52 protein-coding genes (1 of these 52 running past the window's edge) are annotated in these 57,671 nt (G+C 53.9%); 34 read left to right on the top strand and 18 right to left on the bottom strand.

What is annotated here, in order from left to right:
• On the bottom strand, positions 1-78 hold the 5' portion of the coding sequence (locus Q8W22_RS07990; RefSeq protein WP_305452017.1) for a LysR substrate-binding domain-containing protein. The gene continues 855 nt to the left of window position 1, outside the view; only the first 78 of its 933 coding nucleotides appear in the window; the start codon lies at positions 76-78; the stop codon falls past the left edge of the window.
• A gap of 431 nt (positions 79-509) precedes the next feature.
• On the opposite strand from Q8W22_RS07990, the gene Q8W22_RS07985 reads away from it, so the two are divergent.
• From Q8W22_RS07985 to Q8W22_RS07970, 4 genes are all read left to right on the top strand, one after another.
• Positions 510-2,027, top strand: a complete 1,518-nt coding sequence (locus tag Q8W22_RS07985) for an amino acid ABC transporter permease/ATP-binding protein (RefSeq protein WP_305452016.1) — start codon at positions 510-512, stop codon at positions 2,025-2,027.
• Positions 2,028-2,050: 23 nt separating this feature from the next.
• Positions 2,051-2,923, top strand: coding sequence for a phytanoyl-CoA dioxygenase family protein (locus Q8W22_RS07980; protein WP_303433171.1), 873 nt, complete (start codon positions 2,051-2,053; stop codon positions 2,921-2,923).
• A 36-nt stretch (positions 2,924-2,959) separates the two neighbouring features.
• Positions 2,960-3,805 (top strand): transporter substrate-binding domain-containing protein, encoded by an 846-nt coding sequence (locus Q8W22_RS07975; RefSeq protein ID WP_305452015.1) that lies wholly within the window; start codon positions 2,960-2,962, stop codon positions 3,803-3,805.
• Between the two features lie 226 nt (positions 3,806-4,031).
• Complete coding sequence (locus Q8W22_RS07970; RefSeq protein ID WP_305414721.1) at positions 4,032-4,763, top strand: class II aldolase and adducin N-terminal domain-containing protein; 732 nt, start codon at positions 4,032-4,034, stop codon at positions 4,761-4,763.
• A 76-nt stretch (positions 4,764-4,839) separates the two neighbouring features.
• Here Q8W22_RS07970 and Q8W22_RS07965 read toward each other — a convergent pair whose 3' ends face one another.
• The 9 genes from Q8W22_RS07965 to urtA form a co-directional block, all read right to left on the bottom strand.
• The gene (locus Q8W22_RS07965) at positions 4,840-5,226 is read right to left on the bottom strand and encodes a zinc ribbon domain-containing protein (RefSeq protein ID WP_303433175.1); all 387 of its coding nucleotides are present in this window, start codon (positions 5,224-5,226) and stop codon (positions 4,840-4,842) included.
• 90 nt (positions 5,227-5,316) lie between these two features.
• Positions 5,317-6,549 (bottom strand): formamidase, encoded by a 1,233-nt coding sequence (gene fmdA / locus Q8W22_RS07960; protein WP_305452014.1) that lies wholly within the window; start codon positions 6,547-6,549, stop codon positions 5,317-5,319.
• Positions 6,542-7,726: an AAA family ATPase gene (locus tag Q8W22_RS07955; RefSeq protein WP_303433177.1), complete on the bottom strand. Its 1,185-nt coding sequence runs from the start codon at positions 7,724-7,726 to the stop codon at positions 6,542-6,544. The genes fmdA and Q8W22_RS07955 overlap by 8 nt, the downstream gene beginning before the upstream one ends.
• 12 nt (positions 7,727-7,738) lie before the next feature.
• The gene (locus Q8W22_RS07950) at positions 7,739-8,785 is read right to left on the bottom strand and encodes an aliphatic amidase (protein ID WP_305414720.1); all 1,047 of its coding nucleotides are present in this window, start codon (positions 8,783-8,785) and stop codon (positions 7,739-7,741) included.
• Between the two features lie 28 nt (positions 8,786-8,813).
• Entirely contained in the window at positions 8,814-9,503 is a 690-nt protein-coding gene (gene urtE / locus Q8W22_RS07945) for an urea ABC transporter ATP-binding subunit UrtE (protein WP_303433179.1), read from the bottom strand.
• A gap of 30 nt (positions 9,504-9,533) precedes the next feature.
• Positions 9,534-10,298: an urea ABC transporter ATP-binding protein UrtD gene (gene urtD / locus Q8W22_RS07940; RefSeq protein WP_303433181.1), complete on the bottom strand. Its 765-nt coding sequence runs from the start codon at positions 10,296-10,298 to the stop codon at positions 9,534-9,536.
• Complete coding sequence (urtC, locus tag Q8W22_RS07935; protein WP_303433182.1) at positions 10,285-11,475, bottom strand: urea ABC transporter permease subunit UrtC; 1,191 nt, start codon at positions 11,473-11,475, stop codon at positions 10,285-10,287. The genes urtD and urtC overlap by 14 nt, the downstream gene beginning before the upstream one ends.
• A gap of 11 nt (positions 11,476-11,486) precedes the next feature.
• A complete protein-coding gene (gene urtB / locus Q8W22_RS07930) occupies positions 11,487-12,416 on the bottom strand; it encodes an urea ABC transporter permease subunit UrtB (RefSeq protein WP_303433184.1) in 930 nt (309 codons plus the stop codon).
• A 117-nt stretch (positions 12,417-12,533) separates the two neighbouring features.
• Positions 12,534-13,793, bottom strand: coding sequence for an urea ABC transporter substrate-binding protein (gene urtA / locus Q8W22_RS07925; protein WP_303433185.1), 1,260 nt, complete (start codon positions 13,791-13,793; stop codon positions 12,534-12,536).
• 193 nt (positions 13,794-13,986) lie between these two features.
• Here urtA and Q8W22_RS07920 point away from each other — a divergent pair, with 193 nt between their 5' ends.
• From Q8W22_RS07920 to orn, 4 genes are all read left to right on the top strand, one after another.
• The gene (locus Q8W22_RS07920; protein WP_305452013.1) at positions 13,987-17,379 is read left to right on the top strand and encodes an ATP-binding protein; all 3,393 of its coding nucleotides are present in this window, start codon (positions 13,987-13,989) and stop codon (positions 17,377-17,379) included.
• Complete coding sequence (locus Q8W22_RS07915; protein ID WP_303433187.1) at positions 17,366-18,301, top strand: response regulator transcription factor; 936 nt, start codon at positions 17,366-17,368, stop codon at positions 18,299-18,301. The genes Q8W22_RS07920 and Q8W22_RS07915 overlap by 14 nt, the downstream gene beginning before the upstream one ends.
• Positions 18,302-18,461: 160 nt before the next feature.
• Positions 18,462-19,661 carry a leucine-rich repeat-containing protein kinase family protein gene (locus tag Q8W22_RS07910; RefSeq protein ID WP_305452011.1) on the top strand — a complete coding sequence of 400 codons (1,200 nt, stop codon included), beginning with the start codon at positions 18,462-18,464 and terminating at the stop codon, positions 19,659-19,661.
• Between the two features lie 59 nt (positions 19,662-19,720).
• The gene (orn, locus tag Q8W22_RS07905) at positions 19,721-20,269 is read left to right on the top strand and encodes an oligoribonuclease (protein ID WP_303433189.1); all 549 of its coding nucleotides are present in this window, start codon (positions 19,721-19,723) and stop codon (positions 20,267-20,269) included.
• Between the two features lie 44 nt (positions 20,270-20,313).
• Here the strand turns inward: orn and Q8W22_RS07900 are convergent, their stop codons facing one another.
• From Q8W22_RS07900 to Q8W22_RS07885, 4 genes are all read right to left on the bottom strand, one after another.
• The gene (locus tag Q8W22_RS07900; protein WP_305452010.1) at positions 20,314-21,225 is read right to left on the bottom strand and encodes a lysophospholipid acyltransferase family protein; all 912 of its coding nucleotides are present in this window, start codon (positions 21,223-21,225) and stop codon (positions 20,314-20,316) included.
• A 33-nt stretch (positions 21,226-21,258) separates the two neighbouring features.
• The gene (locus Q8W22_RS07895; protein WP_303433192.1) at positions 21,259-21,936 is read right to left on the bottom strand and encodes a fatty acid desaturase CarF family protein; all 678 of its coding nucleotides are present in this window, start codon (positions 21,934-21,936) and stop codon (positions 21,259-21,261) included.
• A gap of 238 nt (positions 21,937-22,174) precedes the next feature.
• Positions 22,175-24,445, bottom strand: a complete 2,271-nt coding sequence (ggpS, locus tag Q8W22_RS07890) for a glucosylglycerol-phosphate synthase (protein WP_303433194.1) — start codon at positions 24,443-24,445, stop codon at positions 22,175-22,177.
• 276 nt (positions 24,446-24,721) lie between these two features.
• Positions 24,722-26,056, bottom strand: a complete 1,335-nt coding sequence (locus tag Q8W22_RS07885) for an MFS transporter (RefSeq protein ID WP_305452009.1) — start codon at positions 26,054-26,056, stop codon at positions 24,722-24,724.
• Between the two features lie 645 nt (positions 26,057-26,701).
• Here Q8W22_RS07885 and Q8W22_RS07880 point away from each other — a divergent pair.
• From Q8W22_RS07880 to Q8W22_RS07865, 4 genes are all read left to right on the top strand, one after another.
• A complete protein-coding gene (locus Q8W22_RS07880; RefSeq protein ID WP_303433197.1) occupies positions 26,702-27,481 on the top strand; it encodes an ABC transporter ATP-binding protein in 780 nt (259 codons plus the stop codon).
• 127 nt (positions 27,482-27,608) lie between these two features.
• A complete protein-coding gene (locus Q8W22_RS07875) occupies positions 27,609-28,358 on the top strand; it encodes an ABC transporter substrate-binding protein (protein WP_303433199.1) in 750 nt (249 codons plus the stop codon).
• A gap of 73 nt (positions 28,359-28,431) precedes the next feature.
• Positions 28,432-29,124, top strand: coding sequence for an ABC transporter permease (locus Q8W22_RS07870; protein WP_305452008.1), 693 nt, complete (start codon positions 28,432-28,434; stop codon positions 29,122-29,124).
• Positions 29,121-29,822: an ABC transporter permease gene (locus tag Q8W22_RS07865; protein WP_303433202.1), complete on the top strand. Its 702-nt coding sequence runs from the start codon at positions 29,121-29,123 to the stop codon at positions 29,820-29,822. Before Q8W22_RS07870 ends, Q8W22_RS07865 begins: the two co-directional genes overlap by 4 nt.
• 139 nt (positions 29,823-29,961) lie before the next feature.
• On the opposite strand, the gene Q8W22_RS07860 is transcribed toward Q8W22_RS07865, so the two are convergent.
• Positions 29,962-30,873 (bottom strand): LysR family transcriptional regulator, encoded by a 912-nt coding sequence (locus Q8W22_RS07860; RefSeq protein ID WP_303433203.1) that lies wholly within the window; start codon positions 30,871-30,873, stop codon positions 29,962-29,964.
• 168 nt (positions 30,874-31,041) lie between these two features.
• Between Q8W22_RS07860 and Q8W22_RS07855 the strand changes: the two genes are divergently transcribed.
• Positions 31,042-32,190, top strand: a complete 1,149-nt coding sequence (locus tag Q8W22_RS07855) for an MFS transporter (RefSeq protein WP_305452006.1) — start codon at positions 31,042-31,044, stop codon at positions 32,188-32,190.
• A gap of 59 nt (positions 32,191-32,249) precedes the next feature.
• On the opposite strand, the gene queG is transcribed toward Q8W22_RS07855, so the two are convergent.
• On the bottom strand, positions 32,250-33,326 hold the full coding sequence (gene queG, locus Q8W22_RS07850; RefSeq protein ID WP_303433205.1) for a tRNA epoxyqueuosine(34) reductase QueG: 1,077 nt from the start codon (positions 33,324-33,326) through the stop codon (positions 32,250-32,252).
• 186 nt (positions 33,327-33,512) lie between these two features.
• Here queG and Q8W22_RS07845 point away from each other — a divergent pair, with 186 nt between their 5' ends.
• From Q8W22_RS07845 to Q8W22_RS07775, 15 genes are all read left to right on the top strand, one after another.
• Positions 33,513-35,039, top strand: a complete 1,527-nt coding sequence (locus tag Q8W22_RS07845) for an NAD(P)H-hydrate dehydratase (protein WP_303433206.1) — start codon at positions 33,513-33,515, stop codon at positions 35,037-35,039.
• A gap of 107 nt (positions 35,040-35,146) precedes the next feature.
• A complete protein-coding gene (gene tsaE, locus Q8W22_RS07840; protein WP_305452004.1) occupies positions 35,147-35,656 on the top strand; it encodes a tRNA (adenosine(37)-N6)-threonylcarbamoyltransferase complex ATPase subunit type 1 TsaE in 510 nt (169 codons plus the stop codon).
• Positions 35,653-37,026 carry an N-acetylmuramoyl-L-alanine amidase gene (locus tag Q8W22_RS07835; protein ID WP_305452003.1) on the top strand — a complete coding sequence of 458 codons (1,374 nt, stop codon included), beginning with the start codon at positions 35,653-35,655 and terminating at the stop codon, positions 37,024-37,026. Before tsaE ends, Q8W22_RS07835 begins: the two co-directional genes overlap by 4 nt.
• A 6-nt stretch (positions 37,027-37,032) precedes the next feature.
• Positions 37,033-38,961, top strand: a complete 1,929-nt coding sequence (mutL, locus tag Q8W22_RS07830; protein WP_305452001.1) for a DNA mismatch repair endonuclease MutL — start codon at positions 37,033-37,035, stop codon at positions 38,959-38,961.
• Positions 38,962-38,996: 35 nt separating this feature from the next.
• Complete coding sequence (gene miaA, locus Q8W22_RS07825; RefSeq protein ID WP_305452058.1) at positions 38,997-39,917, top strand: tRNA (adenosine(37)-N6)-dimethylallyltransferase MiaA; 921 nt, start codon at positions 38,997-38,999, stop codon at positions 39,915-39,917.
• A 76-nt stretch (positions 39,918-39,993) separates the two neighbouring features.
• Positions 39,994-40,245 carry an RNA chaperone Hfq gene (hfq, locus tag Q8W22_RS07820; RefSeq protein WP_303433210.1) on the top strand — a complete coding sequence of 84 codons (252 nt, stop codon included), beginning with the start codon at positions 39,994-39,996 and terminating at the stop codon, positions 40,243-40,245.
• A gap of 22 nt (positions 40,246-40,267) precedes the next feature.
• On the top strand, positions 40,268-41,578 hold the full coding sequence (hflX, locus tag Q8W22_RS07815; RefSeq protein WP_305414701.1) for a ribosome rescue GTPase HflX: 1,311 nt from the start codon (positions 40,268-40,270) through the stop codon (positions 41,576-41,578).
• A gap of 146 nt (positions 41,579-41,724) precedes the next feature.
• On the top strand, positions 41,725-42,924 hold the full coding sequence (gene hflK, locus Q8W22_RS07810) for an FtsH protease activity modulator HflK (protein ID WP_305452000.1): 1,200 nt from the start codon (positions 41,725-41,727) through the stop codon (positions 42,922-42,924).
• A complete protein-coding gene (gene hflC / locus Q8W22_RS07805) occupies positions 42,924-43,793 on the top strand; it encodes a protease modulator HflC (protein ID WP_303433213.1) in 870 nt (289 codons plus the stop codon). The genes hflK and hflC overlap by 1 nt, the downstream gene beginning before the upstream one ends.
• A gap of 380 nt (positions 43,794-44,173) precedes the next feature.
• Positions 44,174-45,349: an ATP phosphoribosyltransferase regulatory subunit gene (locus Q8W22_RS07800; RefSeq protein ID WP_305451999.1), complete on the top strand. Its 1,176-nt coding sequence runs from the start codon at positions 44,174-44,176 to the stop codon at positions 45,347-45,349.
• Between the two features lie 13 nt (positions 45,350-45,362).
• The gene (locus tag Q8W22_RS07795) at positions 45,363-46,655 is read left to right on the top strand and encodes an adenylosuccinate synthase (protein WP_303433215.1); all 1,293 of its coding nucleotides are present in this window, start codon (positions 45,363-45,365) and stop codon (positions 46,653-46,655) included.
• 201 nt (positions 46,656-46,856) lie between these two features.
• Positions 46,857-47,684 (top strand): signal peptidase I, encoded by an 828-nt coding sequence (gene lepB / locus Q8W22_RS07790; RefSeq protein ID WP_305414697.1) that lies wholly within the window; start codon positions 46,857-46,859, stop codon positions 47,682-47,684.
• 255 nt (positions 47,685-47,939) lie between these two features.
• Positions 47,940-48,296 (top strand): glutaredoxin domain-containing protein, encoded by a 357-nt coding sequence (locus tag Q8W22_RS07785; protein ID WP_303433217.1) that lies wholly within the window; start codon positions 47,940-47,942, stop codon positions 48,294-48,296.
• 293 nt (positions 48,297-48,589) lie between these two features.
• A complete protein-coding gene (gene rrtA, locus Q8W22_RS07780; protein ID WP_305414695.1) occupies positions 48,590-49,186 on the top strand; it encodes a rhombosortase in 597 nt (198 codons plus the stop codon).
• Complete coding sequence (locus tag Q8W22_RS07775; RefSeq protein WP_305451996.1) at positions 49,173-49,739, top strand: NUDIX hydrolase; 567 nt, start codon at positions 49,173-49,175, stop codon at positions 49,737-49,739. Before rrtA ends, Q8W22_RS07775 begins: the two co-directional genes overlap by 14 nt.
• Before the next feature lie 13 nt (positions 49,740-49,752).
• Here the strand turns inward: Q8W22_RS07775 and Q8W22_RS07770 are convergent, their stop codons facing one another.
• Entirely contained in the window at positions 49,753-50,778 is a 1,026-nt protein-coding gene (locus Q8W22_RS07770) for an AraC family transcriptional regulator (RefSeq protein ID WP_303433220.1), read from the bottom strand.
• 235 nt (positions 50,779-51,013) lie between these two features.
• Here Q8W22_RS07770 and Q8W22_RS07765 point away from each other — a divergent pair, with 235 nt between their 5' ends.
• Both Q8W22_RS07765 and Q8W22_RS07760 read left to right on the top strand, forming a co-directional pair.
• Positions 51,014-51,304 carry a glutaredoxin family protein gene (locus Q8W22_RS07765; RefSeq protein WP_305451994.1) on the top strand — a complete coding sequence of 97 codons (291 nt, stop codon included), beginning with the start codon at positions 51,014-51,016 and terminating at the stop codon, positions 51,302-51,304.
• A gap of 3 nt (positions 51,305-51,307) precedes the next feature.
• The gene (locus tag Q8W22_RS07760; protein WP_305451993.1) at positions 51,308-52,072 is read left to right on the top strand and encodes a hypothetical protein; all 765 of its coding nucleotides are present in this window, start codon (positions 51,308-51,310) and stop codon (positions 52,070-52,072) included.
• A 116-nt stretch (positions 52,073-52,188) separates the two neighbouring features.
• Here Q8W22_RS07760 and ilvC read toward each other — a convergent pair whose 3' ends face one another.
• A complete protein-coding gene (ilvC, locus tag Q8W22_RS07755) occupies positions 52,189-53,679 on the bottom strand; it encodes a ketol-acid reductoisomerase (RefSeq protein ID WP_303433223.1) in 1,491 nt (496 codons plus the stop codon).
• A 181-nt stretch (positions 53,680-53,860) separates the two neighbouring features.
• On the opposite strand from ilvC, the gene ilvY reads away from it, so the two are divergent.
• From ilvY to Q8W22_RS07735, 4 genes are all read left to right on the top strand, one after another.
• On the top strand, positions 53,861-54,739 hold the full coding sequence (gene ilvY / locus Q8W22_RS07750; protein ID WP_303433224.1) for an HTH-type transcriptional activator IlvY: 879 nt from the start codon (positions 53,861-53,863) through the stop codon (positions 54,737-54,739).
• Between the two features lie 113 nt (positions 54,740-54,852).
• Positions 54,853-55,653, top strand: a complete 801-nt coding sequence (gene pssA, locus Q8W22_RS07745; RefSeq protein ID WP_305451992.1) for a CDP-diacylglycerol--serine O-phosphatidyltransferase — start codon at positions 54,853-54,855, stop codon at positions 55,651-55,653.
• Positions 55,654-55,712: 59 nt separating this feature from the next.
• Positions 55,713-56,735: a protein-methionine-sulfoxide reductase catalytic subunit MsrP gene (msrP, locus tag Q8W22_RS07740; protein ID WP_305451991.1), complete on the top strand. Its 1,023-nt coding sequence runs from the start codon at positions 55,713-55,715 to the stop codon at positions 56,733-56,735.
• 27 nt (positions 56,736-56,762) lie between these two features.
• Positions 56,763-57,389, top strand: coding sequence for a sulfite oxidase heme-binding subunit YedZ (locus Q8W22_RS07735; RefSeq protein ID WP_305451990.1), 627 nt, complete (start codon positions 56,763-56,765; stop codon positions 57,387-57,389).
• Positions 57,390-57,671: the final 282 nt, after the last annotated feature.

The raw sequence follows: 57,671 nt of genomic DNA, 5'->3' as shown, positions 1-57,671 counted from the left end.
ACGGGAGGCCTCGGCGATACTTTGGGTTTCAACGACCGTGGTAAAGTAGTGCAACTGCTTCAGCGTGAAGTTTTTCATGGATGAGTCATCTATAAAATATTGTCAGTGTATTAGTTCCTATATATTTTTTATTTGCAATAGGCATGCCATGATCGGAATGAATTGGCCTGTTCGCTAGCGGAAGTGATTTGGACCGGAATGCCCTGAAATATGCCGGTTTGGCTTTGGATATGGTACTAATAAATCAATATACGCGCGTTGTTTTGGGGCGTTGTGATTCCTTCTGGTGCATAAAATGCCATGTATTCGGGTGCAATTTGGTAATGGGCGTAAAAGGTTTGTGAAAAATTGATCTGGATACTACCTATTTTTTTAAATCTAGAAGCTCAAAAAATAATAATTGTTTACGAATTGTATGTTCCTTCATAGTAATTACACCTATTTGAAACCCGCTTGCTCTTTGGGAGAGCATAGACGGTTTTATAATTTTATTATCAGGTGGTAATCCTATGGCATTTGATTGGGACTACATGTTCAGTCTATTCAGTCTAACCGATTTCTGGTTGGCAACCTGGACCGTTATCAAACTCAGTTTGGCCAGTTGGGGGTTGAGTGTTGTCGTGGGCTTTTTACTGGCCTTGGGGAAACAATCCAGTCGATCGCTGTTAAATATACCGGCGAGCTTTTATATCTGGCTGTTCCGAAGTGTGCCGTTACTGGTACTGCTTATTTTTGTTTATAACATGCCGCAGGTATTGCCGATCAGTAGCGTGATCATGAGTGATCCTTTTTGGGCTGGCCTGATTGCCCTGGTGCTGTGCGAAAGTGCCTATGTTGCTGAAATCCACCGGGGTGGTTTGCTGTCGATCCCCAAAGGACAGGGTGAAGCGGCCCGTGCTCTCGGGGTGCGTTTTTTTGGTATCCAGTGGCTGGTGGTGATTCCCCAGGCATTACGAGTGGCGTTACCCTCCCTTGCCAATGAGTATATTTCCATCGTCAAGCTGACGTCGCTGGTCTCGGTGATTTCGCTGACGGAAATTCTGATGGTGGGTCAACGCCTGTATTCCCAGAACTTTCTGGTGTTGGAAACCATGGCAGCGGTGGCAGCGTTTTATGTCTTTATCGTTACCTTGTTTGATTTTTTGCTGAAGCGTCTTGAAGGCTATCTCGACGTGACCAACAAGAAAAGCAAGGTCCCATCAGCAGCACTGACCGCAGCTGTCAATCAGGCGCCAGCAGCCGCTCTGACACCACCCAATGAATTTGATGGCCCGGCGTTGCAGGTATCGCAGCTACACAAGGCCTTCAATAATGTTGAAGTCCTTGGGTCGGTCGACCTGAGCATCAATCCCGGAGAAGTGGTGTCCATCATCGGGCCATCCGGCTCCGGCAAAACCACCCTGATTCGGCTGATGAATGGTCTGGAGCAACTGGATCATGGCGAAATCGATCTGAATGGCCAGCCGTTTCTGCAGCTGCATCACCATGGGCCAGATAAGTCCCGCTTTGTTGAGCACTCAGGGCATCGCCGCAAGATTGGCATGGTGTTCCAGAGTTTCAACCTGTTTCCACACCTCAGTGTGCTCGATAACCTGATGCTGGCGCCCTGCTATCACCGCATCGCCGACCGGCATGAGCTAGAGATGCAGGCTTACCAGCTATTGAACAAGGTGGGCATGCTCGAACACGCCTGGAAATACCCTCATCAGTTGTCCGGTGGTCAGCAACAGCGGGTCGCAATTGCCCGGGCGTTGATGATGCGGCCGCAAATCATGTTGTTCGATGAGCCGACGTCGGCGCTGGACCCGGAGAAGGTGAACGAGGTGCTGCAGGTGATTGAAGACCTGGCACGAGAAGGCATCACCATGGTGATTGTTACCCACGAGATGAACTTTGCCTTCAAGGTATCCGATCGCATTGTCTTTATGGAAAAAGGGCGCGTGGTGTGTGACGACACGCCCGAGGTATTACGCAGTGGCCAGAACCCTCGCGTGGATGCCTTTTTGAAAGATGTTTCTTTGGCCTGATTTAATATATTTGGGAGTGACTCATGATTGAACAATGGCAAATAGACCAATATCACGAACAAGGTTTTCTGCTTGTTAACAATGTACTGAACCCGGATGACGTTGCGGCCCTGCAATCCGAATTTGATGGTTGGGTAGAAGAAAGCCGCAAGCACGAAACCCCATGGGGTGAAACGATTGATGGGCGCGCCCGTTTTGATATTGAAGGTGACCATGCAGCGGATCACCCGTCGCTGCGACGCGTCAGCTCGCCGACTGAGATTTCAGACGTCTTCAAGCGTATTGCGCTGCAATCACGGGTTGCACAAATTGCCGGTCAGCTGGTCGGCAGTCGCGGTGCCCGCCTGCACCACAGCAAGGTGAACTCCAAACTGCCACACACTGCGACGGAAGTGAAATGGCATCAGGATTTTCCGTTTACCCCCCACAGCAATGATGATCTGGTGACCTGTCTGCTGATGATCAGCGAAGTCACTCCGGCCAACGGTCCTTTGCAAGTGGTGCCGGGCAGCCATCGTGGCCCGCTGTTCTCCCACTGGCAGCATGACCGCTTTACCGGCACGGTTGATGACGCCGTGATCGCCGAGCACTGCCAGCAACCAACCTCTTGTTACGGCCCTGCTGGTTCCGTGTGTTTTATGCATACTCGTGTGTTGCATGCTTCCAGCCCGAATGAAACCGAGTTGCCTCGCACCATTTTTATCAATGTGTACGCCGCTGAAGATGCCTTGCCATACGGGGACAACCCGCTGCCGAGCATCCATTCTGGCGAACTGGTATGGGGTGAAGAAAGTGGTGAAATACGCAGCACCAACAATACCCTGCGTCTGCCAGAAAAGCCCAAGGGCGCCTCGTTCTTTGTGCAACAGGCGGGTAATGATCCGCTCAACTACTGATTCCTGATTCCCAATAGACTCTCGAGAGAAATGATCATGACGTTTTTTGCCCGTACTGCAGGTTCAACGGTGCGTTCTGTCGCCGTAGGTATTGTTGGAGCAGCGCTGTCGCTGACATCCCTCAGCACCCTGGCGTTCAAGGAACCTGGTAAAATCATCGCTGGTTCAGATATCACCTTTTTTCCTTATGAATATATGGAAAACAACAAACCGAAGGGGTTCGATATTGAATTCCTGGAAGGGCTTGGCAAGGTCATGGGCCGGGAAGCCATTAATATTGATACTCGTTGGGCTAACCTGATTCCCGGTTTGCGGGGTGGCCGTTTCGACATCACCAACTCGTCGATGTACATCACTGCCGATCGTATGAAAGTGATCGACATGATTCCTTACCTGAAAAGTGGTGAATCCATTCTGTCGATCAAAGGCAGTGACTATCAGCCTGAAGTGCCAGAAGATTTCTGTGGTCACCGCATTGGTTCCATGGCGGGCACGGCCTGGCTGAAACAGTTGCAGACGCTGTCGGTAGAATATTGTGAAGCCAATGGACTGAAGCCAATCGCGATCAGTGAATACCCAACCGATCCCCAGACTACCCAAGCAATGCTGTCGCATGCAGTAGAAGCCCAGATTACCGATGCGGCTGTTGCTCGGGGTGTGGTGGAGAAACTGGGTGGTCGAGTTGTGATTTCTTCCAGGACGCTGATTTATCCGGTGCTGAACGGTTTCGGGGTGAAAAAAGGCAACGACATCGTTCGCAACGCCCTGATTGCAGGGATCGAAAAATTCAGTAAAACGCCGGAATACGCCGCGTTATTGAAAAAATACAACTTCCAGGCACCGACTGCGGCCGATATTGAGTCGTTGTTGCCGAAAAAATAAGCCTGCTTTTGAGGGTTCAATACTGGGTTCTGGTTGCTGTTGCCGTATCAGAATCCAGGGTTGGAGCCACGGGTATGAAGAGCCAGCGTCAATCGCTCTGGATACCTGGCTACCCATAACAATCCCCATTGGCTGGCAGTTAACACATCATTATCGACAGCAGCCCCTATCAACGCTGACGCATCATTGACGTATAGCGCAAGTACGCATTTTACCGGAGTAACCTATGTCGCTTTCTCTCGAAGAGCAGTTGCGGATCGATCTCGCAGCCAGCCTCCGCATTGTTGCCCACCTGGGTATGCATGAGGCTGTGGCTAACCATTTCAGTGCCGCCGTTTCCGACGATGGCAAACAGTTTCTGATGAACCCCAAGTGGAAACATTTTTCCCGCGTCTGTGCCAGCGACATGCTGTTGCTGGATGCCGACGATGCCCGCAACGCCGAACGGCCTGAAGTGGATGCCACCGCCTGGTCGATCCATGGCCAGCTGCACCAGCGTTTGCCCCATGTCCGTGTTGCGATGCATCTGCACCCGGTGTACACCACCGCCATCGCGACGATGAAGAACCCGCACATTCCTGCGATTGATCAGAACACCGCCCGGTATTTTAACCGGATGTCTGTCGACACCCTGTTTGGCGGCATGGCCAATACCGTGGAAGAAGGGGCGCGTTTGTCCGGCCTGCTGAAAAACAACAGCCGCTTGTTGATGGGTAATCATGGCGTGATGGTGACCAGTACTGATATTGGCGTGGCGTTTGATGATATCTGGACACTGGAGCGCGCCTGCCAGATTCTGGTGGCCGCCTGGTCAACGGGCCAGCCGCTGAATATCCTGCCGGATGAGGTGGCGGAGAAAACAGCACGGGACTGGGAAAGTATCCCGGACTTTTCGCGCCAGCACTTCGAGGAAATGAAGCAGCTGATGATCGCTCAGGACCCATCGCTGCTGGATTAATGGTACCGGGTCCGGGCCGTCTTGTTGCCGCGCAGCCTTGCACCAGACGGCAGAGCTGCACGGGCCATAACCAGCCTCAATGGCTGATCATCCAGGGCCGCATGCCCGGGAACATCTTTTCGCCATTGGCGGTGTACATCAGGTTACTCTTGCGTTTGCTGCCACAGCCGCAGCCCTTGTCATGCTTGTGACGGTTATCAAACAGGTGTTGCTGCTTTTTCTCGTGCTCTTTTTCTTGGTACTGGCTGGCGCTCATGACATCGGGTGCTTCGCGGGATTTCTCGTTACGCTCCATGGCGGCGCGGGTTTCCTTCAGCACTTTGGCAATGGCCGGGGGCAAAACAATGACCCGGGCCGAACGGGTGTGACATTGAGGGCATGGTTGGGGCTGGTCGTGCTCTTGCATCGGGGCCAGTTCCTGAAAAACCCCGTGGTGCGGGCATTTGTAGTCATACATGGGCATGGTGGCTATCTCCGGCAGTCTGTCAGTGCACATCATGGGAAAACAACAGCAGTGGCGCGGTTACCCGGCCACTGCCAATGGGCGCGTGGATCAGTCGAGATCGGCTGCTTTGGGAATATCGATGGAGCCATCCAGATGCTTGATGGGGCCATCGGCAGACGGTTTGATATCAAATTCGAAGATATCGGTCGGTAACCACAAGGTGGCGCAAGAGTTCGGAATATCCACGACGCCACTGATGTGTCCCTGAATCGGTGCACAGCCAATAATGGCGTAACCCTGGGCTTCGGTATAACCGAATTTGGTCAGGTAATTGATGGCGTTCATACAGGCTTGCTTGTACGCCAGGCTGGTATCGAGGTAATGCTGTTTGCCGGCATCATCCACTGAGATACCTTCAAAAATCAGATAGTCATCGTATTTGGGAACCAGAGGGCTGGGTTTGAAGATCGGGTTTTTGACCTGGTATTTGGCCATGCCATCCTTGATCAGGTTGACGCGCAAATGAATCCAGCCGGCCATTTCAATGGCGCCACAGAAGGTGATTTCACCATCTCCCTGGCTGAAATGCAGATCGCCAACCGATAAACCGGCACCGTCCACATAGACCGGGAAATACACCTTGGCACCACGGGTCAAGTCTTTGATGTCACAGTTACCCCCGTGCTCTCGTGGCGGTACGGTCCGTGCGCCTTCGGCGGCTGCGGCGGCTTTTTCGTCCCCTTCCAGTCGTCCCATATGGGCGGTGTCGGCGTACGGCAGGCAGGCAAGAGCCGGTTCCCGGTCCGGGTCGGTATCAAACAGTTCTTTTTCCCGGTGATTCCAGGTATCCAGCATGTCCCGTGAAGGCAGACAGCCAATCAGGCCGGGGTGCAGAATGCCCGCAAATTCAACGCCGGGAACGTGGCGGGATTTGGTGTAGATGCCGTTAAAGTCCCAGATGGATTTTTGCGCTTGCGGGAAGTGGTCGGTCAGGAAACCGCCGCCATTTGTCTTGGCAAAAAAGCCGTTGAAGCCCCATTGTTGATCGGCAAAGGTACCGATATCGAGAATATCCACTTCCAGCAAGTCTCCGGGCTGAGCGCCTTCCACCGCGACCGGGCCGGAGAGAAAATGCACCTGGGTCAGGTCGACATCACGGATGTCTTCGGCGTTGTCGTCGTTCTTGATCTGACCGCCTGTCCAGTCATAGCACTCGATAATAAAGTCATCGCCGGGCTTGACGGTAGACACCATGGGAATATCCGGGTGCCAGCGGTTGTGGACGCTGTCGTTCTCGTAAGCAGACTGGTTAAGGTCAATTTTGATGATGGTATCAGTCATGGTTAGCTCCTTGATGGGCAAGTACGGCTTTGGAAAAAACGTGTGGATCGACGGCGACCGGGCCGTCTTCGCGGGTATTGGAAGGTGAAGGCGCTGAAGCGTGTGTGGCCGGGTCGGCCGCGGCGCTTGGCATGGGGCCTGCGCTGAACGTCAGGGCGTCGTTGCGTAGCAAGGCGCGCAGCTGGCGAGGATGGGCGCAAGACGGCAGGGTGAGCAGGTAGCTGGCCAGTGGCACAACAACCTGGCGTTGAAACAAGCGCTGAATGGCCCGGGCACCGTAGTGCTGGTCAAAGTCGCCACGACTGAGCCAAAACAGGCAGGCGTCGTCGAGCAACAGGGTCAGCTGATGTCTTTTCAGACGCTGGTTAAGCTCATTCAGCAGGGTGGTGACTACCTGTGGCAGTTGTTCGCTGCCGAGGCTGGCAAAACGTTCGATGCAATGAATCCGGTTGAGGAATTCGGCATCAAAGTGATTATCGAGGGCGCGCTGCTGCAACCGGTGTTTGAGTCTGGCTTGCCATGCGGGTGGCAGCCATGGGCGCAGCGGGTGGCGCTGCCATGCCCGTGAACCCAGGTTGCTGGTCATGAACACCAGAGTGTTACGGAAATTCAGTGCTTTCTGACCCGATGCCAGAGTCAGCTCGCCGTTATCCAGAATATTCATCAGGCTGCGGACCACGTCCGGGCTGGCTTTTTCTATTTCATCAAACAGCACGATGCCGGGGCGGCTGTTGCTGCCCTTGATTAGCTCCTCGTTGAGCAGCGTCAGGTTGTCCTTGCTGCCGACGTAGCCCGGCGGCGCCCCGGTAATGGCGGCGCTGTAATGGCTCTGCGACAAGGTATTCATGTCGATGCGGCAGAAGTGGTTGGCATCACCATGCAGGGCTTCGGCAATGCGGCGCACCATTTCGGTTTTGCCCACTCCGGTATCGCCAAGGAACAATGCCGTCAGCAGTGGGCGACGATCGTCACTGAGCCCGGCCTTGAGCACATCCAGCTGGCGGCACAAGCTATGAATAATTTGCTGCTGCCCCACCAGATGACGCTCCAGTTGCTGTTGCAGCTGCGCCGGTTCGAAAGCAAAGCGGGAGTAAAGCGCCGGGCGTTCGGATGCCGCGGCGTCACTGGTGTGGGACTGGCGCTGTTGTGATTGCAGACGATCGTTAATAAACACCATGGTTATCGCGCCTCAGGAACCGGATTCCATGGTTTTTTCCGGTGTCGGAATACCACCTACCGGGCATTCTTCCGTACCGATGGTGCTGCGCGTCATGGCCTCGACGTCGTCGCGGGCCTTCTCGGCATCGGTGACCCAGGTGCGGTAAAACTCGAACGGGCAATCGGCAACGCCACGGTCACCATCACCGGAGGCGTGCATGCCGGTGTAACCCCGGTGCAGCAGCTTGAACAGATGATTCTGGGACTGATCGTTTTTGCGGGCATCGCGGATTTGTGACAGCGATAACTGGGCGTATTGGATGCCCATGTCTTCTTCGCCACATTCACCAAGGGTGCGGCCATCAAAACCAATAATGGCGGAGTGGCCAAAGTAGGAATAAACCCCGTCGAAACCGGCGGCGTTGGCCACGGCGACGTAGCAGTTGTTGGCCCAGGCCATGGACTTGGACATCATCACCTGCTGCTCTTTGGCCGGGTACATATAGCCCTGGCAGCGCACAATCAGCTCGGCGCCTTTCATGGCGCAGTCACGCCAGATTTCCGGGTAGTTGCCGTCGTCACAAATGATCAGGCTCAGCTTCATGCCTTTGGGGCCATCACTGACGTAGGTACGATCGCCGGGATACCAGCCTTCGATCGGGCACCAGGGCAGGCATTTGCGGTATTTCTGGACGATGTCACCGAGATTGTTGATCAGCACCAGGGTGTTGTAGGGCGCCTTGTTGGGGTGTTCTTCGTGCTGCTCGCCAGTGAGAGAAAACACCCCCCAGGTGTTGGCCGCACGACAGGCAGCGGCAAACATATCGGTTTCCGGCCCTGGAATGGTGGTTGCGGTGGCCATCATTTCGTCGTGGTCGTACATGATGCCCATGGTGCTGTATTCCGGAAATACAATCAGATCCATCCCTGGCAGACCTTTTTTGATGCCCTGGATCATCTCGGCAATGCTGGCCGCGTTGTCGAGCACATCGGCCCTGGTGTGCAGGCGGGGCATCTTGTAGTTCACCACGGCGACGCCGACGGTATCGTTGCTGCTTGAAATATCACCATGACGCATGGTTGTTCTCCTTTGGCTCAGATTCGGTTTAGACGGACAGGTAGCGGGTGATGGTGGCCTGATCGGCCTCCTCGACAGGCACGTCGAGGACGATGTTGCCTTTCTCGATCACCAGGATGCGATCGGCGACGTCCAGGGCGAAACTGAGCACCTGCTCAGAAACGATGATCGACAATTTGCGCTGGTCGCGGATCGTGCGCAGGGTGCGCGCCATTTCCTTGATGATGCTGGGCTGGATGCCTTCGGTGGGTTCGTCCAGCAGCAGCACGCTGGGATTGCTGGCTAACGCCCGTGCGATGGCAAGCTGTTGTTGCTGGCCACCGGACAGGTTGCCGCCACGACGGTGCTGCATTTCTTTCAGTACCGGGAACATGACGTAGAGATCTTCGGGAATGTCATTCTTGCCGGTGGAGGTGAGGCCGGTTTCAATATTTTCTTTCACCGTCATGGTGGAGAAAATCATCCGCCCCTGTGGCACAAAGCCGACACCGGCGCCGACGCGTTCGTAACTCTGGAGTGGCACCAGATCGACTCCGTTGAGGGCAACCGTTCCGGACTTGCTCGGAATCATGCCGATCAGCGATTTCATCAGCGTGGTTTTGCCCATGCCGTTACGGCCCAGCACGGCGACAATTTCTTCGTCTCCGACACTCAGGTTCATATTGCGAATCACGTCACTTTGACCGTAGGCAACGTTGTAATCGGTTAGCTCAAGCATTGTTTATCTCCTCGTTTACCGGCTTGGCGATCAATGGCCCAGGTACACTTCAATGACTTTGGGATCGTTCTGAACCCGCTCCATCGAGCCTTCCGACAGCACCTTGCCCTGATGCAGGACGGTGACGCGGTCGGCGATGTCGGCAACAAACTGCATGTCGTGTTCAATCACCAGCACTGAACGGTCCTTGGTGATTTTTTGCAGCAGTGCCGCGGTTTGCTGGCGTTCAGAAACCGACATGCCCGCCACCGGTTCGTCGAGCATCAGCAGCTCGGGGTCCTGGATCAGCAACATGCCGATTTCCAGCCATTGTTTCTGGCCGTGGCTGAGCAGGTCGGCGGACATATCGAGCTTGTCGGCAAGGAAGATCATCTCGGCAATTTCGATAACCTTGTCGATTACCTGCTGGTCGCGCCGGAAGGTCAGTGCTCCCCAGACGTTGCGGCCTCTGGGGTAGGAGAGTTCGAGGTTTTCAAACACCGTCAGGTCTTCGTAAATCGACGGCGTCTGGAACTTGCGGCCGATACCGGCATGGACGATCTGGTGCTCGTTCATGCGGGTCAGCTCCTTGCCCTTGAACTTGATCGAGCCTTCAGTGGCCTTGGTGCGGCCACAAATCAGATCCAGTACGGTGGTTTTACCGGCACCGTTGGGGCCGATAATGACGCGGATTTCCTGCTCCTCGACGTAGAGCGAGAGGTCGCTGACGGCCTTGAAGCCATCGAACGAGACCGTCAGACCCTCCACGCTGAGGACGAAGTCCTTCTGCTCAATGTGCTTGTTAGTTTCCAGCATGACGGTGCTCCACGGTGGGGTTGGCAGAAGGAGTAGATGAGGTTTCGGCCGTTGTCGTCACCGCGACGGCGGGAATGGTGCTGGGCGGTACGGGAGAGCGTAAGCGGGCTGGCAGGCGCGGTTCGATATAGGTTGTCCAGACACCGGCGAGGCCATTCGGGAAGGCCATGACCACACCGATAAACAAGGCCCCCATGGCAAACAGCCACAGCTCCGGAAAGGATTCCGAGAAACTGGTTTTGGCGGCGTTGACCAGCAGAGCGCCATACACCGCCCCCAGCAGCGAAAGACGACCACCAACGGCGCAGAAAATCACCATTTCGATCGACGGCACGATGCCAACAAAGGTGGGTGACATAAAACCGATCTGCAGGGTGAACATGGCACCACCAATGGCGGAGAACACCGAAGCCAGACAGAAGATAAAAATCTTGAATGCCGAGACGTCATAGCCAGAGAAACGCACCCGGTCTTCCCGTTCCCGCATGGCGACTAACAGGCGTCCCAGTTTGCTGTTGATGACGTATTTGCCAATAAACAGACAGACAAACAGCAGGGCCACGCAGACGAAATAAAGAATGTACTTGGCTTCGTCGGTACGAATATCCCAGCCGTGCAGGGTACGCAGGTCGGTGATGCCGTTAACCCCTCCGGTGTAGCCTTGCTGGCCAATGATCAGGATGGTCAGGATGGCGGCCACCGCCTGGGTGATGATGGCAAAATACACCCCGCCAACCCGGCGTTTGAACATGGCAACCGTCACCACAAAGGCGAAAAATGCCGGTACCAGAATAATGGCGAGCAAGGTAAAGCCGAAGCTGTGGAAGGGTTCCCAGAACCACGGCAGCTCGGTGAGCTGGTTCCAGTCCATAAAGTCCGGGATGCCCGGCGTTGTCTGGATGGCGGTGTTTTCCGGGCTGGAGGCTTCCAGCTTCAGAAACATCGCCATGCAGTAACCGCCAAGGCCAAAAAATACACCCTGACCCAGGCTGAGAATGCCGCCGTAGCCCCAGCACAGCACCAGACCAATGGCGACGAAGGCATAGGTCAGATATTTGCCGATCAGGTTGAGGCGGAAAATATCCATACTCAACGGTAGAACCACGATCAGCAACAGCGCCAGAATCAGCATATGGCTGAGCTGGTAGCGAGCGAACAAATGGGCAATAAAGTTCATGGGCGACCTCTTTATTTACGTATTTTGAGAGAGAACAGCCCTTGTGGACGCAGCATCAAAATGCCAACGACGACGAGCAGGGTGAGCACTTTGGCCATCGAGCCACTGAGGAAAAATTCCATGGTCGATTGCGCCTGAGAGATAGTGAAAGCCGATGCGATGGTGCCCACCAGACTGGATGCGCCACCAAAAACCACCACCAGAAAGGTGTCGACGATGTACAGCTGGCCGGAGGTCGGGCCGGTTGAACCGATCATGGTAAAGGCGGCTCCGGCGATCCCGGCGATCCCACAGCCGAGCGCAAAGGTCAGGCGGTCAACGCGGGCGGTGTTGATGCCGACGGCAGAGGCCATCGGCCGGTTTTGCACCACGGCCCGGGTTTGTTTGCCGAGTCGGGATTTCTGCATTGTCAGACCCACACCAACGGCGACCACCAGCGTAATGGCCATCACAAACAGGCCGTTGATGGGAATTTCCACCATATCGGTCAGGGCGATGGAACCCATCAGCCAGTCGGGCAGGGTGACGCCGACTTCCCGCGGGCCAAAGATGGTGCGATACAGTTGTTGCATGATCAGGCTCAGGCCCCAGGTGGCCAGCAGCGTATCGAGTGGGCGTTTATAGAGGTGCCGGATCATGGCCCATTCGATAAAGGCCCCGAGCGCGCCGGCGGCCAGAAAGGCGAGGATCAGGGCGACAAAAAAATACAGGCTGTACAGGGATTCCGGCAGGTATGACGAAAAGACATTGGACGTCAGGTACGTGGTGTAGGCGCCGAGAATCATGAATTCGCCGTGGGCCATATTGATGACGCCCATCTGGCCAAAAATAATCGCCAGCCCCAGTGCCATCAGAACAAAAACAGAAAACAGAGTGAGACCGGCAAATCCCTGCATGGCAAAAATCGAGGTCAGCTCGGTCATGGTGTAGTCGGCAAACATGGTGTTTCCTCCCAGTGGGTTGTAGCGCTACAAGCAGCAAGATAAGCAGAAGGGGAAGCGGCCCTGGCGGGCCGCTTGTTGCGGTTCTTGCTGAGTCACTTGCCTGGTAACACTGGCTTAGTAACCTTCAGGGAACGGGTTAGGCTCGATCAGCTCGGAGCTTTCGTAAACCACCTTGTATTGACCATCCAGCTGGGCGTGGCCGATACGGGTTTTGGACCAGAGGTGATGATTGTCGTGGATGCGGACATAACCTTCTGGAGCGGTGGTCAGCTCGATGTCAGGAGAGGCGGCGCGGACTTTGTCGATATCGAAAGAACCGGCTTTTTCAACAGCGGCTTTCCACAACCAGGGGCCAAGGTAAGCGGCCTGGGTGACATCACCGATCACAATGTCGTCGCCGTATTTGGCTTTGAAGGCTTTAACAAACGCTTCGTTGTTGGCGTTTGGCAGGCTTTGGAAGTACTTCATGGAGGCGTAGATGCCATCGATGTTCTCGCCACCAATGCCGAGGATCTCGTCTTCGGTCACGGAAATGGTCAGGAACAGCGGCTTCTCTTTGGTCATGTCGATGCCCGCGGCTTTCAGCTGCTTGTAGAACGCCACGTTGGAGCCACCAACCACCGAGATAAAGACGACATCCGGTTTTTTCAGTTTGATTTTGTTGATAACCGAGTTGAACTGGGTGTGTCCGAGCGGGTAATACTCTTCGCCAACCACTTTGTCGCCAAGGACACTTTCAATGTGTTTGCGGGCAATCTTGTTGGAGGTACGTGGCCAGATGTAGTCAGACCCCAATAAAAAGTATTTTTTCGCGTCTTTGGCATCATCCGCCCAGTCGAGACCCTCGAGAATTTGCTGGGTGGCTTCCTGACCGGTATAAATTACGTTGGGTGATTGCTCCAGTCCTTCGTAGAAGGTCGGGTAGTAGAGCATGCCGTTGTATTGCTCAAACACGGGCAATACGGCTTTGCGGGAAGCCGAGGTCCAGCAGCCGAACACGGCAGCGACCTTGTCGCGGACCAGCAGTTTCTTGGCTTTTTCGGCAAAGGTTGGCCAGTCGCTGGCACCGTCTTCCTGGGTATATACAATCTGGCGACCCAATACGCCACCCATGGCATTGATCTGGTCGATGGCCAGTTTTTCAGCCTGTACCGAACCGGTTTCACTGATGGCCATGGTGCCGGTAATGGAGTGCAGGATACCGACAGTGACGGTGCTGTCGGTCACGGCAAGGCCGGTTGAGTTGGCGCTGTCAGCCAGTGCTGGCAGGCTGACGTGTGCCAGCGCCAGGGCGGCCGGAATGGCCAGCATGCGACGTAGCAGGGTACGGCGTGTACCTCTGGTTGAGTCGTAATTCCTTGATTTTGAAATCATAATTGGGCCTCTTCATGGGGTCTGCTGTTGGCGTAAGGAACGTTATTCAGCATCCATCATCGGCCGGGGAATGGATATTCGCGTCTTGTGACATCGATGTACGTACATTGACGCATACCCGCAAGCCAGGCTTGTCGTTATGGTCTTGATTCATTCGGGAAGGCGATACGATCGCCGTGGATATAAACCAGACATGTCGCAACCGTCGCCGTATGCCAGTCGTCGCAGTTACAACCGCTGGGTCGCAAACCAGACACTGGAAGACTTTGCCTTACGTTTTACCGCCAAAGATGCCCGCCGCTGGTCAGCGGCCCGGGTTTCCAATACCGCACTGGGCGCCATTTCATTTCTGGCGATGGAGGCCATTGGGGCCACCGTGACGCTGATGTACGGTTTTGATTCCGCTGTTGCTGCCATCATGGTGGTGTCGGCGATTATTTTTCTGACCTCGATTCCGATCAGCTATTACGCCGCCCGCTATGGGGTGGATATCGATTTGCTCAGCCGTGGCGCCGGGTTCGGTTATATCGGCTCGACCGTCACCTCGCTGATTTATGCCTCGTTTACCTTTATCTTTTTTGCCATCGAAGCCGCCATCATGGCCTCTGCGATGGATATCCTGTTTGGTATGCCGCTGTGGGCGGGGTATCTGTTCAGCTCCTTGTTGGTGATTCCGCTGGTAACCCACGGGATTACCGTTATCAGCCGGTTTCAGCTGTGGACGCAACCGTTGTGGATTGTGCTGCAGGTGCTGCCGTTTGTGTTCATTCTCTGGCAAGAGTGGTCGGTGGCGCTGGAATGGGTGAATTACCAGGGAGAAATGTCGCAGGTTCAGGGCGTCGAGGGAGCTGATGGGCATTTTGACCTGATGTATTTTGGCGCTGCATCGGCGGTGGTATTTGCCTTGATTGCGCAAATTGGTGAGCAGGTTGATTTTTTGCGCTTCCTGCCGGAGCCGCAGCCCAAAAACCGTTTGCGCTGGTGGCTGGCACTGATCGGGGGCGGCCCAGGCTGGATTGTGGTGGGCATGTTGAAAATTCTGGCCGGGTCATTCCTCGCGGTACTGGCGGTGAGTTCAGGCATGTCGATTGCCGAGGCGTCTGACCCGACTCGCATTTATTATATTGCCTTTGGTTATCTGACGGATTCACCCATGGCGATTCTGGCCATGACCGGGCTGTTTGTGGTGCTGTGTCAGGTCAAGATCAACGTCACCAATGCCTATGCCGGATCGATTGCCTGGTCGAATTTCTTTTCCCGCCTGACTCACAGTCACCCGGGGCGGGTGGTGTGGCTGGTGTTTAACGTCGTGATCGCGCTGCTGCTGATGATGCTGGGGGTATATGAATCGCTGGAGCGGATTCTGGGTATTTATGCCAACGTTGCGGTGGCCTGGGTCGGGGCGCTGGTCGCCGATCTGGTGATCAATAAACCACTCGGACTAAGCCCCAAACATATCGAATTCAAACGGGCCTATCTGTACGACATCAACCCGGTGGGTTTCGGAGCCATGGTGCTGGCCTCGGTCATTGGCGTGATCAGTTTTATGGGGGTATTGGGCCCGGTCGCTCAAGCGTTATCACCCTATGTTGCGTTAACGACCGCGCTGCTGGTGTCTCCTCTGATTGCGATACTGACACGCGGACGTTATTACCTGGCCAGGGATGTCATTGTCCAGGATTCCGCGGTCTGTGAGTGTGTGGTGTGTAATAACCGTTTTGACGCCGAAGACATTGCCAGCTGCCCGTTGTACAAGGGCGCTATCTGCTCCTTGTGCTGCACGCTGGAATCCCGTTGCCACGACCTTTGCAAAGACAACGCACGACTGAGCGACCAGATTCAGCAACTGTTGGAAATGGTCTTGCCCGTTTGGATGGTGGAACGAATGAACCCGAGGCTGCTGCAGTTTTCCGGGTTGATGGCGATTATCGGATCGATCGTAGGGGGGCTGTTCTGGCTGGTGTATGCGCAGATTCCCTCCTATGCCGAAGGGCATTCACTGCTGGCGGGGACGCTGGCGCAGGTTTATCTGCTGTTACTGATCATCATCGGCGTGTTGATCTGGCTGTTTGTGCTGGCCAACGAAAGCCGTTTGTTTGCGCTGAACGAATCCCAGCGGCAAACCGAGCTGTTGCAACAAGAAATTATTGCCCACGAAGCCACCGACCGGGCCCTGCAGGAATCGACGGAGCTGGCCGAGGCTGCCAATCGCGCCAAGAGCCGCTATCTCGGGGGCATCAGCCATGAGTTGCGCAGCCCGCTGAATTCCATCATCGGTTATGCCCAGCTGCTGGAAAAGGACGAAACGCTTTCCGGGCGGCAACGGGACAAGGTGAAGCTGATTCATCGCAGTGGTGACCACCTGGCGGATTTGATCGAAGGATTGCTGGATATTTCCCGTATCGAAGCAGGACGTCTGGAAATTCACCGCGATGAGTTTGACCTGCACCGGTTACTGGATGAGCTGGTCGATATGTTCCGGCTGCAAGCCGAAGACAAGGGCGTCCGTTTTGACTATCAGTTGTGCCCATACCTGCCACAGATTGTCCGTTCGGACGAAAAGCACCTGCGCCAGATCCTGATCAACCTGCTTTCCAACGCGGTCAAGTTTACACGGGCCGGGACGGTGTCGCTGAGTATCAGCTATCGCAGCCAGGTGGCCGAATTCATGGTGACGGACAGCGGCCCCGGCATCAGCAATCACGACATGCAGCGGATCTTTCTGCCATTTGAACGGATTCGCAAGCCCGGTGTCCCCCAAACGCCAGGGACCGGGCTGGGGTTGACCATTTCCCGCTTGCTGGCCGATATCATGGGAGGCGATATCAGTGTCGACAGCCAATTTGGTCAGGGCAGTGTGTTCCGTTTGTCGATGATGCTCGCCAGTGTGGCACTGCCGGAGCCGGGGATTGCACCAGAGCGCAAGATTGTTGGTTACCAGGGCGCAGAAAAAACCTTGCTTGTGGTGGATGATGACCCTACCCATCGGGGCCTGATCAGCGAGATCCTGACTCCGGTCGGTTTCGAAGTGCTGGAAGCAGAAGATGCCGGTGCCTGCATCCGAGTATTGCAACAAACGCCGGTGGATTTGCTGTTGATGGATATATCCATGCCGGGAATGACCGGGTGGCAATTGCTGCGCCAACTGCGGAACGACGGCGTCAGCAGCCCGGTGGTGATGGTCTCCGCCGATGCCGAAGATCGGCAGTCGGCATTGGCTCAGGGGGACGCCAGTGATCCGGCGGAGCGACTCAATAACGGCTATCTGATCAAGCCGATCCGCGATCGCAAGTTGCTGGACATGGTTGCCAGAGTGCTGCAGTTGCAATGGCAATACGACGACGATGCATCCGAGCTGAGTGCGCCGTCGGGTGCCGACCCTGTCGATATGACGTTATCAGAAGCGAGGGAAATGCTGGCGGCTGCCGAAGTGGGGCACATTGTGGGCATGGAAGCCGTGCTTGAGCAGATGGAGCAGCGGGGCGCTGCTGCGACCATGCTGCGACGAGTACGACACTGCCTCTCGGCCTTCCGGTTCGATGAGCTAATCACACTGACCAAGAAGGTGATCAATGATGAAACATAGCGTCAGCGTCACGGCATCGGGAAGCAGTACCCAGGGAGTGGTACTGATTGCTGATGACACCATTGGTTCACTGGGCATGCTGAATGAAATGCTCGTGCAGGCCGGGTATACGGTGTTGGTGGCCATGGATGGTTTGCAAGCCCTCGCCGTGGCCGAAAGAATGATGCCCGACCTGATTCTAATGGATGCCATGATGCCGAACATGGACGGCTTTGAAGCCTGTGAGGCGTTAAAAAAAGATCCTGATCTCGAAGGTATTCCCGTGATCTTTATGACCGGGTTAAGCGATAGCATGGATGTGGTCCGAGGGTTGGAATCCGGCGGCGTGGATTATGTCACCAAACCTGTGAATCTGGATGTATTGCTGGCCCGGGTGCAGGTTCATATCAGCAATGCCCGCAAGACGCGCCGGGCAATCGGTTCGCTGAATGAAATTGGCCAGCCAACCTTTGCCTGTAACGTGCACGGCCAGCTGTTGTGGTGTTCCAGCCGCACCATCGAAGTCTTGGCCAAATCCGGTTTGTCCGAACAGGCGTTTCAGGAGGCGACCAGTGCCGCGTTGGCGAGCTGGTTTGCCAGTGCTCCGGAACGTTTTCAGCAAGTCCGGGTAGAGCAGAATGCAGGGCAGTTTCTGGTGAAATTTCTGGGTTTACCAGCACCGGGCGAATATTTATTGCGACTGGTGGATGATGATGAAATCTCGCTGCGCCAGACGCTGCGTGACCATTTTCAATTAACGGTACGCGAGGCCGAAGTCTTGCTGTGGTTGTCGCGCGGTAAAACCAACCAGGAAATCGGCCGCATCCTGACCATGAGCCCGCGCACGGTCAACAAGCACCTTGAAACGGTCTTCCGTAAAATGGGGGTTGAGAACCGCACTTCGGCTGCTGCGCTCAGCCTGGGGTATCTGAGCCGGTTGTGAGTTCCTGTGGCATTTGGGCAAACCACCAGAGGGATCGAGGGCTGAGAATCCTGTTTCCCGGTGACTGTGTACGAATGGTTCCCTGAGCGACAACGTATAAACTTGCTCTTGTAAATCAAATGGATAGAGTGAGCAGCAACAGTCATTAAAGGAAGCTGGTGTGCAAACCCTTGAACAGTTACGTAATGGTGAGTTGAAAGGCTGTCGTCATCTGAAGCTGACACAAGCGCTGGAGACCTTTCCGGAAGAAATTTTTACCCTGGCCGACAGTCTGGAAGTGCTGGACCTTTCTGATAATCAGCTGACCGCTTTGCCCGATGACTTGTCGCGCCTGCGCCATCTGAAAATATTGTTTGCCTCGAATAATAATTTCCAGCATTTTCCTGAGGGTATTGGTGGCTGTAGCGCGCTGGAAATTGTTGGTTTCAAACACAATCAGATCCATCACCTCTCCGAGACCTGTTTACCACGAACTCTGCGGTGGTTGATTCTGACGGATAATGACATCGTACGTCTGCCAGAATCGATCGGGTCGTTAGGCAAGCTGGAAAAGCTGGCTTTGGCGGGTAACCGAATCGGATTTTTGCCAGACAGCTTCCAACAGTTAACCCAGTTGGGCTTGTTGCGTATCTCTGCCAACCAACTGGCAGAATTTCCGGCGGTTACCTTAACGTTACCCAAGCTCGCCTGGTTCGCTTTTGCCGGTAATCCTTTTTGTGCGCCAAGGCAAACACATGCCGATTTCCCGTTGGTGGACGCTGAAGCGCTGGCCTTGACCGAGACCTTGGGACGAGGTGCTTCCGGAATTATTTCCCGGGCTTATTGGCAATCGCTGGAGCAACAAGAGATATTGCAGTCAGAGCAGTGGGTTGCGGTAAAGGTTTTTCACGGCGATGTGACCAGTGATGGCTACCCTGAGGATGAACTGGATGCCTGTTTGTCGGTGCCCGCCCATAAAAATCTTGTCACGGCGATGGCCCGTATCAACGCAAACAATATGAGCGCATTGGTGATGGAACTGATTCCTGCCCATTACCAGAATCTTGGCCAGCCACCCAGTTTACACAGTTGTACCCGGGATACCTTTACCCAGGGGCAGCGTTTTTCTTCCCGGCAAGTCGAGCATATGGTTAAGCAAATGCGCAGTATTGTGTCGCATCTGGAACAGGCTGAAGTGTGTCATGGTGATTTGTATGCCCATAACACCCTGATTGATGCCGAGGGTAATATCCTGTTTGGGGATTTTGGTGCGGCTTCCCGGTACGAGTATTTGTCAGCGCAGCAGAAACAAGGCATTCGCACCATTGAACGCCGCGCCCTGGATCATTTTATTGATGACCTGCACGGCCTGATTCCATAAACACCGCTTTTCAACAACCTGCTAGACTCCGGTCATTGGATGAACACAGGAAAAACAACATGAGTCAGCAAGACAATTTGGTGTGGATGGATCTGGAAATGACCGGTCTGGAGCCAGAGCAGGATGTGATTATTGAAATCGCGACGATTGTGACCGATGGTCAGCTGAATCTGATTGCCGAAGGTCCGGTGATGGCGATTCATCAACCTGCGATTCTGCTGGATGCCATGGATGAGTGGAATACGCGTACCCATGGCAATTCAGGGCTGGTGGAGCGAGTCACCAACAGTCCGATCAGTTGTCGCGAGGCCGAGCAGCGGACGCTGGCGTTTCTCAAACAGCATGTCAAAGCCGGAACCTCGCCCTTGTGTGGCAACAGTATCCATCAGGACCGTCGTTTTCTGGTCAAATACATGCCGGAGCTGGAAGCGTTTTTCCATTACCGCAACCTGGATGTCAGTACGCTGAAAGAGTTGGCCAAGCGCTGGTCGCCGTCGGTGGTGTCTTCGTTCGACAAGGCGGGCAGTCATCAGGCGCTGGATGATATTCGTGAGTCCATTGCGGAGCTGGCGCATTATCGCGAGCATTTTCTCCGTTTGCCGGAATAAGGGCGCATCACAAGGTCAGGTGTCCGAGCCAGTCAGAGCAGAGACTATGGCCCCCAGCGGTTGGTATCCCATAACAGCCAGCTGGCCGGGTCCTGCTTGAGCTGGTTGGCCAGGGACTGGTTGATGCGTTCGGTGATTTGGCGGGCTTGTGCCGGCAGCTGGTCGTCAGCGACGGCCTGTGTCGGGGTCAGTGATGGCTCAAATACCTGGCGGTACTGGCCATCGTTGGTTCTTAGGGTGTAGGTCGGAATCAGTGCCATGTGATGACGCAAAGCCATTTCAGCGGCAAAGGTTGAGGTCCAGGCGGGCTGTCCGGCAAAGTCGATTCGTTGGCCGTTACGGCCTTTCTTGACCTTGATGTCGATCAGAATATGGGCGTTGTCACCGTTTTTCAGATGTTGGATCAGTTCACCGGTACGGTTGGTCGAAATCATTCTGGGGCCGACCCGAAAACGCCGGTTAAAACCCAGGTAATCAAAACGGGTATCGGCAAAGTCGCGGTACAACTCCCAAGCTGGAAATCCCAGTTGCTCGATAATCCGGCGGTTCATTTCCCAGTTATTGATATGGCCGCTGACCCATAATATTCCTTGTCCCTGGTCTTTGGCGCGCTGTACGTGTTGCAGCCCTTCTATCTGTGTTCGTTGCCGTTCGTTGCCATCCATGGTGAGGGATTCGGTGGCGGTGAGCAGCATATTGGCGTAATAGCGGTGACGGATATGCTGGCGCTGGGCGACGCTGGCATCAGGCAACAGGCGTTGCAGGTTGTTGTCGAGGTAATGGTTTTTTTTGGCCAACAGCAGGCGTGTCAGTCGGGCAATGATGGGGCCGGTGGCGGCGTAGCGGCTGATTTTCTGTATTCTGGCCCGGCCCATTATCCGGATCAAACCCACCAGCACTGAAGCCAATAACCAGAGTAGCGGGCGCAGCAGATAACGCTGAAGATAAGTGGTCATAAGGTGTACTCGGTGGTGTGGCCAGGCAACGGCTTAAATCGGCTCCAGCCCATCTTCGAACACCCAGCCGTGTTTGCGGCAAAAGCGGAAAATGCGATTAACAACCGGATTGGCCCAACCGTTCAGAATACAGAAGTCGACGCCAAGGTCGAGATGGTGGGATTGATGCTGCTCTTTTGTCATAAACAGTCTGGTTTTTTGCAGGACTCGCACCAGCAGGGAAAGTTTGGGCCGATGGGCACAACTGTGTGCGTATTGGGTCAGCATCAGGGCACCGATCAACGTCCAGCCAAACAAGGCCGTCAGGGAGCCGATCCAGTCGAGGGTGTGCAGCAACAGTAACGACACGGTGGCTGGCAGGGTGACAAAATACATCGCGGGCATGATCAGCCGCAGGAAACTGCGGCGGCCCAGTGCGCCAGGGCTAAGGTGGTGAACCTTGAAATCAAAGACAATGGTTTCCAGTGGTGAAATCTTTTTCATCACCGCAGTGCGTTGTTTGAGATATTCCTCCGAGCCTTTACTACCTTGATAAAAGTACAGTTCCTTGAGGCCAGAGTTTGGCGTAGTGCGCCGATAATCGAGAATAAAATGGGCGACGCCAGACAACAGGTCGGCAAGATAAATCGCCAGAAAAATGACCGGGACAGCCCAGAGAGTTATCTCGCCAGACGTCGCAATACCGACCAGCAAACAGAAATACAGGGTCATGCACAAGCTCACCGCACCGTAGTGCAATAACTTGTTACCTGTAACCCCGTTATTGGCGGCAGAGGGCTTTATCTTTGGGGAGATCCGGGATCCAGGCAAGGTCAGGACTTTCCATATGGGCTGGTCAATAAGCGCTCTATAGTATCGAGCGGATTGGCATATTACAAACCGGCAGGCCAGGTTACTTGACCTGCCGGTCGAAACGAAGGTGACGTTGGTCTGTGTGGTGGTATTGCGATCAGGCGGGCTGATTGTCCTCGCTGACTTGCTCAAGGTTGGCCAGTCGTGCGCCTTCTACAGCGTCGAGGAAGTCGTGCCCCCAGCGTTCGATATCATGGTGTTGCACGGCGTCAAACGCATCCCGTATACGAGAGCGTGCTTCGGCTTCATCCATCACCAGCCCTTGCCAGGCGCTGTCGGCCAGTTCGTGGGGTGAGTGAGGGTTGGTAAGTAGCGCTCCACGCAGTTCGGCAGCGGCACCGGCAAATTCCGACAATACCAGCACTCCGGCTCCGTCGACCATTCCTTGGGTGGCAACGTATTCCTTGGCTACCAGATTCAGGCCATCGCGCAGAGGGGTAATCCACATCACATCGGCCATGGCGTAGTAGGCAACCAGTTGTTCAAACGGCACTTTGCGGAAGAAAAACTGCAAGGGTGTCCAGCCGATTTGGGCAAAGCGGCCGTTGATGCGTCCGACGGCCTGTTCGATATCCACCTGCAGTTCGGCGTAAACGGTCATCTCGGCAGCGGCAGGAACACAGATAGTGACCAGGGTGACGTTGCCAATCAGCTCTGGGTGTTCATCCAGCAAGCGTTCGAAAGCGAGCAGTTTTTCCAGAATCCCCTTGGTGTAGTCAAGGCGTTCGACAGACAGCAAGACCCGGGTGCCTTCCAGCTCCTGTTTGAGCTGGCGGATTTGTGTCTGGATTTCCGGCTTGTCGAGCGCATGGGTAATACGGCCAAGATCCAGCCCTACCGGATGCGCACCCAGATGAATGATGCGGCCATGAACCTTGATAACGGAGGTCATTTCTTCCAGACCGACGGCACAGCCGTAGGTCATGAAGCGCGGTGCACAGTTCTGTTTTTCCAGCACCTTGATCGGCGTAACCCCACGGGCAACATCGACGAAGTTTTCTGACTGGCGTGGAATATGGAAGCCGATAAAATCGCACTGCAGCAGGCTGCCGATAATCTCACGACGCCATGGCACTACGTTGAAGACGTCGGCAGACGGGAAGTAGGTGTGGTGGAAAAAGGCAATGGTGACGTCGGGACGCAGTTCGCGCAGGAAAGCTGGCACCATCCAGAGGTTGTAGTCGTGGATCCAGACAACGGCGTTTTCGGCGGCTTCGGCGGCGGCTCGTTCCGCAAACAGGCGATTGACTTCCAGGTACACCAGCCAGTCTTCTTCAAGAAAGGTGGCGCGCTCCCAGAAGGTATGCAGTGTTGGCCAGAAGGCTTCCTTGGAGAACTTCTTGTAGAAGATATCCACTTCATGAGGCGTCAGGGCAACACGGGCCGTCATCAGTTTGGGGTATTTGACAGCATCAACCGGGCTGCGGGTTTTGTAGCCCGGAGTCTCGGGGTCCACCGTCGACCAGGCAACCCAGGAGCCGGGTTTGCCGTCACCAAAAAAGCTCAGCAGCGTCGGGATAATACCGTTGGGGGAGGATGGCGGCCGTTCGACCATCACACCGTCTTCTACTTTTTCTTCAAACGGCAGGCGGTGGTAAACAACCACCAGGTCGGACTTGCCGGTTTGTTGTTCTTCGCGGGATTCTGCTTCGACACCGGCCATACCCAAAAAGCCAAAATGATTGAAGGCTTCAATAATGCCGCCACAACCGGCTTTTTCTGCGTGGTAGACCATGGTGCTGCGCTCGGTGGCTTCCAGCAGACGGCTTTCGGAGCCGCCAACACAGACAGACGGGTAGTCGAGCTCAATCATTTCCAGATCATTAAAGCTGTCGCCAGCAATCAGCACTTGATCCTGGCTCAGCTCCAGCCATTCGATCAGGCTGTCGAGGGTGGTGCCCTTGTTGACTCCACGAGGCAAAATATCCAGATACTGGTCGGAAGAATACATCAGGTCGCAGCCCAGCTGACTGACCGCGGCTTTTAATTCGTCAGACAGGGTGTCTTGCTCGCAATAGAAGGAACAACGACGCTCCTGGGGGACATCCTGACGTTGCAGCTCGGTAAAGGGTTCCAGTGCATTCAGTACTGCCAGCTCCCCGGGCCAGTTTTGTTCCACTTCTCCCTGGATATGAGTAATGGGTTGCAGGGTTTCTCCATCCACTATGGTGGCACCCACATCACAGATAATGTAATCCGGTTGGGGAATGGACGGATCAGATAGCAGTGGCAGAACCATTTCGATGCCGCGGCCGGTGACAAAAGCCAGGCGGATATCGGGGTGGTGATTGATCAGGTGATAAAGCTGTTGGCGATCGTCCGGGTTGCCGGACAAAAAAGTACCATCAAGGTCTGTGGCAAGTAACATCGTGCGTATTCTCCTTCCGGGGCTGGGTTCATCTTGAACGATGGGCGGCCCTGGTTGACTGGTCGTGATGTCGTCTTGGACATCGGGTTAATTGGCTTCTGCAGCCATGATGCCTGAGCCTTGGCTCGGGCCATGTGGAACAACCGGTCAAACTGCGCTTGCTGTAATAACTGGCCGAGTGACGGTGTTCCTGAATGCGTTTGTGTATCTCTGTTGTATGTTTCTTTTGTTACGTTTTGTCGGATAAGGTTCGTTGTTCTGTGGCCTCCGCCCTGCTCACGAGGTTGGAGGCTGGGTTAACGGTGGTTCATCTGGCTTCGTGGAACTGCCCGGTTCCTCTGTATTATCCACTGCGGATGTATCCGCTGTCGGCTCGCTGTCGTCGATGTCATCTTCCGGCAGCATTTCCAGCGCAGTAGGCGTTGTCCGTACCATGGGTACAAACGGCGCGGCGGATTCAATGTCATCGGCCTTGGTTTGTGGCCGTTTCAGCGAGTAAAAGGCATAAGCAGCAATCATCATATGAGCCAATACAAAAAACAGCAGCAGTGCCAGCGGGCTGTAATATTCCATCAGAGTCCCTGCAACAGCGGGGCCAGCTGCGGCACCCATGCCATGAATCAGCAGCAAGGCACTGCCGGCAGGCAGGATATCACCAGGTTCCAGATGGTCGACCAGATGCGCAACGGATACCGGATACACCGCAAATGCAGCACCTCCCCAGAGAGCCATTAGCGACAGTACCAACCAATAGGAGGCCGGTAGCAGAAACAGCAGCAAGGCTGCTACCACACCGGCGGAAGCCGTGATTGCCAGCACCTGGCGGCGATCGTGGTGATCCGAATAGCGCCCCAGCGGGTACTGGAAGATAGCACCACCAATAATAGTTGCCGACATCAGCATGGCCACCTGGCTGCTGTCGAAGCCGATGCGCTGGCCAAAGACCGGCATCAGTCCCCAGAAAGCCCCCATCGCAAGACCGGAAAAGACGCCGCCAACGACAGCGACCGGTGCCAGCTTGACCAGCCTTTGGGGTGAAAAACGTTTCACTTCCGACACCGATGGCTGGGCCAGACGCGTCCAGGTAATCGGCACCAGACTGATACACACCAAGATGGCCGCCAGCGCGAAGAGGGTAAAGTTGGCCGGGCTGTCGAGCTGCAAGAGTTGCTGCGCCAGCGCCAAGGAGACCAGGTTAACGGCCATATAAATCGCAAACACCTGACCACGCTGCTGTTGTGGTGTCTGGTTGTTGAGCCAGCTTTCAATAATGGTGTACAGAATCACCAGTACTGCCCCGGTGACGACTCGTAGCAAAATCCAGGCGATCGGATTTACCAGCAAGCTGTGCAACAACACAACCGCAGCGGCAATGGCAGCACAGAGCGCAAACGCCCGAATATGACCAATGCGGCGCAGAATGGGCAGGCCAATATAAAACCCGACAAAAAAACCGGCAAAATAGCCCGAACTGATATAACCGATCAGGCTGTCACTGTAGCCCTCGAGGCCACCCCGCAAGGCCAGCAAGGTGTTCAGCAGACCACTGCCGAACAGCAGCAGGGATACCCCAAGGAGCAGTGAACCAATAGGAATAATCAGCGGCAGCATAATAATGTTGTTCCTTTCATGTAGGTGTCGTTCATGGCTGACGATTAACAACAGGGAAAACAAACCTGGCTGTCTTGCTGACTTGTCGCCTGCCAGATTGGACCGTGCAACGACCAGGGAATCTAGCGGTTGCATCACAGGGAATTGACCATTGGCCGACACCACCTTCGTTATGGCAATGTACCCGTGTACACCAGGGATCGGATTGATTGCCCTTGCCCAGGTAAGGAGCTGATTGACTGAGAATATGGTCGTTGCGTTGGATATGTGCCGCCATCTGAAATGAAAACAAGACCTAGAATGGCCCTAAAACAGGGCATATTGCCAGTATTGTCCACAATGCGAGGCGCCAGAGTCGGTTTTTTTGAGAGATATCGGACGGGTTATCCGTATTGATCGGTAGCCTTTGAGTACTTGATCGGAGAGTGGGCTTTGCATGTTGTTATCAGCGTCTATCTGGTGGCGTCAGTATGGCTGCCGGGTCTGATTCTTGTCGGTGAATATAATCCGGCAATGGCCACATGGGCATTTTACTTAAACGATCGTTTCATTTGTGGTTGTCATCCATTCGCAAGCCATTGAAAATGGAAGGATAACAAGAGTGTCGGTCGCGGCACTGACCATTTTACGAGGATGAAGTCTGGAATGAGTACTTCGAATCTGGCGTTGGAACTGATCGATATTCACAAATCCTACGGCGACCTGAACGTATTAAAAGGGGTCACGTTAAAGGCTGCCAAGGGCGATGTGATTTCTATCCTGGGTTCCAGTGGCTCGGGCAAGAGCACCTTGCTGCGGTGCATTAATTTGCTGGAAAAACCCAGTCAGGGCGAAATTGTTATCGGTAATGAACAACTGATGCTGAAGCCGGGCAAACATGGCGAGCTGGAAGCCGCCAGCAGCAAGCAACTCGAAAGGCTGCGCTCCTGTCTCGGGTTTGTGTTCCAGCAGTTTAATCTCTGGCCGCATATGACCATTTTGCAAAACCTGATTGAAGCTCCGATACATGTTCTGGGTGTTCCCAAGGCTGAAGCCATGGAACGGGCACGGAAATTGTTAGCAAAAGTGGGGCTGGCTGATAAGGAAGGTGCTTATCCCGCACATTTGTCCGGTGGCCAGCAGCAACGGGTGGCTATTGCCAGAACCCTGGCGATGGAGCCCAAGGTACTGTTGTTTGATGAACCGACATCGGCACTGGACCCGGAACTGGTCAATGAAGTGCTGGCGGTGATGCGCGAGCTGGCCGACGAAGGCCGTACCATGCTGATTGTCACCCATGAGATGCGGTTTGCCCGTGAGGTGTCCAGCCAGGTGGTGTTTTTGCATCAAGGGCAAGTGGAAGAAATCGGCACACCCGAACAGGTGTTTGATAATCCGAAATCCCCGCGCGTCAAAGATTTTATGGCCAGTCACCAGGGCGGATGATGGCTCTGGTGTTTTGCGATGGCTGGTGTTGCGATGGCTGCCATGGGGCCCAACGATAGGTCTCGGCGGCTAATTCCCTGATTGATATTCATAACTCTGATATTCACAACCATGAGGAAAGAGAACGATGCGTAAGGTAATCACGACAGCCTGTTTGTTGGTATCCTGCCTGACAGCTCCACTGGCATTGGCGGGCGACAAGGTCCGTATTGCAACAGAAGGTGCCTATGCACCGTTTAATATGACGGATAACCAGGGCAACCTGATTGGTTTTGACGTCGATATCGCCAAGGCCTTGTGTGCCGAAATGAAAGCCGATTGTGAAATCGTGGCGCAAGACTGGGACGGTATTATTCCGGGGCTGCGTGCTCGCAAGTACGATGCGATTATTGCTTCCATGTCGATCACTGAAGAGCGTTTGCGGGTCGTGGATTTCAGCGAAAAATACTACGCCAACATGCTGGCTTTTGTTGGGCCTGAAGGCAAAACCCTGGATGTCACCAAAGCCGGTCTGAAAGGCAAGGTGATTGGTGCCCAGCGTGCCACTATTGCTGGTCAGTATCTGGAAGATAACTTCGGCGATATCGTTGATGTGAAGCTTTACGATACCCAGGACAACGCTTATCTGGATCTGGCGAATGGCCGCCTGGACGGCATCATGTCGGACAAGTTCCCGGCCTACGACTGGTTGCGTACCGACGATGGCAAAGGCTTTGAATTCAAGGGCGACGACCTGGATATCGATGACCATATTGCCATTGCTGTTCGTAAAGGCGACAAGCTGGCGAACAAATTCAGCGCTGCTATCAAGGCTATCCGTGCCAATGGCAAATACGCTGAGATCAACGCCAAATATTTCCCGTTTGATATTTACTGATATTGCCTGCCGGAGTCACTCGCTCTGAGTGCTCCGGTGCTATTTCTGCTTCTGGACGAGAGTCGCAACTGTTATGGATTTACAAGGGTACGGCCAGCTGCTGTTGAGCGGCTTGTGGGTCACCATTGAGCTGGCCTTGGTCAGTCTGTTTTTTGGCCTGATCATCGGCTTGTGTGGTGCCTCGGCCCGGCTGTCTGCTTCTCCTGTTGCCCGTGCGATCGCAACGACCTACACCACGGTTGTACGGGGTATTCCAGAGCTGTTACTGGTGTTGACTCTGTATTTTGGCGGTTCACAGCTATTGATGTGGATTGCCAGCATGTTTGGCTACGACGAATATATCGATGTTGGCCAGTTTGCGGCGGCAGTGGCGGCGCTGGCGATTGCCTTTGGTGCGTACTCCACCGAAGTGTTCCGAATGGCGATGATGGATTTACCCAAGGGCCAGTGGGAATCCGCTGCGGCCATGGGTATGACGCCATTAAAAACCTTTGTTCGTATCATCATGCCGCAAGTGTGGCGCCTGGCGATTCCTGGTTTGGGCAATCTGTTTCAGGTCTTGCTGAAAGATACGGCTCTGGTCTCTGTGGTTGGTTTGAATGAGCTGATGCGGCAAGCGTCGGTCGGTGCTGCCAATACCAAACAACCGTTCGATTTTTATCTTGCTGCTGCCTTGTTGTATCTGTTACTCACGGTTGCCACCACACTGATTACCGGTTATCTCGAACGTCGCAGTAAACCCGAATTAAGAGGAACCCGCGCATGAGCTGGGAGTGGGGGGTTATTTGGGAATATCTACCGCGGTTATTGGGAGGGGCTTGGCTGACTCTGGAGCTGGTGGCTGTTTCCGGCTTGTTGGGATTGGCTCTGGCGGTGCCGTTGGCGCTGGCGCGAGCATCGGCTAATCCGCTGGTGAGAGCGTTTCCGTATGCCTATATCTTTTTCTTTCGCGGTACACCATTGCTGGTGCAAATCTTTCTGATCTATTACGGCGCGTCACAGTTTGATGCTGTGAAAGAGTCCTTTTTGTGGCCTGTTCTGCGTGAGCCGTACTGGTGCGCGATTATTGCTTTCTCGATGAATACGGCCGCTTATACCGCCGAGTTGATTCGGGCGGCGATTCAGGCGATTCCCAAAGGTGAGATCGAAGTCTCGCTGGCGTTGGGGATGAGTAAATTGACCATGATCCGGCGTATTATCCTGCCGCGTGCTGCTGGTATCGTGTTGCCGGGTTACAGCAACGAAGTGCTGTTGATGCTGAAAAGTTCGGCGCTGGCTTCGACGATTACCTTGCTGGATTTGACTGGCATGGCACGGACGATTATTGCCAGAACCTACACGCCACTGGAAATGTTTTTTGCGGCAGGCATGGTGTACCTGGCCATTGCTGCCGTCATGATTCTGGTGTTCCGTTTGCTGGAGCGGCGACTGAACCGTTATCAGTTTGCCAAGCGCCCGTCATGATCTGACACTTGGCTTCAGCACTTCTTGACGGAGCAAGAGTGGGGGAGTGCTGTACTCACTATCTCACTATCTCACTATCTCACTATCTCACTATGTTGGTTGTAGGTTGTTGCTCGTCGATCCGAGGTCTGTAGGGCGTCTATGCCTGAACGCTGTTTTGAATCCACGGCACGGATTCTGATGCAATGTTCACAAAGGCCTGGGCTGTGGGTGCCAGTCGGGATGAGCGGTAATGCATTTGCGTCAGTACCTGGGTGTGGTCATCTTCAATCGGCATAAATCGACAGCCTTGTGTAAACAGCTTCGACACGCACAAGGGCGCGATAGCAACCCCCAGCCCGGCGGCCACCATGGTTAACACTGTCTGCATGTGTTTGGGCTGGGCAGAAATATGGGGTGAAAAATGATGGCGTTGGCAAAGATTGATAATGCTGTCGAATAAACCTACGGCTTCTTCCCTTTGAAATAAAATAATGTGCTCTTGCCTGAGGTCATCCAGACGTATTGACTGCCGCTGTGCCAGCGCATGCTGCGAAGGCAGTACAAGGGTTAACTGATCGGTATAGAGCAATTGGCTGGTAAAAGTGGTTTGCAGCTCCTGCGGCAGTGGCCGAGAGATACCAATATCAATGTGATTGGTTTCAAAGGCGAGTAATTGCTCGGATGCGGTCATTTCAAACAGACTGATTTCAACATCCGGGTACTGGCTATGAAAACGTTGCACCAGATCCGGAATAAAGGTCAAACAGGCGGAAGGTAAATAGCCTACTTTCAGGCTGCCCAATTCACCATTGGCGGCTTTTTGGGTACGCAGGACGGCTTCTTCTGCTTGTTGCAATATGCGCGTTGCATCGGTGAATAATTGTCGGCCAGCCGCCGTGATATGCACATCGCGTGTGTTGCGAATAAACAACAGGGTGCCCAGTTCTTTTTCCAGCGCTGCGATATGGCGACTGATTGCTGGCTGCACGGTATGTAGCTCCCGCGCCGCAGCGGAAAAACTTTTTAATGTCGCAACGGCAATAAAACTTTTTAACGGCTTCAATTCCATTTATTGATACTCAATCCGTATGACTGTGATGATATTAAATCATTTCTGTTCTAGCTGCCAGGGACTTACTCTGTGTGTTCTGGTGCGGATTTCAGGCAGATATTGGCCGTTGAATCTGTCTGTGTCATGACGCCGGGTAATTTTTATTCATGCAGGAGCTTCTGATTAATGAGCCGACTTTCTTCTTTGGGCAGCTATACCTTGCTGTGTATTTCCTGCCTGACCATTATGGTGGGGGCGGTGGTTGCGCCAGGGTTGGCCAGTATTTCGATGTCTCTGGGGGTCGCAGATCACGCTGGTTTCCTGATCACATTGCCTGCGCTGGGAGCGGTGTTGTTCGCGCCGTTTGCCGGGCGTTTGATTGATCGGTTTGGTGCTTATCCATGTACTTTTGTTGCTTTGTTTTTGTACGGTGCACTGGGCGTTTCCGGGCAATGGTTGTCTGGGCCTATAGCGGTATACAGCAACCGGATCGCACTGGGGGCGATGACCACGGTGGTGATGGCTGGCAGTACGACACTGATTTCACAGTTTTACGTTGGGCATGAGCGCTTGAAAATGATTGCCCGGCAAGGCATGGCGGTGGAGGCAGGAGGTGTGATTTTCCTGTTTATTGGTGGCTTGCTGGCGGTTCAGTCCTGGGAATTACCCTTCTTTATCTATCTGGTTGCCTGGCTGTTTCTGGGGATGCTGTTTTTGTTTGTGCCTGATACGTCTGCCCAGCCGATATCGTTAGCGGAAAGCCCTGAATCCAGCGGGTCAGGCTCCAGGTCATTGTTGTGGGTGTATCTGTCGGCCTGTATGGCAATGATGATATTTTTTACGGTGATCGTGGTGTTACCGCTCAGTATGGAAAAGTCGGGTTATAGCGCCGATCACATTGGGCTGTTGCTGGCATTTATATCGTTTGTTGCGGTTATTACTGCCCACTTTTTGCCAAGGGTAAACCTGCGCTGGAAAGATAAGGGCACACTGAGTCTGGCGTTTGTATTTTATGCGCTGGGGCATCTGGCTTTTTATGTCGGAGCCAGCGTGTCGGTTCTGGTCTTGGGTGGATTGCTGGCGGGGATGGGATTCGGGCTTTCGATTCCATTGCTGAATCATATGACGGTTGAACGAAGTGACCCCGGCCAGCGCGGTAAAAATTTATCGTATTTTGCCATGGCTATATTTCTGGGCCAGTTCCTGACTTCTTTTGTGGAGTTTGTTTCGGGTCATTTCCTCTATCTGATCGCGGCGTTGGTGGCAGCCTTGTACGGTATTTGTGTCTGGGTGGTGTTTGCTCAACGTTCACCGGCAGCGCCGACAGCATCGTGACGGCTGCGTGTCTGAGGGTTGTTGTAATCGCCGTGCCAGTGGTTGATGACTTGTTTGTGTTATCGCGACTGCTGTGCCAGCGCCCAGTCGATATGTTGCTGCACCAGCTCACTGACTTGTGGGCGTTTGTTTTCCAGCGCCGCCACCACGTCGAGGCTGGCAGGGGCGTTTCCCAGAGCGACCGCGATATTGCGTAGCCAGTTTTCATGGCCGGTACGACGAATGGGCATGCCTTCGGTTTTTTTCAGGAAGGTTGCCTCATCCCACTGGAACAGTTCCAGCAGGGTGGCCTTGTCGAGCTGGTGGCGGGGGGTGAAGTCGGTTTCCTTGCTGCTATTGCTGAAGCGATTCCAGGGGCAGCCAATCTGGCAGTCGTCACAACCAAAAATACGATTGCCCATGCCTGGGCGCAGCTCTACTGGAATCGGGCCGTCCAGTTCAATGGTGAGATAGGAAATGCAGCGCCGGGCATCCAGTACCTGAGGGCCAACAAAGGCCTGGGTCGGGCAAATATCCAGACAAGCCGTACAGCGGCCGCAATGCTCTTGCGGGTAGGGTGGATCGATGGGCAGGGGCAAGTCGGTCAACAGTTCGCCAAGAAAAAAATACGATCCGGCTTTACGATTGATTAACAGGGTGTTTTTGCCAATCCAGCCCAGCCCGGCTTTGGTGGCTAACGCTCGTTCCATAATCGGGGCGCTGTCAACAAAGGCCCGAAACCCCAGGTTGTCGACTTCTGCTGCCAGTTTTTTTCCCAGTTGGGTTAACCGTTTGCGGATCAGCTTATGGTAATCCCTGCCCAGCGCATAACGGGAAATATAGGCGTTGTTGGGGTTTTGTAACTGTGGGATCAGGTCGACCTGCGGAGCCAGATAATCCATGCGGACACTGATTACCCGCACCGTGCCGGGCATCAGTTTGTCGGGACGCCAGCGCATGTCGTCATGGTCGGCCATATAGTGCATTTCACCGTGATAGCCCTGACTGAGCCATTGTTGCAGTGTGTGACTGTGTTCACTCAGGTCAATATCTGTCACTCCTACTTGCTGGAACCCCAGTTCATTTCCCCAGTCTGTCAACTGTTGGCGCAGCGCATTAAGCGTAGAAGATGGTATAACGTGAGGATTGTCAGACATGATTTCGCTTAGTGGCAAGAGACTGGTTATAATTCGGTCATTTTATCACAGCGACAAATAGTCCTCGGTGTTAATCTTGGAGTCACTCATTATGTTTAATCGCCGCCTTATGATTGTTGTGTGCTGTCGAGGTAGCCTTGATGCTGATCAGAAGCAATGGCGTTGTTCTATTTGCAGGAATCATGGATGAAACGACCAAACAGTATTGTAGATCACCTGCCCGGAGCGCTGTATAGCGCCGAACAGGTAAGAAAACTGGATCAGGCTGTAATGGCAGCCGAAGGTATTCGATCCTTTGAATTAATGGCCCGTGCCGGAGAAGCAGCGTTTGCCTGCTTGCTGGGACGTTGGGGCTCAACAGAATCCGTATGTGTCATCGCTGGTGCCGGTAATAACGGCGGTGACGGTTATGTATTGGCGGCTCTGGCGGCCTTGCATGGTATGGATGTGCATTTGTATACGCTGGGTGATCACGACCAGTTGTCGGAGGCCAGTACCGAAGCCCGGCAAATGGCGCTGGATGCTGGCGTGCTTCCCCGTGCATTTGAAGGGGAACTGGATTTTGACGGTGAACTGATTGTGGATGCCCTGTTGGGTATCGGTTTGAATACTACCGTCGCCGGTTTGTATGCGGATGTGATCTGGGCTGTCAATGGGCACCCGGCCGATGTACTGGCGCTGGATATTCCGTCGGGCCTGGATGCCGATACCGGTGGCGTTATGGGCGTGGCGGTCTACGCCGCCATGACGGTCACTTTTATTGGTGTCAAACGCGGCTTATTGGTGGCCGATGGCCCGGATCTCTGTGGTGAGATTGCTTTTGCGGCTCTGTCGACGGAAAGCGATAGCAGCGGTCGTCTGGTTCCTGATTGTGAACGCATCAGCTGGCACCGCTTGCGGCAATTGAGCCAGCTATTGCCGTTACGTTCCGGTAATACACACAAGGGCCAGTTTGGGCATGTGCTGGTTATCGGCGGTAATCTGGGCATGGCCGGTGCGGTGATAATGGCTTCTGAGGCGGCTGGTCGTTCCGGTGCGGGTTTGGTCAGCTGTGCGACGCGTCCAGAGCATGGCGTTGCAGTGCTGGCACGTCGCCCGGAAGTCATGGTGCACGGGGTTGTTTCTGGTCTGGAACTGGCAAGCTTGCTCGACAGTGCCAGTGTACTGGCCGTTGGTCCGGGGATGGGGCAAGGCAGCTGGGCTGAGTTGATGCTGCAACAGGCACTGAAAAGCGAAAAACCGCTGGTGCTGGATGCGGATGGCTTGAACTTGCTCGCGACACCGGCCTGGTTCCACGAATTTTCCCAGCGTAATGTTGTGCTGACCCCGCATCCCGGAGAAGCGGCGCGCCTACTGGGGATGGATACCCTGCATGTGCAGCAGAATCGTTTTGCGGCAGCCAGAGCATTGGCGGAGAAATATCAGGCCGTTGTGGTCCTGAAAGGGCGTGGCACTCTGGTGGCGCATCCGGATGGCCGGGTAGCCGTCTGCACCGATGGGAATCCGGGTATGGCCACTGGTGGCATGGGAGATGTATTGACCGGGGTGGTTGCAGCCCTGATCGCCCAGGGGTGTGATGCCTGGCAGGCGGCCCGGTTGGGCGTTTGTCTGCACAGTGCCGCTGCTGATCTGGCGGCAGAAGAAGGAGGGAGTCGTGGTTTGTTGGCCAGTGATTTGTTTCCTTACCTGCGTGCATTGAATAACGACAGTTGAGTGTTTGATGCCCGGATGGTTCGTTGCCATTTACATTGGGAATCGGCGGGTGGGCTGCTACACTTGCCCGCTTTCCGATATCTGAAATACTTCTCTCGAACGAGTTAATGATCGCCGTGACCGATTGTCCCCCTTCTGCCCGAAAGACTTTCACTTGTGAATTACATGGTGAGGCCGCCACACGACAGCTGGCAGCGCGTCTGGCGCCACTGTTGACGGATGGCGGGCTGATCTTTTTGCAAGGGACGCTGGGGGCTGGTAAAACGGCGTTTTGTCGAGGGCTGATTCAGGCGCTGGGCCATACTGGAGCGGTCAAAAGCCCGACCTATACACTGGTCGAAGACTATGATCTGGCCAGTTGCCAGGTCTGTCACTTTGACCTCTATCGTCTGGGTGATCCGGAAGAGCTGGAATTTATGGGCATCCGTGATTATCTCGCTGGTCAGGTGTTGTGTTTGGTGGAGTGGCCCGATAAGGGTCGGGGCGTGTTACCAATGGCGGATCTGGATATTCACTTTGATGACCTGGGTGACTCCCGTCGTCTGAGTTTGCAGGGGCAGACCGAGCGGGCGGTAGCCTGGTTAACGGCGCTGGAGCAAGAGGATGCCGAAGGATGATGGGCATCACCCTCAAGGCAAACCGGGCGACTGTGCTTGGCCACCTGTGTCGTTGTGCTTGCTGGCTGTTGGCGCTGACTGGCAGCGTATTGGTGCAGGCGGATGTACGGGATATCCGGGTCTGGCAATCACCGGACAGCACTCGGCTGGTGTTTGATTTGACCGAGCCATCCGAACACAAGATTTTCCCTCTCAGTTCCCCCAGTCGCGTCGTGATCGATCTGAATGATGCCGAGATGCTATTGGATACTGCTGACATTGACCTGGAAGGAACGGCGGTGGCCAGTATTCGTATCGGCCACCCCAGTAAAAAAGTACTGCGTATTGTGCTCGACCTTGATGAGACGTTGAAACCGAGCAGCTTCCCGTTGCCGCCGAACGATGTGTACGCCAATCACCGGTTGGTGGTTGATCTGAAGCGTCCAGAAACCACCCAGTCACTATCGCCAGTGAAGCCGGTCAAACAGGCGGAGACTTCCGCAGCTGGCCATCGGGATATTATTGTGGCTATCGATGCCGGCCACGGCGGTGAAGATCCGGGGGCTTCCGGGTCGAAAGGTACCCAGGAAAAACATGTGGTACTGGCGATCGCCAAGGAATTACAGGCGCTGTTGAAAAAAGAAGCCGGTTTTACCCCCTTTCTGGTACGTACCGGTGATTATTATATTGGCTTGCGGGAACGTACCGAAAAAGCCCGGTCGGCCAACTCGGATTTTCTGGTATCGATTCACGCCGATGCCTTTATGCAGGCCAGCGCCAACGGCAGTTCGGTATATGTCTTGTCGGATCGTGGTGCGACCAGTGAGACAGCCCGCTGGTTGGCAGACAAGGAAAACAACGCCGACCTGGTCGGTGGGATTTCCCTGGAAGATAAAGACGATCACCTGAAAATGACGCTGCTGGATCTGTCGATGACCTATCAGCGCAATTCCAGCAAGCGGATCGGTGCCGATATTCTGGGTTATATGAAAAAAATCTCCTATCTGCATAAACGACAGGTAGAAGAAGCGGCTTTTGTGGTGCTGAAAGCACCGGATATTCCGGCTCTGCTGGTTGAAACCGGCTTTATTTCCAACCCGGAAGAAGAACGTAAACTGGGCACCCGCAAGTATCAGCGCCAGATGGCGACCGCTATTTTTAATGGCATCAAGGACTATTTCAGTGAACATCCACCGAGTGGCACCTTGCTGGAAGCGCAACGGCAGCGTAATCAGGGCAGCGGAGCCCACTCTTATGTGATTCGCAGCGGCGATACCCTGTCGGACCTGGCTATTAAACATGGTGTTGGCCTGAATGAGCTACGTCGCGTTAATGGCCTGAACAGCGATCAGATCCGTATCGGCCAAACCATCAAAATTCCTGGTCTCTGAACTGTCATGCCCAATATCCATTTGCTTTCCCCGCGCCTCACCAACCAGATTGCTGCCGGGGAAGTGGTCGAACGCCCCGCCAATATCGTCAAAGAGCTGGTTGAAAATGCCCTGGATGCCGGTGCCACCCGTATCGATGTGGATGCCGAGCAAGGGGGCGTCAAGTTGTTACGGGTGCGTGACAATGGCGCCGGGATAGAAAAAGACGATCTGTCATTGGCCCTGAGTCGCCACGCGACCAGCAAGATCAATACGCTTGATGACCTGGAAGCTGTGATTACCATGGGGTTTCGCGGAGAAGCCCTGGCCTCGATCAGCTCGGTGTCGCGGCTGACGTTGACCTCTCGTTATCAGGAGGCGGCAGAGGCCTGGCAAGTGACTGCAGAAGGCCGGGATATGGTGACACATGTTGCACCGGCGGCGCACCCGCCAGGGACCACGCTGGAAGTTCGGGATCTGTTTTTTAACACGCCGGCGCGGCGCAAGTTTCTACGCACTGAAAAGACCGAATTCTCACACCTGGAAGATCACCTGAAAAAACTGGCCCTGAGCCGTTACGACGTGGCGTTTTGCCTGCGCCATAACAATCGGGTGATTCACCAGTTGCGTGCGGCTGAGCGAGGTGTCGAACAGGAACGCCGGGTGGCGGCCATTCTGTCGCCGCAGTTTATTGATAACGCCCTGCATGTCGATACCGAAGCGGCGGGATTGTTATTGTCGGGTTGGGTGGCGTTGCCGACGTTCTCTCGCTCGCAGGCGGATATGCAATATTTTTACGTCAACGGCCGGGCGGTACGAGACAAGCTGGTGGTGCATGCCATCAAGCAGGCCTATCGCGATGTATTGTTTCATGGTCGTCACCCGGCGTTTGTGCTGTACCTGACACTGGACCCGAAGCTGGTGGATGTGAATGTGCATCCCACCAAGCACGAAGTGCGGTTTCGGGATGGTCGTCTGGTGCATGACTTCCTGTTCCGCACCCTGCATCGGGTGCTGGCGGATGTACGACCCTCTGACCAGTTGCCACCAACCAACGGTGCTGGCCTGGGGGCATCAACTGGCGTGGTATCCACAGATGGTACGGCCCCCGTGGGCGAGGCTGAGACACGTCCGCATGGCCAGCCGACGGCGAGACCAGGGCAGGACAGCGGCGAATTTACCAGCCAGGAACGACTGCCATGGCAAGCACCGGCTGCCAATCCGTATCCGTCGGCTAACTCGTCCTCCGCGCTTGATCCGCGACCATCGACCAACCAGATTGCCAATCAGCTCAGTGCCTATGAAAGCATGAGCAAGCCGTTGCCATTAAGCGCTCAGCCCATGGCGATGCCTGCGGCCGACGATGGTGATCTGCCGCCATTGGGGTTGGCTGTTGCCCAGCTGCATGGCATTTATATTCTGGCGCAGAACAGCGTTGGTCTGGTGATGGTTGATATGCACGCCGCGCATGAACGCATTACCTATGAGCGGCTGAAAATATCGGTCGATCAACAGCAAGTGGCCAGTCAGCCCTTGCTGGTGCCCGAAACGCTGGCGGTCAGTGAACGGGAAGCGGATATGGCCGAACAGCACGCGGAAGAGTTCCGGCGCCTGGGAGTGGAGCTGGCACGAGTGGGGCCGGAATCGTTGCTGATCCGACAAATCCCCGTGTTACTGCAACAGGCCGTGGTGCCACAGTTGGTCACGGATATGTTGGGCGATTTGTTGGAACACGGCACCTCTGACCGCATTCAGGCGCACCGCAACGAAATACTCTCGACAATGGCCTGCCATGGTTCCGTGCGGGCCAACCGTAAACTGACGATTGCCGAAATGAACGCGTTGTTGCGTGATATGGAAGCGACGGAGCGCAGTGGCCAGTGTAATCATGGCCGTCCAACCTGGACCCAGCTCAGCATGGCCGAGCTCGACAAACTGTTTCTGAGGGGACGCTAGTGACACACTCGGGATTACCACCCGCCATTTTTCTGATGGGGCCGACTGCGTCTGGCAAGACGGCCCTGGCGCTGGAGCTGGTCAAGCGTTACCCCTGCGATATCATCAGTGTGGATTCGGCGCTGGTGTACAGGGATATGGACATCGGCACCGCCAAACCGGATGCGGCGATGCTGGCCCAGGCACCGCACCGGCTGATCAATCTGTGTGATCCGGCCGAGCCTTATTCTGCTGCCCGTTTTCGCGAGGATGCGCTGCGTGAAATGGCGGATATCAGTGCCCAGGGACGGATTCCGTTGCTGGTGGGCGGCACCATGATGTACTTCAAGTTCCTGCGTGATGGGGCTGCCGACCTGCCGCGTGCGGATGATGTGGTGCGCAGCCAGCTGTTGGCTGAAGCACAGGCACATGGCTGGCCGTGGATGCATGCCCAACTGGCTGACGTTGACCCGGAATCCGCGGCGCGTTTGCAGCCCATGGATCAGCAGCGTATCCAGCGGGCGCTGGAAGTGTATCGGGTATCCGGCAAAACGCTGACCCAATACTGGCAGGAACAACAGACGGAACCGCTGCCCTATCGGGTGGTCAACCTTGCGGTTTGCCCCAACGACCGGGCGCAATTGCATCAGCGTATTGCGTACCGTTTTGAGCAAATGCTGCGCGAAGGTTTTGTGGAAGAGGTGCGGCATCTGTACCAGCGCGGCGATTTGCATACCGGGTTGCCATCGGTCCGGGCCGTGGGGTATCGCCAGGTATGGGACTATCTCGAAGGGCTGTGTGACTATGACAGCATGACGGAACGCGGCATTATTGCCACGCGCCAGCTGGCCAAACGGCAGATTACCTGGCTGCGTGGCTGGCCGGATTTGCACTGGCTTGAGACAGATTCAGCGGATCTGTTGACAAGTGCCTTGAAAATACTCGAGGTGAGCGCCATATTTAGCGAGTTGCCCTGAAAAAGCAGCGGACTGGGTTTATTCTATTTTTTGCCGCCGTATATTGGGGGCACCACTCTTTGAGGAGACTATTACAATGTCAAAAGGGCACTCGCTACAAGACCCTTACCTAAATCAGCTCAGGAAAGAGCGTATTCCTGTATCTATTTTTTTGGTTAACGGCATCAAGCTGCAAGGGCAAATCGAATCTTTCGACCAATTTGTGATTTTGTTGAAAAATACCGTCAGCCAAATGGTTTACAAACACGCCATCTCAACCGTTGTGCCATCCCGTAATGTACGGATGCAGCCAATGGAAACCGGTGACGAGTCTGGCGACGATAACTGACAGGACTGGGAGTAGCGTCTAATTGTTTTTTGAGCGCCCACAGAACGGCGGCGAGACAGCCGTTCTGGTGCATATCGATTTCCCGGAAGGTGTCAATCGTGAAGACCTTGCTGAATTTCGGGAACTCGTGATCTCTGCCGGAGCAGATCCGGCCGAACTGGTTACCAGCAAACGTGATGTGCCCGATGCCAAATTCTTTATTGGCAGCGGCAAAGTTGAAGAAATTCACGATCTTGTGCATTTGCACGACTGCGAGCTGGTGATCTTCAATCACTCTCTTTCCCCCAGTCAGGAGCGTAACCTGGAACGCGCCCTGCAGTGCCGTGTGCTTGATCGTACCGGGCTGATTCTGGATATCTTTGCCCAGCGTGCCCGCACCCACGAGGGCAAGCTGCAGGTTGAGCTGGCCCAGTTGCAGTATCAGGCAACCCGGTTGATTCGGGGCTGGACCCACCTGGAGCGACAAAAAGGCGGGATTGGTATGCGCGGGCCGGGTGAAACCCAGCTTGAAACCGACCGGCGTTTGCTGCGAGAGCGGGTAAAAAACATCAATGCCCGTTTGGCCAAGGTGCGCGCACAACGACAACAGGGGCGGCGAGCGCGACAGCGTTCCTCGGTACCAACGGTTGCTATTGTGGGTTATACCAACGCCGGCAAATCGACGCTGTTTAATGCGTTGACGTGTGCAGAGGTGTATGCCGCCGATCAGCTGTTTGCCACTCTGGACCCGACCTTGCGGCGTTTGCCGGTGGATGACATCGGCGAAGTTGTCCTGGCCGATACCGTCGGTTTTATCCGTCACCTGCCGCATAAACTGGTAGAAGCCTTTCAGGCGACATTGCAAGAAGCGGCTGAAGCGGATTTATTGCTGCATGTAATTGATAGTGCGGCGGCAGAGCGGGATGGCAATATCGCTGAGGTTGAATCGGTTCTGACCGAGATCGATGCGATGGAAGTGCCGCAGCTGCGGATCTACAACAAGATCGACTTGCTGGACCGGGCTGAAGCGCGGATTGATCGTGACGAATACGGCAAGCCGGTGGCCATCTGGTTATCTGCAGTCGATCGTAATGGCTTTGAGCTGTTGACCCAGGCAATTGGCGAGCTGCTGGGAGAAGAGCTGCTGGACGACGATATCCTGTTGACTCCGGCGGACGCAAAACTGCGTGCCATACTGTATGACCTGGGTGCTATCCAGCGCGAACACTACGAAGATAACGGTGATATGTTGTTGTCGGTACGTTTGCAGTTGCAAGACTTCAAACGTGCCTTGGCACGGGCAGATATTGCAGAATCGCGGTTCTTGCCAGAGGTTCGTGAAGCCTGGCAGTAACAGGAACGGCTTTGGTCGCAATCCTGGCCAAAAACGTTATCATTGACGATTGAATTTTATGGAACGGGCCCGAATGCCACTCCCGCAGGGAAAGGCGATTACGGCCCGGTTTTTATGTATTGGATGCTTCCTGACTGGAGTTAACTATGGCCTGGAATGAGCCCGGCGGTAAGGGCAATCCCAACGATCCTTGGGGTAATAACAACCGCGGTAATAATAACCGCGGCGGTGGCGGCCAGCCACCTGACCTGGACGAGGCACTCAAGCAGTTGCTCGACAAGCTGAACGGTCTGTTTGGTGGCAAGGGGTCTGGTGGCGGTAATAACAATAACAGCAATGGCAACGGCGGTATCGGTGGCATGCTGGTGATTGCAGGTGCCATTCTGGTGGTGATGCTGGGGTTCAACTCGGTATACACACTGGATGAAACCGAACGTGGTGTCGTGCTGCGCCTGGGTAAATACAGCTCAACCGAAAACCCCGGTTTGCGTTTCAAAATTCCACTGGTCGACCACGTGATACCGGTTAACACCACCGGTGTCCGGGAAGTGGAAGTGAAAGAACGGATGCTGACAGAAGACGAAAACATTGTCGAAATCGAGCTCAGCGTACAGTATCGGGTATCTGACCCAGTGGCCTATGCCCTGCGGGTGGAATCACCAGAGCGTACCTTGGTGGCGGCGGCAGAAAGTGCCTTGCGTCATGCGGTTGGTTCGACAGAAATGGATCAGATCCTGACCATTGGTCGTAATCTGTTGGCAGACCAGGTGCAGATTCGCTTGCAGGATTACCTCGACCGTTATCAAACCGGGATGGTGCTGAACACGGTCAACATCAAGGATGCCCGTCCACCGACCCAGGTAGCGGCGTCCTTTGATGATGTGCAGAAAGCCAAGCAGGACAAGGATCGCTTTATCAGTGAATCCGAAGCCTATGCCAACTCGGTAGTACCAGAAGCCCGTGGTCGTGCCCAGCGTCAGCTGGAAGAAGCATCGGCCTACAAAGAGCAGGTGATTGCCCGTGCCGAAGGTCAGGCCGCCCGTTTTAACGATTTGTTAGCGGAATATCGCAAGGCCCCGAAGGTCATGCGTGAACGTCTGTATATCGATGCCATCTCCGATGTCTACACCCAGTCCAGCAAGGTACTGGTGGATGTTGATGGTGGTAACAACATGATGTATCTGCCATTGGATCAGTTGATGAAGGCCATGCCAGCATCTCAGGCGGCATCCGGTAGTGGTCAATTGACCAGTAGCGATATTTCCCGCCTCACCGATCAGGTGTTGGAAGAAGTACGCTCACGCCAAAGCTCAACTACTACCACTACTCGTCGGGAGGGTCGTTAATGTCTCCGAAAGCCTTTGCCAGCGCCGTGATTGCAGGTGCTGTCCTGCTGCTTGCCAGTCAGGGTTTGTACGTGGTTAACGAAACTGAACGTGCTATCAAGTTGAAATTCCGTGAAATTGTCGATGCGGATATTCAGCCCGGATTGCATTGGAAGGTGCCTTTTATTGAAACCGTCAAACTGTTTGATGCGCGTGTACTGACGCTGGATTCCAGCTCAGCCCGCTTTCTGACTGCGGGTAAAAAGTACGTGATTGTGGATGCGTTCGCGAAATGGCGCATTGAAGATGTACGGGCTTATTACCAGGCCACTTCCGGTAATCGGATGGAAGCATCGAAACTGCTCTCCAACCTGATGAACAAAGGGCTGCGTGATGAAATCGCTTCCCGCACCATGCACGATGTGGTATCTGGCGAGCGTGACAAGCTGATGACCAAACTGACAGCGCTGCTTAATACAGAAACCCAGGCCGAATTGGGGATTGAAGTATTGGACGTGCGGGTCAAGGCGATCGATTTGCCTGAAGACCTGAGTGAGTCTGTGTATCAACGGATGTCTGCAGAACGTGATCGGGAAGCCCGTGAACATCGTTCACAAGGTCGTGAGCTGGCAGAAGGTATCCAGGCCGATGCCGATCGTCAGAAAACGGTGATTGAGGCAGAAGCCTATCGGGATGCCGAGCGCACACGTGGTGAAGGGGACGCAGAAGCATCGCGTATCTACAACGCCGCGTTCAGCAAGGACCCGGAATTCTATGCGTTTACCCGCAGTCTGAATGCCTATACCGAGACCTTCAATCAGAACGATGTGATTTTGCTCAAGCCTGACAGCACGTTCTTCCGTTACCTGAAAGATCCTTCCGGTAACTGACCGGTTGGCGAGCAAGGCGGCAGGTGTCGGACTCATGGTCATCGCCGTGCAGCTTTGCTAAAATCATCAAAACCGGGCAAAGGCCCGGTTTTTTTGTGAAATAACCAAAGCATCAGGCACTTCGTCCTCCGGCAAGCAGGCTGATAAAGGCTGCACTGGCGTGTCATAAGGATCAAACCATGACATCCTTGTGGGAACCCTTGGGCCCTTGCCTGATATTGATCCCGGAAAGCCTGGGGCTTTCCTCGATTCCACAATATTGGCGCTACCAGATAACAGGGTAACTGCCGATAGTGACCGAACGGTACGTCTGGCGGAGTTGGTCAGCATTATGCTGCAATCGATACCTCTGGATGTTACCCATTGATATAGGCTGAACAATGACTCTAGCAGATCGCTGGCTACTGCCGGACGGTATTGAAGAAGTCCTGCCGCCTGGCGCGCAGCAGATAGAACACTTACGTCGACGCTTGCTCGACCTGATGGATAGCTGGGGCTACGACCTGGTGACGCCTCCGGTACTGGAATATCTGGATGCACTCCTGACCGGTACTGGCAAGGATCTGGACTTGCGTACCTTCAAGGTGACCGATCAGATTTCCGGCCGCATGATGGGCTTGAGTGCTGATACCACGCCTCAGGTCGCTCGCATCGATGCGCATAGCCTGGCACGAGACGGGATCAGTCGCTTCTGTTATTGCCGGACAATTTTCCATACCCGTGCCCGCTCCCTGCTGGCCAACCGTACGCCAACCCAGATTGGTGCTGAGCTGTTTGGTGAAGCCGGAGTGGCCGCGGATGTGGAAGTACTCAGTATGATGCTGAGTCTATTGACCGCCAGTGGCGTCAAGAACATTCATCTTGATATCGGTAATGTCGGTGTCTACCGTGCCATTGCTGAACAGGCAGAGGTGACGGATGCCCAGCAGACCGAGCTGTTTGATTTGCTCAAGCTGAAATGTGCCAGTGATATCGATGCCTGGGCAGAACGGGAAATTGCCGATAATAACAGCCGTAAGGCACTGCAGTTATTGGCACGTTTGCAAGGTACTCTGAGTGGTCTGGCCAACGGTTTTGACAAGCTGATTGCACTGGTTCCTGGTGTAGCCAGTGAGCTGGAGCATCTGCAGGCGGTCGCCAACCAGGTTCTGGAGCGTTTTCCTGATGTCCCTCTGTATATCGACCTGACCGAATTGCGTGGCTATCAGTATCATACCGGTCTGGTGTTTGGTGCTTATATTCCCGGTTACGGTGATGCCATTGCCCAGGGCGGCCGCTACGATGAAACCGGCAAGGCCTTTGGCCGTGCTCGTCCGGCACGAGGATTCAGCGCAGACTTGCGGGTCCTGGCCCGACTGGGTGACTTTGCCCCGGAACGCAAGCCTCTGGTACTGGCACCGGCTACCGGTGATGCCGCACTCTGGCAGTATGTGAATGAACTAAGGCAGCAGGGGATGCGTGTTATCTTCTGCCGTGAGCAGGATACACCGCAGGCAGATTATTCCCTGCAAATCATCAACGGCCAGTGGCAGCTGGTCCAAGTGCAACCAGCTTAATATTGAGACAGACATGGGTAAAAGTGTTGTAGTTCTCGGCACCCAATGGGGTGACGAAGGTAAAGGGAAAATTGTTGACCTGCTGACTGAAAAAGCAGCGGCCGTTGTGCGTTTCCAGGGTGGCCACAATGCCGGTCACACACTGGTGATTGATGGTGAAAAAACCGCATTGCATCTGATTCCTTCAGGCATTTTGCGTGAAGGCGTTATCTGTGTGGTGGGTAACGGTGTGGTGGTGGCTCCGGATGCCTTGTTGAAAGAAATCCGGGCGCTGGAGCAACGTGGTGTACCGGTTATGGAGCGCTTGCGTTTGTCCCATGCCTGCCCTCTGATTCTGCCTTATCATGCCGCTCTGGATCAGGCCCGTGAGATCAAGCGTGGCAATGCCAAAATTGGCACCACCGGTCGTGGTATTGGCCCTGCCTATGAAGACAAGGTCAGTCGTCGCGGTTTGCGTGTTGACGATCTGTTCCAGCCGGAATTTGCCGACAAGCTGAAAGAAGTAATGGAATACCATAACTTCTCCTTGAAGCACTATTACGGCGTTGAAGAAGTCGACTACGAAGCAACTCTGGCGTCTTGCCTGGAGTGGGCTGCACAGATCAAGGACATTGTGGTTGATGCGGTCGACCTGGTGCATTCTGTGCGCGAATCCGGTGGCGATATCATGTTTGAAGGCGCCCAGGGCACCTTGCTGGATATCGACCACGGTACTTATCCGTTTGTTACTTCGTCCAACACCACTGCCGGTGGCGTGGCGACAGGTTCCGGCGTTGGTCCCTTGTATCTGGACCAGATTCTGGGGATTACCAAGGCGTATACCACCCGTGTCGGGTCTGGCCCGTTTCCAACCGAACTGTTTGATGAGGTTGGTACGCAGCTGGCGACCGTGGGTAAGGAAACCGGTACAACCACTGGCCGTAATCGCCGTTGTGGCTGGTTTGATGCCATGCTGGTAAAACACGCGATCCGGGTGAACTCTATCAATACTATTTGTCTGACCAAGCTCGACGTACTGGATGGTCTTGAAACCATCAAGGTCTGTGTCGGCTATGAAGATGAAAACGGCCAGCGCATGAATGTTCCGGCCAGTGCTGACAAGTTTGCCAAAATCACTCCAGTCTATGAAGAGCTGCCAGGCTGGACTGAGTCCACCTTTGGTGCCAAAGCACTGGAAGACTTGCCAGAGAATGCCCGTGCGTATATCCGTTTTGTAGAAAAAGCCATCAATGCGCCGATTGATATTATTTCTACTGGCCCTGATCGTCTTGAAACGATCGTACTGCGCCACAGCTTCGATATCTGATGAAGTACCTGCGGTTCTGCAAGGTTACGCATAAGTACTTGAGTACTTGCAGAACCGCGTCGCGGGACGCGCTTACCGATGGTAATCACGTCTGCACCCAAGGAAGGGAAGTCCCCGTCACTGCTGTCATTTCGCCGTGGAGCTGCTGGTTTGCCAGTACGCCGAACCCGATGATGCAATGCTCTTAGGTTATTTCTATTTATGAATATTGATTTTCCGCTCATCTTGATGATTGCCACGCTGTTTACCGGCATCGTGGCCTTGATCGATAAGTTGTTTCTGGCATCCCGGCGCGTTGCCCGTGCTGATGCGGCAACAGCAGCAGGGAATATGGATGCCGCTGGGAAGGTGGCACAAGAGCCTTTTCTGGTTGAACAGAGCAAGTCGTTTTTCCCGGTACTGGCAATTGTCTTTGTGCTGCGCTCATTTATTGCAGAGCCATTTCAGATTCCATCGGCATCGATGGAGCCTGGTCTGACAGAGGGTGACTTTATTCTGGTCAGCAAATTTCATTATGGACTGAGAATGCCGGTATTCGGCAATACGCTGATCCCTGTTGGCGAGCCGGAGCGGGGGGATGTGATGGTATTTTTCCCACCGGAGGACCCACGTTATTTTATCAAGCGGGTTATCGGCTTGCCGGGGGATCACATCGAGTATCGTGACCGTCAGCTGACCATTAACGGTGAAAAAATACCGACCCGTAACCTGGGAGGCGAGCCGGTTTACCGCCCGGTAAAATATCTGGCGGAAGAATCGCTGGGTGATCATACGGCTACCGTAAAATGGGTTGTAGGACGGCCGGTAGGCGCTAGTGATCTGGTGGTTTGGGCGGGGCCTGAAGGGGTCTGGGATGTGCCGGAGGGGCATTATTTCATGATGGGTGACAATCGCGGTAACAGCAGCGATGGTCGGGTGTGGGGTTTTGTACCGGAAGAAAATATTGTGGGTAAAGCCGTGGCCGTCTGGATGCACTGGAAAGGCTGGGATGAACTGCCATCATTTGATCGTAATGGCTGGATTCAGTAAGCCTTTGCAGCTGCCGGAAAGCAACGCAAGCTGTGAATAAGCGGGGCCATACAGAGATTGCTGGTGACTATCCTTGTTTGCGGATTGCACCCGGCGGCCAGCAAAAAGGAAAGGTTTATGACCGGTGAAACTGTTTTTCCAGGACGATCAGATGATTGTCAGGTGGTGGTTTAAAAAAGTCCTTGTTCAGGGGTTGCCGTGTGGCAAAACAAGACTACAATGCGCGTCGATTTCATGCGGTTGAGTCTTGATGATATGAACGTAGCTCGTCAACTGAAAGGCATGGCATTTGATCTGGTCGACCGAGTCGTCCCGGTCAAACCGGTTGTACATGCCCCTGATCTGCAAACAGTACTGGATCGTGAATCCCGTCGAATGCATTTGTACTTTTCGCGTAATTGTCCGGCTTCTATCCAGGTGCGACGCCATTGCCTGCGGCTTGGTTTGCGGGTAGTGGAAAAAGACGTTGAGCGTGTTGATGCTTATCGTAATGAGCTGGTCAATGGCGGTGGTATACCTCGGGTTCCTTGCTTGCGTATCGATGGTGAGCAAAACAGCGAATGGCTGTATAGCCCGGATGCGATTCATGGGTATCTGAATCGACGTTACTGAGTCTCGCTGCTTTTCTGTATGCTCTGCTGGCTGGTTATTCTGACCTGCCTGTTCCTCGCGGTCTGCGATATGAGACTGCCCCTCTGCTGTTTGCCATAAACCAGTGAGCCATTTGGCTGGCTGTGTGGTGTTGGCTCGTCTTGCCTGTTCTCTGTTGTGATAATAGATCGGCCATATTTATGGTGTGGGTGCTTGCCAGGCCGTGATGCCGTGCCTGTTGTCAGTCCGGTTCGATACTATGAATATGGACTCTGATATGAACTCTGAATGGCGGTTATCCCGGTGAAAATATAGTGATAAAGCAATCTGCTTTTTGTCTTGGGGCGATTATCGCTGTGTTACTGGCCAGTGTGCTGGAACCTGTCAGTTCACAATGGTTGGCGTTTGACCGTAGTGACATTGGCCAAGGTCAGTGGTGGCGCTTGTTAACGTGCCACTGGGTGCATTTATCCTGGCCTCATGCGCTGGGTAATGTGGGTGGGCTGGTGTTGCTGGCTGTGATCGCCGCTGGAACGGTACCAAACAGGGTGTTCGTAGGGTTGTTGCTCTGGTGCAGTGGTGTTGTTGGACTGGGATTGATGCTGTTTGCCGGGGATCTGCAGCGCTATGTGGGTTTGTCCGGGGTGTTGCATGGCATGTTGATGGTGGCTCCATTTGTTGCGCTTGGATATAGCCGCCGTATGGCGATGCTGTTTGCCGGACTGGTGGTACTCAAGGTGGTATGGGAACAGTCGCCTTATTACAGCGGTGGAGCGGTGGGTGAGATGATTGGTGGACGAGTGGCAACCGAGGCTCACTTGCTGGGAGGGATCGCCGGTGGCGTCTGGTTGTTGGCTATGGCAGTCTTTAGCCCAATTTTTTGCCGGGATAATGACCATGTCTCAGAATGACGAACAGCAACGGGGTCCTTGGCGCATTGTCAGCGCTCAGACGGTGTATGAAAATCCGTGGATGCGGGTCGACGATCACCAGGTGATTGCACCGACAGGCAAGCCGGGTATTTATGGCACAGTGGCGTTTAAAAATCGCGCGATTGCCATATTGCCTATCGCCGAGAATGGCGATACCTGGTTGATCGGGCAGTACCGCTTTCCTTTGGATCAATACAGTTGGGAATTGCCAATGGGAGGCGGGCCATTGGATGAGTCACCGGAACTGGCTGCTCGACGTGAGTTGAAGGAAGAAACTGGCCTGAGCGCTGACGAGTGGCAGCAGCTAGGGTATTTTCATGTCAGTAATTGCATTACCAATGAAGAAGCCTTTGCTTTTCTGGCGCAAGGACTGACGGAGGGTGAGACTTGTTTTGATGATACCGAGCAACTGGATATTCAGCGGCTGCCTTTTGCTGAGGCACTGGCCATGACGCTGGACGGGCGCATCACTGATTTGCTGACGGTTGCGGTGATCCAGCGTGCCAGCCTGATGGGCCTGGCTGGTCGCTGATCGCTGTGGGTGTTTAACAGGATTCTGCAATCGATACACTGGCATCCTGACGAAACTGTGCCGGACTGATATTTTCATGTTTGTGAAATATACGATCGAGCGCCCGTCTGCCAGATAGTCCCAGGGTTACGGCAATTGCATCGATACTGTCATTGCTGCTGGTTAACAGATGCTTGGCTTGTTTTATCCGTACTTGAGTGATCAGTTGTTTTAATGAAGTCGCTTCCTGTTGCAGGTGGCGATTCAGAGTGCGGGTGCTGATATTGAAGTGCTCGGCAATGGTTTGCTGGGTGGCCGAGAAACTGAGCTGGCCATTGATCAGGGCACGTTGGATGTGATTGCAGAGTGAACCCGCCCGGACGAGTTTGCGAAACTGTTTTTCAACTACCTGACGCATCATTTGGGTGATGTTCGGGTTGGTATGGTGTAACCCCAGATCAAGGCTGTCCGGCTGCAGCTCAATGGTACATTGCGAGGCATCAAAGAGTAGTTCGGTTTGCCATTGCTGACTATAGCGCTGAGCGTAATCCGGCTCCTGCCATGGCAGCAGAATCCGCTCTATGATCAGGCGTGAGCCACATAAATGGCGAAACCAGCTGAGTAGTGTGCTGATCAGTAATTCCATCCGCCAGCGGCAGCTGCCGGTGTCTATGGGTGCCTTCAGGTCGATACGGATACGCAGAGGCCCCTGGCGGGTTCGGGTAACATTGACGACCATGTGTTCCGATAACAACGAGGCAAACTTTTCCAGATAATACAGAGCTTCGCGTAATGTGTTACTGCATAAAAACAAATGGTGTAACGGGCCGCTGGCTCCGGCGTCGAACCGCAACGGTGGCAAAACACAAAAGTCGTTGCTGTTGTGTGTGGCATGCAGGTGGTTGATATATTCCTTGGCGGTACAGGCATCCAGTATGACAGGCAATTCTGGAGTGCTATGGCCGAGTGGTGGTGGCAGGTGTTCTCTGTGTTGGTGTGGCAAAATCTGCAGTAATGGCATCACTGTCAATGCTGCGAGATAGCCTTGATCCGTCGTCATAGTGTTTGTCTGCTGCCTTACTGCTTGAGTACCGCGATGGGCATCTGGGAGTATTGAGTCGATTGTTTTTCAAATATTGACTTAATTATCAGTAAGTTAGTTTTTATTATCAATCATGAATTTACCAGCAGAATTTTCTGGATGTGATCGATAGGCAGGAAAATAGTCAGTCTGGTCTATAAGCATTCAGACTTTTTGGTCTACTGTAACCCGGTTGTTGGTAACGACTGTCAAAGTGAAGATTTCATCAAGGATTAATCAAGGCGTGGCTTTTACAATATACGGTACTGATGGCTGCCACTTGTGCGAAGACGCAGACAAGCTGTTGCAACAGGCTGCCAGCGTGCTGCCGATAACGTATCACTACATCGATATCGCTGATGATGAAACATTGGTGGAGCGTTATGGTATTCGCATACCAGTGATTCGGCATGATAGCTCATCTGATGAGCTTGGTTGGCCATTTGATTTTGAAAATATGCTGTCATGGCTGGCAGTGCATCAATCTCCAGCAAAGGAAGACTGATTTATGCGAATAAAGAATATGATCACAGGAACCGGTGTGTTGTGGGGTCGAACGTCGGTTATTGCTGTGGCTTTGGCTATCGGTTTGTCTGGCTGTGCAACGACGAGCGGTGGGCCGTCATTATCACCCAAGGGTGAAGCGATTTACGATACGCTGGCTTTGGATACACGTTTGCGGACATGGGCCGATAGCTGTACGCATGTCAGCTATCGGGCAGACAAGGCAGCACAGCTGGCGCGTCAGAACTGGTGGAACCGTAATGGCAGTTTGGTGAAAAGTGCAGATTATGGCTTGGCGTATGATCTGGTTACGATAACCGATATACGCCAACCAACCGGTGCTCGACTGGCGATGGCGCTGACCTGGGGAATCGTTGAAGCAGCAGAGCAGGAAGTGGCAGCGGCTCTGGCGGATAAAGAGAATCAGGAAAGCCGATGCCTTGAGGTTCTGGATGCCTTTGATCGGGGGGATCTGGATCTGGCTGATCGAGAGGTAACTTACAAGGCCTTGTTGGAGATGCAGCATCATCGGGATATGAAAGGTGATGCATTATTGCTGAGAGAAGCGGCAGTAGAGAAACAGACCGGCAAGGTGTATGGCCGTTCCTACTATGTTGTCGAAAAACTGACGCAGCACCTGGCTTGTCCTGGAGCGGAAGTCAGCTTGCTCAGCAGTGCTTGGCCAGATGAGGTCTATCAGGCCCGGTGTGAAGATGCCAGTTTCTTGCTGTTACGTTGTGAGTGGGGCAACTGTCGGGTAGTTAAGTAAGCACCATTCTGCTTGATCCGCTATAAAAAGAAAAAGCCGCTACCGGTTTGTTCCGGTAGCGGCTTTTTTATGACGGAAGGCTGCGCATCAGACAGATTCGCAGCCGTCGTGCATGATTAACGCGCTGCTTCTACGATGCGTTTCATGTCGGTCATATAGCCACGCAGTTCCTGGCCAACCCATTCAACCGGGTGGTTACGGATGGCGTCGTTTACTTCGATCAGGCGAGCGTTATCAACCGAGTTGGTTTTCAGCTTCAGTCCTTTGCCAATCACATCGGTGCTGATATGTGGCATGAACTTCTCGCGCAGCAGGGGTACTGCTGCGTGGGAGAACAGGTAGTTACCGTATTCTGCTGTGTCGGAAATAACGACGTTCATTTCGTACAGTTTGCGACGGGCGATGGTGTTGGCGATCAGTGGTGTTTCGTGCAGAGACTCGTAGTAAGCAGACTCTTCAACGATGCCGGACTCAACCATGGTTTCGAAAGCCAGCTCAACACCAGCCTTGATCATGGCAACCAGCATGATGCCGTGGTCGAAGTATTCTTGCTCATCAATTTCAACGTCAGACGCCGGTGCTTTTTCAAAGCCGGTTTCTGCGGTTTCTTCACGCCAGGTCAGCAGGTTTTTGTCGTTGTTGGCCCAGTCTTCCATCATGGTGCGGGAGAACTCGCCAGAAATGATGTCGTCCTGGTGTTTGCGGAACAGGGGACGCATCAGTTCTTTCAGGTCTTCGGCCATATCGAAGGCTTCGATTTTGGCCGGGTTGCTCAGGCGATCCATCATGTTGGTGATGCCGCCATATTTCAGTGCTTCTGTGGTGGTTTCCCAGCCGTACTGGATCAGCTTGGCGGCGTAACCTTCATCAATGCCGTCTTCAACCATTTTTTCGAAGCCCAGAATGGCGCCGGTTTGCAGCATGCCACACAGGATGGTTTGCTCACCCATCAGGTCGGATTTTACTTCGGCAACAAAGGAGGATTCCAGACAACCGGCACGGTGACCGCCAGTACCAGCCGCCCAGGCTTTGGCAATTTCAAGGCCGTCGCCATTCGGATCGTTCTCTGGGTGAACCGCGATCAGCGTCGGGACGCCAAAGCCACGTTTGTATTCTTCACGTACTTCAGAGCCCGGGCACTTGGGTGCAACCATGATGACGGTCAGGTCTTCACGAATTTGCATGCCTTCTTCAACAATGTTGAAACCATGGGAATAGCCCAGGGTAGCCCCTTGTTTCATCAGTGGCATAACAGCAGAAACAACAGCAGTATGCTGTTTGTCTGGAGTCAGGTTCATGACCAGGTCAGCCGTTGGAATCAGCTCTTCATAAGTGCCGACGGTGAAACCGTTGTCGGTGGCGTTTTTCCACGACTGACGTTTTTCTGCAATCGCCGCGGCACGCAGTGTGTAAGACACGTCCAGACCGGAGTCGCGCATGTTCAGACCCTGGTTCAAGCCCTGGGCACCACAACCGATGATGACAATTTTTTTGCCTTTCAGGTAATCGGCTTCGGACTCAAATTCATCACGGTTCATAAAGCGACAGCGGCCCAGTTGGTCCAGCTTTTCGCGCAGGTTCAGAGTGTTAAAGTAGTTGTTGCCCATACCAGTCTTCCTCATTGCAGGGGTGTACAGAATGTCGATGCGGGCATGGTAGGCCAATGCTTACGTTGCGTAAAATGCTATATTTGCGTTGCTGTGTTGCGTTTTATGCAAAGAGTCGTGAATGCTTGCGGTATTTTTGTTCCGAGTCTGGTCAGTGATTTTTATGAATAGGTAAAACTCCATGGATTACAAAGACTTGCAGTCTTTTATCTGTCTGGCGTCGGTATTGCATTTGGGACGGGCTGCAGAACAGCTGCATATGAGTCCATCGACACTCAGTCGCAGGCTGGCACGAATGGAACAGGAAGTTGGGGTACCTTTGCTGAATCGTGACCGAATGCAGCTGTCGTTAACCCGTGCCGGAGAACGATTTGGCCAACATGCGGAACAGACCCTGTTCTCCTGGCAAACCCTGAGGCATGAAGTCAATGTGGGGGTCAGCAAGCTGTCCGGGCGACTGACGCTGTTTTGCTCGGTGACGGCCAGTTTTACGGTGTTGCCTGATCTGTTATCCCGGTTTCGGGAGCGCTACCCTTGTATTGATCTGAATATACTGACGGGTGATGCGGCGGAATCAATTCCCAGGCTGCGCTCAGGGGAAGCTGATATCGTAGTCGCTGCGCGTCCGGAAACACTGGATCGTGAGTTGTCATTTCGGGCACTGACGTCCAGCCCTCTGCTATTTATAGCACCGAGAAATGTCGCTATTATTCCTGAGTTGGCCAAGCCGGAGCCGGATTGGCAAAAGGTTCCGATGGTGCTATCGACCAGTGGCTTGGGTCGTTCCCGGGTGGATCAGTGGTTTGCTGCCAGATCAATCCAGCCGCATATCTATGCACAGGTGTCGGGTAGCGAGGCTATCGTCAGTATGGTGGCTCTGGGAGTCGGGGTTGGCGTTGTGCCGGAATTGGTGTTGCGCCATAGTCCGATGTCGTCCCGGGTTCGGGTGCTGGCTGTACAGCCGGAGCTGGAATCCTTCCTGATTGGATTGTGCTCTCACGTTCACCGCTTGAATGATCCACTGATTCAGGCACTCTGGAAGACAGCCTTTGATGGATAACGCATAATAGTGTTTGTCAGGCTGTTTCCGTAACAGACCCGTGCCAGCAAACGGCAGATTCCTTTCGGCAGTGAATATTTCATCATACTGCCAGTGCATGATAAGGCCATTGAATGAAACCAGTTCAGCAACACCCCAATGAAGAAGATCCGTTAAACGAATGCAGTAACAAGAGTGACGACTCGCAGCGCCACTCTGGCTGGGCCGGTGGTCGGGGCATTTATTTGCTACCTAACCTGTTTACTACAGCTGCCCTGTTTTCCGGTTTTTACGCCATCACCGCGAGTATGAACGGGCACTTTGAAACCGCTGCCGTAGCGATTTTTATTGCCATGATTCTGGATGGGCTGGATGGCCGTGTTGCACGCATGACCAACACCCAAAGTGATTTTGGCGCAGAGTACGACAGTCTGTCCGATATGGTGTCATTTGGTATGGCCCCGGCTCTGGTTGCGTTCAGTTGGGCGTTACAGGGTCTGGGTAAAATAGGCTGGCTGGCTGCTTTTGTTTATGTCGCCGGGGCGGCGTTACGGCTGGCCCGTTTCAATACGCAACTGGGCGTTGCCGACAAAAACTTTTTTACGGGGTTGGCCAGTCCCTCTGCTGCTGCAGTGGTTGCCGGAACCGTATGGATGTTTTCGGATGCCGGCGTTAGTGGCGAGTCCGTCGCCTGGTTAATGGCGGTACTGGTACCTGTATCGGGCTTGCTGATGGTCAGTAATGTCCGTTATCACAGCTTCAAGGGACTGGACTTGAAAGGCAAGGTGCCGTTTGTGGCCTTGTTGGCGGTGGTGCTGGTCTTTGTGGTGGTTTCCATCGACCCGGCCAAGGTGCTGTTATTGTTCTTTGTTGGCTATGCCTTGTCGGGACCTGCCTTTGAAGTGTGGGATCGACTAATAAATCGTAAGAACTAGCAACCTTCTGCGACTACTCTATATCAAAGAGATCAATCTTCTTATCAGGGAGTCGCAGCATGATGATATTAAAACCTCGACGTAGCGATCCAAAGCCGTCAGAAATCACCCCCAAAGATACATATCTTAATCGACGCGCCTTTATGGGAGCGTCGATTGGTACTGCCTTGAGTGCTTCTGCCGCGATTTCTGCGGCAACCATGAGTTTGCCAGCTCTGGCATTAACCACCCGAAAAAATCCTGAAACAGCAGGCCCCGGCTGGCTGCAACAGCAAATTGGTGCGGCGAAAGAATCGCCACTCAGTACGACAGATGCCCCCGCCCCTTATAGCGCCATTACCAACTACAATAACTTCTATGAGTTTGGCTACGACAAAGCCGACCCGGCACGGTATGCCAGCAAACTGTCGACAGATCCCTGGTCTGTGGAAATCAGCGGTGCCTGCGAAAATCCAGGAGTCCTGTCGCTGGAAACAATAATGAAGGATATGGAGCTTGAGGAGCGTATCTATCGACTGCGCTGTGTTGAGGCCTGGTCAATGGTGATTCCCTGGATTGGCTTCTCCTTGGCCGATCTGATCAAGCGTTGCAAGCCGCTGTCCAGCGCCCGGTTTGTTGAATTCAAGACCTTGGAAGATCCAAAACAATTCCCTGAGCAGCGCAGCCGTTTTTCAACCATTGACTGGCCGTATCGGGAAGGCCTGCGCATGGATGAAGCCATGAACCCATTAACCATACTCGCCGTTGGATTGTATGGTGAAGTATTGCCAAACCAGAATGGCGCACCATTGCGATTGGTTGTGCCCTGGAAATATGGCTTTAAAAGCATCAAGTCAATCGTCTCGATACGCTTCACTGAAACGCAGCCAGTCACAAGCTGGAATTCATTGGCCGCTAAGGAATACGGCTTTTATGCCAACGTAAACCCTGAAGTCGATCACCCTCGCTGGAGTCAGGCCCGTGAGCGCAGGCTGCCTTCTGGTCTGCTATCCGCCAATCGGATCGAAACACAGATGTTTAACGGCTATGCCGATGAAGTTGCCCATTTGTACCGGGGAATGGATTTACAGAAGCTGTATTAAACACAGGTCCAAAAGAGGAGGAGAGGTATGGCGTTATCAACACGAGTCTGGCGCGGCTGGCTGGTTCTGATTGCCGGTTTGTTACCACTGGTTTACTTGTTATGGCTGGTGGTTCGGTTGCAGATGGGCGAATGGGATGTATTGGGGCCGGAGCCTGGCCGGGCGATTGTCTTTTTTACCGGTAGCTGGACCTTTAATCTGTTATTGATCGGTCTTGCCATCTCACCCTTACGAAGAATGGGGGTAAAGTGGCCAGCCACTCACCGCCGTATGGTGGGATTGATCACATTTACTTACGCCACCTGTCATCTGCTGGCTTACTCTGCCTTCCTGCTGGAATGGCATTGGCAGGAAATAGCGACCGAGCTGGTAAAGCGCCCTTACCTGACATTGGGAATGCTGGCCTGGTTACTGCTATTGCCATTGGCCGTGACGTCTCACAGCTATTGGCAGCGACGCCTTCGTCAGCGCTGGAAGCAGCTGCATACATTGGTTTATGCGATTGCTGTACTTGCCGCGATTCACTATTTACTGCAAATCCGATCCAACTGGCTTGAGCCCGTTCTCTACAGTGTCTTTGTGGCGTTGTTATTGGCTGAGCGTTTATGGCGGAAACAGTGGAAAAAGCCGTTGGCCTGGACTCGGGTAGCGTAGCAACGGGTATTACAATGCTGAATTATTGAAAATGACCGCTAATTGTCATCAAAGTGAAAAGAATAGTTGACGGCAATATGGATATCCCTATACTGCGCGCCTCCCTACTGCTGATGCAGCAGGGAATGGAGCAAGACTCATCGTTATTGGATGAATCAGCTTCAGTTCTGGTTTGGCAATCTATCCTTTGGATCTGAACCGCCAGCCAGAAAAAACGGATTTAAGGGTTGAATTACTGATTTATCAGTGTATTATTCGCCACCTTGATTCGGGAAGTGGTCA

It is taken from the genome of Oceanobacter sp. 1_MG-2023 (genome assembly GCF_030689025.1).
Classification (GTDB): domain Bacteria; phylum Pseudomonadota; class Gammaproteobacteria; order Pseudomonadales; family Oceanobacteraceae; genus Oceanobacter.
This window is presented reverse-complemented; position numbering and strand designations above follow the sequence as displayed.

What these genes read in the sequence shown, in the direction of transcription:
- Q8W22_RS07985 (WP_305452016.1), top strand. Translation starts at nt 510, where the DNA reads ATGGCATTTGATTGGGACTACATGTTCAGTCTATTCAGTCTAACCGAT.
- Q8W22_RS07980 (WP_303433171.1), top strand. Translation starts at nt 2,051, where the DNA reads ATGATTGAACAATGGCAAATAGACCAATATCACGAACAAGGTTTTCTG.
- Q8W22_RS07975 (WP_305452015.1), top strand. Translation starts at nt 2,960, where the DNA reads ATGACGTTTTTTGCCCGTACTGCAGGTTCAACGGTGCGTTCTGTCGCC.
- Q8W22_RS07970 (WP_305414721.1), top strand. Translation starts at nt 4,032, where the DNA reads ATGTCGCTTTCTCTCGAAGAGCAGTTGCGGATCGATCTCGCAGCCAGC.
- Q8W22_RS07965 (WP_303433175.1), bottom strand. Translation starts at nt 5,226, where the DNA reads ATGCCCATGTATGACTACAAATGCCCGCACCACGGGGTTTTTCAGGAA.
- fmdA (WP_305452014.1), bottom strand. Translation starts at nt 6,549, where the DNA reads ATGACTGATACCATCATCAAAATTGACCTTAACCAGTCTGCTTACGAG.
- Q8W22_RS07955 (WP_303433177.1), bottom strand. Translation starts at nt 7,726, where the DNA reads ATGGTGTTTATTAACGATCGTCTGCAATCACAACAGCGCCAGTCCCAC.
- Q8W22_RS07950 (WP_305414720.1), bottom strand. Translation starts at nt 8,785, where the DNA reads ATGCGTCATGGTGATATTTCAAGCAGCAACGATACCGTCGGCGTCGCC.
- urtE (WP_303433179.1), bottom strand. Translation starts at nt 9,503, where the DNA reads ATGCTTGAGCTAACCGATTACAACGTTGCCTACGGTCAAAGTGACGTG.
- urtD (WP_303433181.1), bottom strand. Translation starts at nt 10,298, where the DNA reads ATGCTGGAAACTAACAAGCACATTGAGCAGAAGGACTTCGTCCTCAGC.
- urtC (WP_303433182.1), bottom strand. Translation starts at nt 11,475, where the DNA reads ATGAACTTTATTGCCCATTTGTTCGCTCGCTACCAGCTCAGCCATATG.
- urtB (WP_303433184.1), bottom strand. Translation starts at nt 12,416, where the DNA reads ATGTTTGCCGACTACACCATGACCGAGCTGACCTCGATTTTTGCCATG.
- urtA (WP_303433185.1), bottom strand. Translation starts at nt 13,793, where the DNA reads ATGATTTCAAAATCAAGGAATTACGACTCAACCAGAGGTACACGCCGT.
- Q8W22_RS07920 (WP_305452013.1), top strand. Translation starts at nt 13,987, where the DNA reads ATGTCGCAACCGTCGCCGTATGCCAGTCGTCGCAGTTACAACCGCTGG.
- Q8W22_RS07915 (WP_303433187.1), top strand. Translation starts at nt 17,366, where the DNA reads ATGATGAAACATAGCGTCAGCGTCACGGCATCGGGAAGCAGTACCCAG.
- orn (WP_303433189.1), top strand. Translation starts at nt 19,721, where the DNA reads ATGAGTCAGCAAGACAATTTGGTGTGGATGGATCTGGAAATGACCGGT.
- Q8W22_RS07900 (WP_305452010.1), bottom strand. Translation starts at nt 21,225, where the DNA reads ATGACCACTTATCTTCAGCGTTATCTGCTGCGCCCGCTACTCTGGTTA.
- Q8W22_RS07895 (WP_303433192.1), bottom strand. Translation starts at nt 21,936, where the DNA reads ATGACCCTGTATTTCTGTTTGCTGGTCGGTATTGCGACGTCTGGCGAG.
- ggpS (WP_303433194.1), bottom strand. Translation starts at nt 24,445, where the DNA reads ATGTTACTTGCCACAGACCTTGATGGTACTTTTTTGTCCGGCAACCCG.
- Q8W22_RS07885 (WP_305452009.1), bottom strand. Translation starts at nt 26,056, where the DNA reads ATGCTGCCGCTGATTATTCCTATTGGTTCACTGCTCCTTGGGGTATCC.
- Q8W22_RS07880 (WP_303433197.1), top strand. Translation starts at nt 26,702, where the DNA reads ATGAGTACTTCGAATCTGGCGTTGGAACTGATCGATATTCACAAATCC.
- Q8W22_RS07875 (WP_303433199.1), top strand. Translation starts at nt 27,609, where the DNA reads ATGCGTAAGGTAATCACGACAGCCTGTTTGTTGGTATCCTGCCTGACA.
- Q8W22_RS07870 (WP_305452008.1), top strand. Translation starts at nt 28,432, where the DNA reads ATGGATTTACAAGGGTACGGCCAGCTGCTGTTGAGCGGCTTGTGGGTC.
- Q8W22_RS07865 (WP_303433202.1), top strand. Translation starts at nt 29,121, where the DNA reads ATGAGCTGGGAGTGGGGGGTTATTTGGGAATATCTACCGCGGTTATTG.
- Q8W22_RS07860 (WP_303433203.1), bottom strand. Translation starts at nt 30,873, where the DNA reads ATGGAATTGAAGCCGTTAAAAAGTTTTATTGCCGTTGCGACATTAAAA.
- Q8W22_RS07855 (WP_305452006.1), top strand. Translation starts at nt 31,042, where the DNA reads ATGAGCCGACTTTCTTCTTTGGGCAGCTATACCTTGCTGTGTATTTCC.
- queG (WP_303433205.1), bottom strand. Translation starts at nt 33,326, where the DNA reads ATGTCTGACAATCCTCACGTTATACCATCTTCTACGCTTAATGCGCTG.
- Q8W22_RS07845 (WP_303433206.1), top strand. Translation starts at nt 33,513, where the DNA reads ATGAAACGACCAAACAGTATTGTAGATCACCTGCCCGGAGCGCTGTAT.
- tsaE (WP_305452004.1), top strand. Translation starts at nt 35,147, where the DNA reads ATGATCGCCGTGACCGATTGTCCCCCTTCTGCCCGAAAGACTTTCACT.
- Q8W22_RS07835 (WP_305452003.1), top strand. Translation starts at nt 35,653, where the DNA reads ATGATGGGCATCACCCTCAAGGCAAACCGGGCGACTGTGCTTGGCCAC.
- mutL (WP_305452001.1), top strand. Translation starts at nt 37,033, where the DNA reads ATGCCCAATATCCATTTGCTTTCCCCGCGCCTCACCAACCAGATTGCT.
- miaA (WP_305452058.1), top strand. Translation starts at nt 38,997, where the DNA reads ATGGGGCCGACTGCGTCTGGCAAGACGGCCCTGGCGCTGGAGCTGGTC.
- hfq (WP_303433210.1), top strand. Translation starts at nt 39,994, where the DNA reads ATGTCAAAAGGGCACTCGCTACAAGACCCTTACCTAAATCAGCTCAGG.
- hflK (WP_305452000.1), top strand. Translation starts at nt 41,725, where the DNA reads ATGGCCTGGAATGAGCCCGGCGGTAAGGGCAATCCCAACGATCCTTGG.
- hflC (WP_303433213.1), top strand. Translation starts at nt 42,924, where the DNA reads ATGTCTCCGAAAGCCTTTGCCAGCGCCGTGATTGCAGGTGCTGTCCTG.
- Q8W22_RS07800 (WP_305451999.1), top strand. Translation starts at nt 44,174, where the DNA reads ATGACTCTAGCAGATCGCTGGCTACTGCCGGACGGTATTGAAGAAGTC.
- Q8W22_RS07795 (WP_303433215.1), top strand. Translation starts at nt 45,363, where the DNA reads ATGGGTAAAAGTGTTGTAGTTCTCGGCACCCAATGGGGTGACGAAGGT.
- lepB (WP_305414697.1), top strand. Translation starts at nt 46,857, where the DNA reads ATGAATATTGATTTTCCGCTCATCTTGATGATTGCCACGCTGTTTACC.
- Q8W22_RS07785 (WP_303433217.1), top strand. Translation starts at nt 47,940, where the DNA reads ATGAACGTAGCTCGTCAACTGAAAGGCATGGCATTTGATCTGGTCGAC.
- Q8W22_RS07775 (WP_305451996.1), top strand. Translation starts at nt 49,173, where the DNA reads ATGTCTCAGAATGACGAACAGCAACGGGGTCCTTGGCGCATTGTCAGC.
- Q8W22_RS07770 (WP_303433220.1), bottom strand. Translation starts at nt 50,778, where the DNA reads ATGACGACGGATCAAGGCTATCTCGCAGCATTGACAGTGATGCCATTA.
- Q8W22_RS07760 (WP_305451993.1), top strand. Translation starts at nt 51,308, where the DNA reads ATGCGAATAAAGAATATGATCACAGGAACCGGTGTGTTGTGGGGTCGA.
- ilvC (WP_303433223.1), bottom strand. Translation starts at nt 53,679, where the DNA reads ATGGGCAACAACTACTTTAACACTCTGAACCTGCGCGAAAAGCTGGAC.
- ilvY (WP_303433224.1), top strand. Translation starts at nt 53,861, where the DNA reads ATGGATTACAAAGACTTGCAGTCTTTTATCTGTCTGGCGTCGGTATTG.
- pssA (WP_305451992.1), top strand. Translation starts at nt 54,853, where the DNA reads ATGAAACCAGTTCAGCAACACCCCAATGAAGAAGATCCGTTAAACGAA.
- msrP (WP_305451991.1), top strand. Translation starts at nt 55,713, where the DNA reads ATGATGATATTAAAACCTCGACGTAGCGATCCAAAGCCGTCAGAAATC.
- Q8W22_RS07735 (WP_305451990.1), top strand. Translation starts at nt 56,763, where the DNA reads ATGGCGTTATCAACACGAGTCTGGCGCGGCTGGCTGGTTCTGATTGCC.